50 protein-coding genes and 2 tRNA genes (1 of these 52 cut by a window edge) are annotated in these 49,677 nt (G+C 56.2%); 30 read left to right on the forward strand and 22 right to left on the reverse strand.

The window, feature by feature from the left end:
- On the reverse strand, positions 1-1,021 hold the 5' portion of the coding sequence (gene glnA / locus HK24_RS12490; RefSeq protein WP_046900948.1) for a type I glutamate--ammonia ligase. It extends 362 nt beyond the left edge of the window; 1,021 of the gene's 1,383 nt are visible here — the first part of the coding sequence; it begins with the start codon at positions 1,019-1,021; the stop codon falls past the left edge of the window.
- Positions 1,022-1,550: 529 nt separating this feature from the next.
- On the opposite strand from glnA, the gene HK24_RS12495 reads away from it, so the two are divergent.
- The 3 genes from HK24_RS12495 to HK24_RS12505 all read left to right on the forward strand — a co-directional run bounded on the left by HK24_RS12495 (position 1,551) and on the right by HK24_RS12505 (position 4,649).
- A complete protein-coding gene (locus HK24_RS12495; protein ID WP_086634740.1) occupies positions 1,551-2,714 on the forward strand; it encodes an aminotransferase in 1,164 nt (387 codons plus the stop codon).
- Between the two features lie 76 nt (positions 2,715-2,790).
- Positions 2,791-4,254, forward strand: a complete 1,464-nt coding sequence (gene tldD / locus HK24_RS12500) for a metalloprotease TldD (protein WP_086634741.1) — start codon at positions 2,791-2,793, stop codon at positions 4,252-4,254.
- A 182-nt stretch (positions 4,255-4,436) separates the two neighbouring features.
- Positions 4,437-4,649, forward strand: a complete 213-nt coding sequence (locus HK24_RS12505) for a hypothetical protein (protein ID WP_046900363.1) — start codon at positions 4,437-4,439, stop codon at positions 4,647-4,649.
- Positions 4,650-4,652: 3 nt separating this feature from the next.
- Here HK24_RS12505 and HK24_RS12510 read toward each other — a convergent pair whose 3' ends face one another.
- Positions 4,653-4,958 carry a YggT family protein gene (locus HK24_RS12510; protein ID WP_046900947.1) on the reverse strand — a complete coding sequence of 102 codons (306 nt, stop codon included), beginning with the start codon at positions 4,956-4,958 and terminating at the stop codon, positions 4,653-4,655.
- 143 nt (positions 4,959-5,101) lie between these two features.
- On the opposite strand from HK24_RS12510, the gene HK24_RS12515 reads away from it, so the two are divergent.
- Positions 5,102-5,177 (forward strand) — tRNA-Ala (locus HK24_RS12515).
- Positions 5,178-5,194: 17 nt separating this feature from the next.
- Here HK24_RS12515 and HK24_RS12520 read toward each other — a convergent pair.
- The 8 genes from HK24_RS12520 to HK24_RS12555 form a co-directional block, all read right to left on the reverse strand.
- A complete protein-coding gene (locus HK24_RS12520) occupies positions 5,195-6,847 on the reverse strand; it encodes a glycosyltransferase family 39 protein (RefSeq protein ID WP_086634742.1) in 1,653 nt (550 codons plus the stop codon).
- 76 nt (positions 6,848-6,923) lie between these two features.
- On the reverse strand, positions 6,924-7,676 hold the full coding sequence (locus tag HK24_RS12525; RefSeq protein ID WP_086634743.1) for a glycosyltransferase family 2 protein: 753 nt from the start codon (positions 7,674-7,676) through the stop codon (positions 6,924-6,926).
- Positions 7,677-7,680: 4 nt separating this feature from the next.
- The gene (locus tag HK24_RS12530) at positions 7,681-8,181 is read right to left on the reverse strand and encodes an ATP synthase subunit B (protein ID WP_046900360.1); all 501 of its coding nucleotides are present in this window, start codon (positions 8,179-8,181) and stop codon (positions 7,681-7,683) included.
- Positions 8,182-8,191: 10 nt separating this feature from the next.
- Positions 8,192-8,752 (reverse strand): ATP synthase F0 subunit B', encoded by a 561-nt coding sequence (locus HK24_RS12535; protein ID WP_046900359.1) that lies wholly within the window; start codon positions 8,750-8,752, stop codon positions 8,192-8,194.
- Positions 8,753-8,760: 8 nt separating this feature from the next.
- Positions 8,761-8,985 carry an ATP synthase subunit C family protein gene (locus tag HK24_RS12540; RefSeq protein WP_007284348.1) on the reverse strand — a complete coding sequence of 75 codons (225 nt, stop codon included), beginning with the start codon at positions 8,983-8,985 and terminating at the stop codon, positions 8,761-8,763.
- 46 nt (positions 8,986-9,031) lie between these two features.
- Entirely contained in the window at positions 9,032-9,781 is a 750-nt protein-coding gene (locus HK24_RS12545) for a F0F1 ATP synthase subunit A (RefSeq protein WP_046900946.1), read from the reverse strand.
- Positions 9,759-10,127 (reverse strand): AtpZ/AtpI family protein, encoded by a 369-nt coding sequence (locus HK24_RS12550; RefSeq protein ID WP_086634744.1) that lies wholly within the window; start codon positions 10,125-10,127, stop codon positions 9,759-9,761. Before HK24_RS12550 ends, HK24_RS12545 begins: the two co-directional genes overlap by 23 nt.
- A gap of 145 nt (positions 10,128-10,272) precedes the next feature.
- Entirely contained in the window at positions 10,273-11,787 is a 1,515-nt protein-coding gene (locus HK24_RS12555) for a vitamin B12-dependent ribonucleotide reductase (RefSeq protein WP_086634745.1), read from the reverse strand.
- 194 nt (positions 11,788-11,981) lie between these two features.
- On the opposite strand from HK24_RS12555, the gene mlaD reads away from it, so the two are divergent.
- From mlaD to HK24_RS12585, 6 genes are read left to right on the forward strand one after another with little or no spacing between them, the layout of a single operon-like run.
- Entirely contained in the window at positions 11,982-12,515 is a 534-nt protein-coding gene (gene mlaD, locus HK24_RS12560) for an outer membrane lipid asymmetry maintenance protein MlaD (protein WP_207204216.1), read from the forward strand.
- Positions 12,512-12,733 (forward strand): hypothetical protein, encoded by a 222-nt coding sequence (locus HK24_RS12565; protein ID WP_086634746.1) that lies wholly within the window; start codon positions 12,512-12,514, stop codon positions 12,731-12,733. The genes mlaD and HK24_RS12565 overlap by 4 nt, the downstream gene beginning before the upstream one ends.
- A 2-nt stretch (positions 12,734-12,735) precedes the next feature.
- On the forward strand, positions 12,736-13,410 hold the full coding sequence (locus HK24_RS12570; protein WP_086634747.1) for a DUF2155 domain-containing protein: 675 nt from the start codon (positions 12,736-12,738) through the stop codon (positions 13,408-13,410).
- Between the two features lie 50 nt (positions 13,411-13,460).
- Positions 13,461-14,183 (forward strand): trehalose-phosphatase, encoded by a 723-nt coding sequence (gene otsB / locus HK24_RS12575; protein WP_086634748.1) that lies wholly within the window; start codon positions 13,461-13,463, stop codon positions 14,181-14,183.
- Positions 14,171-15,508 (forward strand): trehalose-6-phosphate synthase, encoded by a 1,338-nt coding sequence (locus HK24_RS12580; protein ID WP_064275514.1) that lies wholly within the window; start codon positions 14,171-14,173, stop codon positions 15,506-15,508. Before otsB ends, HK24_RS12580 begins: the two co-directional genes overlap by 13 nt.
- On the forward strand, positions 15,505-16,020 hold the full coding sequence (locus HK24_RS12585; protein WP_086634749.1) for a disulfide bond formation protein B: 516 nt from the start codon (positions 15,505-15,507) through the stop codon (positions 16,018-16,020). Before HK24_RS12580 ends, HK24_RS12585 begins: the two co-directional genes overlap by 4 nt.
- Before the next feature lie 6 nt (positions 16,021-16,026).
- Here HK24_RS12585 and HK24_RS12590 read toward each other — a convergent pair whose 3' ends face one another.
- The gene (locus tag HK24_RS12590; RefSeq protein WP_046900350.1) at positions 16,027-16,200 is read right to left on the reverse strand and encodes a DUF1328 domain-containing protein; all 174 of its coding nucleotides are present in this window, start codon (positions 16,198-16,200) and stop codon (positions 16,027-16,029) included.
- A 162-nt stretch (positions 16,201-16,362) separates the two neighbouring features.
- Between HK24_RS12590 and HK24_RS12595 the strand changes: the two genes are divergently transcribed.
- Together HK24_RS12595 and HK24_RS12600 are read left to right on the forward strand one after the other, a co-directional pair.
- On the forward strand, positions 16,363-18,381 hold the full coding sequence (locus HK24_RS12595; protein WP_086634750.1) for an NAD(+) synthase: 2,019 nt from the start codon (positions 16,363-16,365) through the stop codon (positions 18,379-18,381).
- A 91-nt stretch (positions 18,382-18,472) separates the two neighbouring features.
- On the forward strand, positions 18,473-19,864 hold the full coding sequence (locus HK24_RS12600) for an NAD-dependent succinate-semialdehyde dehydrogenase (RefSeq protein ID WP_086634751.1): 1,392 nt from the start codon (positions 18,473-18,475) through the stop codon (positions 19,862-19,864).
- Positions 19,865-19,963: 99 nt separating this feature from the next.
- Here the strand turns inward: HK24_RS12600 and HK24_RS12605 are convergent, their stop codons facing one another.
- Positions 19,964-22,960, reverse strand: a complete 2,997-nt coding sequence (locus tag HK24_RS12605) for a glycosyltransferase (RefSeq protein ID WP_233126261.1) — start codon at positions 22,958-22,960, stop codon at positions 19,964-19,966.
- Between the two features lie 403 nt (positions 22,961-23,363).
- On the opposite strand from HK24_RS12605, the gene HK24_RS12610 reads away from it, so the two are divergent.
- Both HK24_RS12610 and HK24_RS12615 read left to right on the forward strand, forming a co-directional pair.
- Entirely contained in the window at positions 23,364-24,737 is a 1,374-nt protein-coding gene (locus HK24_RS12610) for a calcium-binding protein (protein ID WP_086634774.1), read from the forward strand.
- 108 nt (positions 24,738-24,845) lie between these two features.
- Positions 24,846-27,611: a glycosyltransferase gene (locus HK24_RS12615; protein WP_086634752.1), complete on the forward strand. Its 2,766-nt coding sequence runs from the start codon at positions 24,846-24,848 to the stop codon at positions 27,609-27,611.
- Here HK24_RS12615 and HK24_RS12620 read toward each other — a convergent pair.
- The gene (locus HK24_RS12620; protein ID WP_086634753.1) at positions 27,597-28,496 is read right to left on the reverse strand and encodes a rhamnan synthesis F family protein; all 900 of its coding nucleotides are present in this window, start codon (positions 28,494-28,496) and stop codon (positions 27,597-27,599) included. The two genes, HK24_RS12615 and HK24_RS12620, sit on opposite strands and share 15 nt — an antisense overlap.
- Before the next feature lie 162 nt (positions 28,497-28,658).
- Between HK24_RS12620 and HK24_RS12625 the strand changes: the two genes are divergently transcribed.
- On the forward strand, positions 28,659-28,928 hold the full coding sequence (locus tag HK24_RS12625) for an HU family DNA-binding protein (RefSeq protein WP_046900345.1): 270 nt from the start codon (positions 28,659-28,661) through the stop codon (positions 28,926-28,928).
- A 5-nt stretch (positions 28,929-28,933) separates the two neighbouring features.
- On the opposite strand, the gene HK24_RS12630 is transcribed toward HK24_RS12625, so the two are convergent.
- The 5 genes from HK24_RS12630 to HK24_RS12650 form a co-directional block, all read right to left on the reverse strand.
- Positions 28,934-29,008, reverse strand: a tRNA-Gln gene (locus tag HK24_RS12630).
- Positions 29,009-29,077: 69 nt separating this feature from the next.
- Positions 29,078-29,767, reverse strand: a complete 690-nt coding sequence (locus HK24_RS12635) for a hypothetical protein (RefSeq protein WP_046900333.1) — start codon at positions 29,765-29,767, stop codon at positions 29,078-29,080.
- An 80-nt stretch (positions 29,768-29,847) separates the two neighbouring features.
- Positions 29,848-30,675, reverse strand: a complete 828-nt coding sequence (proC, locus tag HK24_RS12640) for a pyrroline-5-carboxylate reductase (protein ID WP_198942136.1) — start codon at positions 30,673-30,675, stop codon at positions 29,848-29,850.
- A complete protein-coding gene (locus HK24_RS12645; protein ID WP_086634776.1) occupies positions 30,672-31,178 on the reverse strand; it encodes a YbjN domain-containing protein in 507 nt (168 codons plus the stop codon). Before HK24_RS12645 ends, proC begins: the two co-directional genes overlap by 4 nt.
- Before the next feature lie 201 nt (positions 31,179-31,379).
- Positions 31,380-31,670 (reverse strand): accessory factor UbiK family protein, encoded by a 291-nt coding sequence (locus HK24_RS12650; protein ID WP_086634754.1) that lies wholly within the window; start codon positions 31,668-31,670, stop codon positions 31,380-31,382.
- An 82-nt stretch (positions 31,671-31,752) separates the two neighbouring features.
- On the opposite strand from HK24_RS12650, the gene rfaD reads away from it, so the two are divergent.
- The 4 genes from rfaD to HK24_RS12670 are packed head-to-tail and all read left to right on the forward strand — an operon-like array spanning position 31,753 to position 35,773.
- Positions 31,753-32,733, forward strand: a complete 981-nt coding sequence (gene rfaD / locus HK24_RS12655) for an ADP-glyceromanno-heptose 6-epimerase (RefSeq protein WP_086634755.1) — start codon at positions 31,753-31,755, stop codon at positions 32,731-32,733.
- A gap of 11 nt (positions 32,734-32,744) precedes the next feature.
- Positions 32,745-33,551, forward strand: a complete 807-nt coding sequence (gene lgt / locus HK24_RS12660) for a prolipoprotein diacylglyceryl transferase (RefSeq protein WP_086634756.1) — start codon at positions 32,745-32,747, stop codon at positions 33,549-33,551.
- Positions 33,544-34,317, forward strand: coding sequence for a peptidoglycan editing factor PgeF (pgeF, locus tag HK24_RS12665; protein WP_086634757.1), 774 nt, complete (start codon positions 33,544-33,546; stop codon positions 34,315-34,317). The genes lgt and pgeF overlap by 8 nt, the downstream gene beginning before the upstream one ends.
- 55 nt (positions 34,318-34,372) lie before the next feature.
- Positions 34,373-35,773, forward strand: a complete 1,401-nt coding sequence (locus tag HK24_RS12670; protein WP_086634758.1) for an amidohydrolase family protein — start codon at positions 34,373-34,375, stop codon at positions 35,771-35,773.
- 40 nt (positions 35,774-35,813) lie between these two features.
- On the opposite strand, the gene HK24_RS12675 is transcribed toward HK24_RS12670, so the two are convergent.
- Positions 35,814-37,922: a catalase gene (locus HK24_RS12675; RefSeq protein WP_086634759.1), complete on the reverse strand. Its 2,109-nt coding sequence runs from the start codon at positions 37,920-37,922 to the stop codon at positions 35,814-35,816.
- Between the two features lie 227 nt (positions 37,923-38,149).
- Here HK24_RS12675 and HK24_RS12680 point away from each other — a divergent pair, with 227 nt between their 5' ends.
- Entirely contained in the window at positions 38,150-39,025 is an 876-nt protein-coding gene (locus HK24_RS12680) for an SDR family oxidoreductase (protein ID WP_086634760.1), read from the forward strand.
- A gap of 21 nt (positions 39,026-39,046) precedes the next feature.
- On the opposite strand, the gene HK24_RS12685 is transcribed toward HK24_RS12680, so the two are convergent.
- Positions 39,047-40,372, reverse strand: a complete 1,326-nt coding sequence (locus HK24_RS12685) for an MFS transporter (protein ID WP_086634761.1) — start codon at positions 40,370-40,372, stop codon at positions 39,047-39,049.
- Between the two features lie 209 nt (positions 40,373-40,581).
- Here HK24_RS12685 and HK24_RS12690 point away from each other — a divergent pair, with 209 nt between their 5' ends.
- The 7 genes from HK24_RS12690 to HK24_RS12720 all read left to right on the forward strand — a co-directional run bounded on the left by HK24_RS12690 (position 40,582) and on the right by HK24_RS12720 (position 46,000).
- Positions 40,582-41,241 carry a 50S ribosomal protein L25/general stress protein Ctc gene (locus tag HK24_RS12690; protein WP_086634762.1) on the forward strand — a complete coding sequence of 220 codons (660 nt, stop codon included), beginning with the start codon at positions 40,582-40,584 and terminating at the stop codon, positions 41,239-41,241.
- 3 nt (positions 41,242-41,244) lie between these two features.
- On the forward strand, positions 41,245-41,814 hold the full coding sequence (gene pth, locus HK24_RS12695; RefSeq protein WP_086634763.1) for an aminoacyl-tRNA hydrolase: 570 nt from the start codon (positions 41,245-41,247) through the stop codon (positions 41,812-41,814).
- A 215-nt stretch (positions 41,815-42,029) separates the two neighbouring features.
- Complete coding sequence (ychF, locus tag HK24_RS12700) at positions 42,030-43,124, forward strand: redox-regulated ATPase YchF (RefSeq protein WP_086634764.1); 1,095 nt, start codon at positions 42,030-42,032, stop codon at positions 43,122-43,124.
- Positions 43,117-44,373 (forward strand): glutamate-5-semialdehyde dehydrogenase, encoded by a 1,257-nt coding sequence (locus HK24_RS12705; protein WP_086634765.1) that lies wholly within the window; start codon positions 43,117-43,119, stop codon positions 44,371-44,373. The genes ychF and HK24_RS12705 overlap by 8 nt, the downstream gene beginning before the upstream one ends.
- Positions 44,374-44,405: 32 nt before the next feature.
- Positions 44,406-44,993, forward strand: coding sequence for a nicotinate-nucleotide adenylyltransferase (locus HK24_RS12710; RefSeq protein ID WP_233126264.1), 588 nt, complete (start codon positions 44,406-44,408; stop codon positions 44,991-44,993).
- 95 nt (positions 44,994-45,088) lie between these two features.
- Positions 45,089-45,541 (forward strand): ribosome silencing factor, encoded by a 453-nt coding sequence (gene rsfS / locus HK24_RS12715; protein WP_086634766.1) that lies wholly within the window; start codon positions 45,089-45,091, stop codon positions 45,539-45,541.
- Complete coding sequence (locus HK24_RS12720; RefSeq protein ID WP_046900319.1) at positions 45,542-46,000, forward strand: 23S rRNA (pseudouridine(1915)-N(3))-methyltransferase RlmH; 459 nt, start codon at positions 45,542-45,544, stop codon at positions 45,998-46,000.
- A gap of 69 nt (positions 46,001-46,069) precedes the next feature.
- Here HK24_RS12720 and HK24_RS12725 read toward each other — a convergent pair whose 3' ends face one another.
- Together HK24_RS12725 and HK24_RS12730 are read right to left on the reverse strand one after the other, a co-directional pair.
- Positions 46,070-46,795 (reverse strand): CHAP domain-containing protein, encoded by a 726-nt coding sequence (locus tag HK24_RS12725; RefSeq protein WP_046900318.1) that lies wholly within the window; start codon positions 46,793-46,795, stop codon positions 46,070-46,072.
- A gap of 171 nt (positions 46,796-46,966) precedes the next feature.
- Complete coding sequence (locus HK24_RS12730; protein ID WP_086634767.1) at positions 46,967-47,317, reverse strand: RidA family protein; 351 nt, start codon at positions 47,315-47,317, stop codon at positions 46,967-46,969.
- Between the two features lie 147 nt (positions 47,318-47,464).
- On the opposite strand from HK24_RS12730, the gene HK24_RS12735 reads away from it, so the two are divergent.
- From HK24_RS12735 to HK24_RS12745, 3 genes are read left to right on the forward strand one after another with little or no spacing between them, the layout of a single operon-like run.
- Positions 47,465-48,121 (forward strand): MBL fold metallo-hydrolase, encoded by a 657-nt coding sequence (locus HK24_RS12735; protein ID WP_233126262.1) that lies wholly within the window; start codon positions 47,465-47,467, stop codon positions 48,119-48,121.
- Positions 48,122-48,140: 19 nt separating this feature from the next.
- Positions 48,141-48,632: a DUF192 domain-containing protein gene (locus HK24_RS12740; RefSeq protein ID WP_046900316.1), complete on the forward strand. Its 492-nt coding sequence runs from the start codon at positions 48,141-48,143 to the stop codon at positions 48,630-48,632.
- A gap of 3 nt (positions 48,633-48,635) precedes the next feature.
- A complete protein-coding gene (locus tag HK24_RS12745; protein ID WP_086634769.1) occupies positions 48,636-49,613 on the forward strand; it encodes an NAD-dependent epimerase/dehydratase family protein in 978 nt (325 codons plus the stop codon).
- Positions 49,614-49,677: the final 64 nt, after the last annotated feature.

Here is a 49,677-nt window from a genome sequence, read left to right on the forward strand (position 1 = left end):
TGGCGTGCGGGATACGACACGAAGCTGAACGGTTGGCAGCGGAGTAAGCCAGCAGCACGGGCGCTTCAAAGCCCGGGATCAGGCGCTTGTAGGAGTTGGTGGACGGGTTCGTGAACGCGTTCAGAGCCTTGGCGTGCTTGATAATGCCGCCAATGTAGAACAGTGCGTCTTCGGACAGGTCCGCATACTTGTCGCCAGCGAAGGTTGGCTTGCCGTCTTTCCAGATGGACTGGTGAACGTGCATGCCGGAACCGTTGTCGCCCGAGATCGGCTTCGGCATGAACGTGGCCGTTTTGCCATAGGAGTGGGCGACGTTGTGCACGCAGTACTTGTAGATCTGCATGAAGTCAGCAGACTTCACAAGCGTGTCGAACTTTGTGCCAAGCTCGTGCTGGGACTGTGCAACTTCGTGATGGTGCTTCTCGATCGGAAGACCCATTTCGCCCATCGTGGAGAGCATTTCGGCGCGGAGGTCATGCTCGCTGTCCACTGGCGGGACCGGGAAGTAACCACCCTTGACGACAGGGCGATGGCCCATGTTGCCTTCCGGGTAGGCCTTCAGAGATGCGCCTGGGCCTTCGATGCTGTCGAGCTGGTACGTGCCGAAGTTCGGGCCGGTGCCGAACTGGACGTTGTCGAAGATGAAGAACTCAGCTTCCGGGCCGAAGAAAGCGGTATCGCCGAAGCCGGCTTCCTTCAGATAGGCTTCTGCAAGCTTGGCCGTCGAACGGGGATCACGATTGTAGAAGTTGCCTGTCTTGGGATCAATAATGTCACAGAACAGGATCAGCTGCGGCTTTGCGGAGAACGGGTCCATGACGGCCGTTTCCGGATCTGGCAGCAGGACCATGTCGGACTCGTTGATCGCTTTCCAGCCCTGGATGGACGAGCCATCGAACATGAAGCCTTCAACGAACGTGTCGTCTTCAATGGTGGAGACCGTCTGGGTCGTGTGGTGCCACTTGCCCTTGGGATCGGTGAAACGCAGATCGACGAACTCAGCCGCATGTTCCTGGATCATCTCGAAAACGCGGGCAACGGCCTCGGGCTTCGGTGCTGGTGGCTTGCCAGCTGCGGCGGTTGTCTTGGGGGAAGCAGCCTTGGCGGAAGCGCGGCGTGGAGCTGCAGCTTTCGGTTTGGCGGTGGAGGAAGTAGGGGCTTTTCTGGCCATCGATCTGTCGCCTTGCATCGTGTGAACGGCTTCAAAACGATTACGGGACAATTTCCCATCTGTCGAGTACGACATACACCTTCATTTCATCATCAATTGAAGAAAGAAAGTGTCTCAAAATGGCACTTGGCCTGATTGGACGCGTTTTTCTGGCCGATCAGGGATGGGGAAGCTCTGACTTGCCGGGGTGTTGTCCGATCGGGAAAATTTTATTGATCGGGAATTCCATAGTTACTGTGCGGGTACTGATTCCAAAAAGACGTTTGTTCAACTGAGAACGTGAGGTGAGGACCAAAGCGCAGGGAATGGCTTTTCAGGACGAGCGGGTCCTGCAATGGTGAGGCCTCTCTTCCGTTCCATGTCTTAAAAGCGCTGGTCCATGAAAACGCCCAATACCTATCTGTCTTCGCTGCCCACGACCGTTTTCACGATTATGTCTCAGCTTGCTGCCAGGTATGATGCAATTAATCTGGGGCAGGGCTTTCCGGATACTGAAGGTCCGGCGGATATTATCAACGTCGCGGCTGAAACGCTGAAGGATAATAGAAACCAGTATGCGCCGCTAACGGGGTTGCCGGAGTTGCGGCAGGCTGTCGCTGAATCAAACCGGCGTTTTTACGGGCTTGAGATTGATCCGGCGACAGAGGTCGTTGTGACGTCTGGAGCAACGGAGGCTCTGGCAGCCTGCCTGATGGCTGTTGTGGAAGCTGGTGATGAAGTGGTTCTGATCGAACCTCTCTATGATACCTATCTTCCCATGCTCAAGATGATAGGCGCGGTTCCCAAGTGCGTCCGTCTTCAGCCGCCACACTGGAAGCTTCCCGAAGAAGAGCTTCGTGCAGCCTTTGGCCCCAAAACAAAGGCCATGATCCTTAACTCTCCGATGAACCCTGCGGGCAAGGTCTTTTCACAGACTGAACTTGAGCTGATTGCAGGATTGGTGAAGGAACATGATGCATATGTGATCTGTGACGAAGTTTACGAACACCTGACGTTTCACGTGAAACACATTCCCCTCATGACGCTTCCTAATATGCGGGAGCGCTGCATGCGCATTGGGAGCGCAGGCAAGAGCTTTTCTCTGACGGGATGGAAAGTCGGGTATGTCACAGCGCCCGCGGCTCTGGCGTCTGTGGTTGCCAAGGCTCATCAGGTGCTGGTGTTTGCAACGGCTCCTAATCTTCAGCGCGCCGTGGCGCATGGTCTCAATAAGGACGACAGCTACTACAAAAGTTTGTCCGCTGACCTGGAATTGCGCCGAGACATTCTTGTTGAAGGATTGCATCGCCTCGGTTTTGAGACACTTCCCGCAGATGGAAGCTATTTTGTCGTGGCGGATACGTCACGTCATGCTCAGGGACGAACGGATGTGGAGTTTGCCGAATGGCTGGTTGAGCATGGAGGCGTGGCAACAATCCCGGTCTCTGCCTTTTATGACCCGGAGGGCGCTGAACCGCCACGCAACATGATCCGCTTTGCATTCTGCAAGAAGCCGGAAATTCTTCAGGAAGCCCTGCGTCGCCTCGAAAAAGCACTCACCTGAAGGCGGCCTCTTTCAATTCGCGTGCTATGACCCATTTCTAGTTCTTCACCATCCTCTCAGCCAGGAGATTACCCCGATGTCCATTGCCGCAGATGCGCTGGGAGCCCTTGCCACAACTGATGCCCTGTTTTTTGACCGCCCCGGTTCCCGACTGACGCGGGAGGGTGCCGAAGCACTGGTTGCACAGGGGTTGGCAGGGGTAGATGATGGAGAACTGTTTCTCGAATACCGCGAAAATGAGGGGATCTCACTGGATGACGGGACAATCCGATCAGCGAGTTTCACAACCTCTTCAGGTTTTGGACTGCGCGCAGTCCTGGGAACGGAAACGGCTTTCGCCCATTCTGATGAAATGAGCGAAGACGCTCTGGCACGTGCGGTTAGCACAGTCGGTGCCGTGCGACAGGGACGAAGTGGCGTGATGGCGCCGGGCCCGCGATCAACCAATCAGCGTCTCTATTCTGATTCCCGACCGCTGGAGGGAACTGACTTTGCAGCGCGTGCGGCAGTTCTGGGCGAAATAGATGCCTATGCCCGTGGTGTGGATACCCGCGTTGTTCAGGTCAGTGCCAGTCTGAGTTCCGAGTGGCAGGCCGTGCAGATCATGCGTCGCGCGGATGCTGGAGATCGCGTTGCGGATCTTCGTCCGCTGGTCCGTCTGAATGTATCGGTCGTGGTTGAAAAGGACGGTCGTCGCGAGAGTGGTAGTCATGGACAGGGGGGACGGTATGAACTGGATCGTCTTCTGGATGGCGCAACATGGAAAGCCGCAGTTGATGAAGCTCTGAGGCAGGCTCTGCTGAACCTCGATGCAGCGCCGGCACCTGCAGGAGAAATGGATGTGGTGCTTGGGCCAGGATGGCCAGGTATTCTGCTCCATGAAGCTGTTGGCCATGGGCTGGAAGGGGACTTCAACCGGAAAGGAACATCCTCTTTCACCGGTATGGTCGGGAAGCGTGTGGCTGCTCCTGGGGTGACGGTTATTGATGATGGCACACTACCTGAGCGTCGGGGCTCTTTGAGCATCGACGATGAAGGGACGCCAACGGGACGGACTGTTTTGATCGAAGACGGTATTCTGACGGGCTATTTGCAGGATCGCCTGAATGCCCGTCTGATGGGTGTGTCTTCCACGGGAAATGGCCGTCGGGAATCTTACGCTCATGCTCCTATGCCACGTATGACGAATACGGTGATGCTTGAAGGAACAGCGACGACCGACGAGATGATCCGCTCTACAAAGCGTGGACTGTATGCCGTCAATTTTGGCGGTGGTCAGGTTGATATTACGTCCGGGAAGTTCGTTTTCGCGGCGTCTGAAGCTTATCTGATTGAAGATGGAAAAGTGACGCGCCCGGTGAAGGGTGCGACGCTCATTGGAAACGGTGCAGATGCCATGAACCAGATTTCGATGATCGGGTCAGATGTGGCGCTTGATCCGGGAATTGGGACATGCGGCAAAGCCGGTCAGGGCGTACCTGTCGGAGTGGGGCAACCAACGTTGAAGTTGTCTGGCCTGACGGTAGGTGGCACAGCCTGACAGGGTAAAACTCTCCGGCTTTCCGGCTCTTAGAGTAGCCGCAACTCATTTCCGGATATTGCAGCTGGCAGCATCGTGCCTATTTAAAAGGCATAAGATGTTTTGAGCTGTGATGTCCGGTTTTTTTGTTTTTGCCATGGTCATTGCAGCTCAGGAGTTCACGTTGTGAAAGGAGCTCCACCATGGGGCATAATTACGCCAAGCCACTGACCAGTCAGGTTCGGATGGAACGTGTGTTAAGCCGCTTGCCTGAAGACTGGTCTGTTCGCATTGAACGTGAGCCCGGAAAAGGGTGGCGCGCCTGGATGCAACCGCCGACGCACTCAGGCCAGTGGAGTGAGCCGCACAATGACTTGGCTGATGCGCTGGAGGAAGTGTGGCGCGCAGTCCGGTGAGTCTTAGAAAGCCGGGTGGTAAATCAGCATGGCGAACACACGGTTGACCAAGGGATAGACCAGAAACTGGATTGCCAGCAGCAGGACCATCGGCGCGAAGTCCATGCCGCCTGTGCTGGGAAGGATATTCCGAATAGGGGCCAGAATCGGTTCGACGACGCGCGCGAGGGTGTTGAAGAGCGAGTAGAAAAACCGGTTACGAATATCCAGAACGCCAAAGCCCAGCAGCATGGACAGGATACAGTAAGCCAGAAGAGCCCATACGAATGCCTGAATGATCATCAGGATAATGGCGTGCAGGGCAAGCATGCTGAAAACCTCGTCGGAAAACGCGGAAGACCGGGTAAGCGGCCAGCCAGGAACAGGTTTTGTATCTGCCTCGGCGAGACAGGACAACCTCATCCGGATTGCTTGACAGAAACCGGACTGATGGGAACTATCAAAAATGCCATGGGGCTGTAGCTCAGTTGGGAGAGCGCCTCGTTCGCAATGAGGAGGTCAGGGGTTCGATTCCCCTCAGCTCCACCATGGCAATTTCCAGGAATTTAGTCCGGGGCGAACATGCCTAGGTCAAGACGATGACCGTTTGAGTAGTTCAGGCCTTGAATACGGCCATATTCTACGATGCTGAGGTTGGTTCGGTTCAATGCATCCCGAAAGATCTTTTCATCCTTTCGGTCTACCAGAGCGAGGGTGCAGCGAGGATGCTGCTGGAGATAAGCTGCCGCGGCTTCTGGGCCAATCAACTGCGTGTGTTCGCCCACCAGGAAGACCAAGCTTGGCTCGGAATAGGATGTCGAAACCAGCACAGTTTGAGCGCATGGCTTCACGTCTTCAAAGAGTGCAGCCACTCGGGGAGCCAGGCGAATGGTTTGCAGATTGGGGATTACAGCCAGGAAGAGGCCGGCCTGTGCAATGACAGCGGCACCCATCGCGCAAAAAGCTGCCTGCTGCCGATGATTGCGGATTAAAAGAAGAATTGCTCCTCCCATGAGAGGGAGGGCTCCGAAGAGCGCCAGGCATTCGCGGATCGAAAGCATGTGCTGCATTTTATACAGAACGACCGTGCCAGCGAAACAGAAGGCCAAGCCAGCTGCGGCCCATATTACGCCGTAGAATCCGAGAGCGATTTTGCTCCATTTGGAAAGAGCTGGACGACCCCAAATCGTTAGAGCCGCGGCAGTTAGGATTGCAATGGCCGGATATGTGGGGAGCACGTAATGCGGAAGCTTCGTGGCGATCAATTCAAAGACCAGCCAGTGCGGGATAATCCAGCTCAGCAAAAACCGGACTTGAGGCAGTTTGCGATTTTTCCAGACTGAGGGAATTGCCAAAGCAGCAAAAAAAGATCCAGGCCAGAATGCTAGCGCAAAAACAATAAGATGGAATCCTGGTGGTAGGCCGTGAGCTTCCTGGCCATGTGCTACTTTCCCCAGAAAATTACGGCCAATGGCGCGTGAAAAGAAGTCCCCGTGACTGACAACGTCAATCGCGACACACCAGGGAACGACTACGGCAAGCATGAGCAGCCAACCCCAGCGTGGACGCAGTCTGGACCACCACTCTCGATCACGTTCGACAGCCCATAGAGCCAATGGGGTACAAAAGCCTGGAATGAGAACAACAGGGCCCTTGAGCATTAGGCCGACGCCCAACGCCAGCCAGTAACCGCACGCAACCCAAACAGATGTCGGACTGTTCTTCTGACGATCGAGAAATGCCCTCAGAAGCATCGCTTCAAAGCACAGGATATCCAGGAGTAGGACTGTATCGATTGTCGCCATATGGCTTTCGGCAACAAAGAGCGTCGAAACCATCAGGAGGCCCGCAGCCATCAGACCGGTAACGGCTCCGAAAAGTGCGCTTCCTATCCAGGCTGTCAGGGGAATGATGAGGGCGGCGGCTATGAGGCTTGGAATGCGATAGGGCCAGGTTTTGCGCAGAACGTCTGAGCCAAAGAGTTCTTCCGCAATTTTTGCAGAAGAGGCTTCAAGCCAGTAGATGCCAGCCGGCTGCAAATAGCGTGGCTTGTCCTGAAAGCGGACGTCTACGAAATTTCCGGATGTGAGCATCTGCTCTGACGCTTCCATATAACGTGGCTCGTCACGATCCAGCGGGGGCAATGTCATGCGTCCCGGCAAGGCAAGCAGAAAGGTCACTAGCCCGAGGAGGGCATAATGCCGGAATGTCAGTTTCATGCAGAGGCTCCGTTCCGGTCCATCAGAGAATGGTGGCCGGAAAGTGTCTGAAAGGCTATCCTCGTTAAAGGATGGATCAGTGTTCGGTCAGACGATCGGGCAGGTGGGTTCGGTTTTGCAGCCACATGACACCCAGAAGATCACGGATGCCAACAAGAGCCCGATTGAAGTTGGTGTATTTTGATGAGCCGTGCAGACGAGCACGGTGCTGAACTTCGTGGCAGATCAGCGGGGCGCCATAGTGTCCGAGGAGGGCCGGTAGAAAGCGGTGTACACCCTCAAACTGCGGAATACGCAGGAACATCTCACGAGAGAAAAGTTTGAGAGGCGCCCCGGTGTCCGGGCAACCATCATTCAGAAGGCGACGGCGCAAGCCGTTGGCCAGTTTTGTCGCAATGCGCCGGGAGAGACGGTCATTCCTTTTTCGACGGACACCAACCACCAGCGGCGGCTTGGAATTGGCTGAACGCGCCAGTTCAAGCATCCGGATGATGGAAGAAGGATCGTCTTGACCATCGCCATCAATGGTCGCCATCCATTCGCCATGAGCGGCTGTTGCTCCGGTTCTCAGAGCAGCAGATTTGCCAAGGCGCCGTGGGTGGCTAAGAATTCTAAGATTTGGAAGATACTGACGTCGTGCTTCAAGAAGCTTTTCGACAGTGGTATCTGTACTGCCATCGTCGATGGCGAGAATTTCAGTATTTTCCGGGAAGCCATCAAGAACTCCGGCGAGTTCCTGACAGACAGGTAGAATATTGTCCGCCTCATTCAGGACTGCCATGACAATGGAAAGCGTCACAGGAGTCTGGGATGGGCGGACGGATGTCATAAACTCAGGCCGCAGAACGGCGCAGCGCTTCAGGAAGGTTCTGAATGCTCTGCTCAATCAGCTTAGCAGCAACGTCCGGGCTTTCGGAAAGACGGGAGGCCACAACATCGCGAGCTGCCGAGATGGCAATGGCTGTTGCGCGCTCTTGAACTTCACGGATTGCAGCGCGCTCTGCGGCTTCAATCCGGTCGTGTGCCATCTTCTCGTAACGGCCGGCTGCTGCTTCTGCTTCGTGACGGGCGCGTTCTGCCAGAGCAGCAGCTTCCGTCTCTGAGCGGGCAATCATGGCCTGCGTTTCTGCCAGCGTCTTCTCACGCTCGCGGGTCGCATCTTCGAGCATCTGCTCTGCCTCACGGCGGAGACGGGCTGCCTCGTCCAGATCGCGGCGAACGCCTTCTGCACGGGCATCAAGATGGCTCGTGATGACGGCCCAGAGCTTGCGACCAAAGATCACGAAGAAGAGGACAAATGCCAGGGCAGTCCAGAAACGGGGTTCTTGGAACATCGTCGTCTCCTTAGGCGCTGACGCGTTTCACGGCGCTGGCGACAGTCTGTTCATCCTGTTCCCCGATCAGACGGGAGACCAGGTTCTGAGCGGTACCAGTTGCAATCGCGGGGAGGCTGGAAAGAGCCTGCTCGCGGGACTGGGCAATCCGGGCTTCGGCGTTTGCAACTTCAGCTTCGAGACGCTTTGCGGTTTCCCGTGCATGCGTTTCAGCGCTGAGGCGAGCCTCGTTCTGGATGCGCTCTACATTGGCCCGGGCCTGTGCGGCCGCTTCATGGCGGGTGCTCAGGAGTTCGGCGCTTGCGCGGTCGGACTCGGCTTTCGCACGGCGGGCAATATCGAGGTCGTTCTGGATGCGGGTGCGTCGGTTCGACAGCACGCGCTCGATCCGCGGCAGAGCGGAACGGCTAAGGACGACATAGAAGCCAGCAAAAATGACGGCTCCCCAGGCGACCTGTCCGATCAGCAGCGGATCATGGACGTTCAGCTGCGGCATGCCCGCAGCCACAGCTCGGCCCGGCACAGCCGCCAGCGGAGCGGCGAACAGGAAAAGACGTGGCGTGCGGTGCATGTTCGACCTCAGGCGAACAGGATCAGGAAGGCGATCAGCAGCGCGAACAGAGCAACGGCTTCCGTCAGCGCGAAGCCGAGCATGCCGAGGCCGAAAACGTGCGGGCGGGAAGCCGGGTTGCGAGCGATGGAGCTCACGAGCGTCGAGAAGATGTTGCCGAGGCCGATGCCGACGCCTGCGAGGGCGATTACTGCAATACCGGCGCCGATGTCACGAGCGGCTTGAACGTCCATGGTCAGGTTCCTTTAGGGTCGATACAGGGGTTGTGCAAAACCGCGCTCAGTGAGCGACGGCCTCGCGCAGATAGATGCAGGTGAGAATGGCGAAAACGTATGCCTGAAGCACACCCACCAGCAATTCCAGAGCCGTCAGCGCAATGTTGATCGCGATCGGGGCAACGGCCAGGATATGACCGAAGAAGCCCAGACCGGCGAGCATGATTGTGAAGCCGGCAAATACCTCGAGCAGAACGTGACCGGCCACCATATTGGCGAACAGACGGATCGACAGGCTGACGGGGCGAGAAAGAAAAGAAAGGATCTCGATCGGCACGAGCAGCGGCGACAGCCACACAGGGGCGCCGGCTGGCATGAAGTGCTTGAAGAAACCCAGGCCCTGAAAGCGCAGGGAAGCCAGGATCGAGATCACGAACACCGTTACGGCCAGCGCAAGTGTCACTGCGATATGGCTTGTATAGGTGAAGGAGAAGGGAAGCAGGCCGAGGTAGTTACCGGCGAGAATGAAGAAGAACAGAGCGAACACGAACGGGAAGAAAGCAGCGCCTTCTTCACCCATCGTGCCGATGGCAAGGTCATGAATGAAGTCGTAACCAATTTCGGCTGCGGCCTGAAGACGGCCAGGAACGACGGAGGCTGGGCGCATTCCGATAAAGAGGAATGCGAGCACCAGCACAACGGCGATCAGCATGAACAGTGGAGACTGTGAGAACCGCAGAGCTTCGCCCAGAGATCCGAGAACCGGATGGAGCTCGAACTGTCCGAGCGCGTCAATCGTCGATCCGGCTGCCACGCTGGCTTCTCCCGTCATCTTTCAGCTCGGGCACCATGCCCGGCCCATTCAAAACCCGCCAGACATTCATCATGCCGGCACCAAAACCTAGCAGGGCAAAAATCAGAAGGAAAAGAACCCTGTAACCCAGCCAGCGGTCAAGAGCGTAGCCTAATGCCACACCAACCGCCAGACCGGCTACCAGCTCCGTTCCGACCCGGATCGCAACCCCGAAAGATGCGATAGAACCCGCATCTCCATCGGAGGACTTTGTGGAAAACTCTTCCGCGTGGGGATCAAGCTTTTTGCTTGCGCGCTTCAGGCGCACATCAAAGCTGTCATCCTCGTCGGAAGGGGCGTGTCCCACGCTGTCTGATCCCTTACCCTGTGCGCATCCTGTCCACCGGGCACAATGACCGGATTCCTTCTCAGCGCAGGCGCTAGCTACCGACGTGTCCGCAGGCTGTCAATGTATTCCAGTAGCGCAGACGTCGGAAGACGCCATATTTTCATCAACTCACCAGTCTGAGGCGTCGACCGCGGGGTGTATCGCCCGACGAATGATCGAACGGCAACATAGGAGATGTATCTTCCGCGTTGGGTTCGATCTGTGGTGCGTCTGGCATGTGCTGGCCGAGATAAGCCTCCGAAAGCGTTCGGAAGGCGTAATCGAGCATTGACGATGCATAGGCAGCGCCAGGATCACCTTCGACCGTGCCCGCAGGCCCGAAGCGGGTATAAGCGAATCGTTCGACAAAAGCGTCCAGCGGGGCACCAAACTGAAGACCAATGCTGACAGCCTGCCCGAGACAATCCATTAAACCCCGGGCCATTGGCGTTTCTCGGGTTGGGATGATGCTGACTTCACCCAGGGTGCCGTCTTCAAACTCGCTCGTGCGCATGAAGAGACTGTGACCGCCGACAGCAGTGCGCTGAGTAAATCCGGTTTGACGCATTGGAAGCTGACGCCGAGCGCCCCGTTCCAGTTTGGCACGCAGATTCGCCAGTTCGGGTTCTGGCAACTCCGGAAGAAAATCGACGGAGCGTTCCATGGCCTTATGCATGGCGGCATGGGCCTCCGGCCTTGTCGGAGGAAGGGGAGCTTCACCAGCAAGAGCCATCGCAAGGGCGGATTCGGGCGTCAGGCCTCTGTAAGCCAATCGGGCAAGGGTCGAGGCGCGGAGGTGTCCGTCGCTACGCAAGGGCGAAAAGACCGGCGCCAACCCGCAGGATTCAACACCTAGAAGTGCGTCGACAGGCCCGGGTCCGGAAAATCCCGTTTCCACAGGGGAAAGGTGCTGGCCTTCCATGGCCGCGCAGGCTTCTGCCGCGAGAGCGCGCATCCCCGGTAGGGATGCGCAGGCTGGAATGGTCGGGAGCGAGAGATTTGTGCCTGCATGTGCGATGCTTGTGGCCAGTGCGGCAATGGCTCTGGCGGCCTCTCGTCCTGCATCACTGTCATAGTCGAGCCCCATGGATGCGAGGCAAGCGTCCAGATCTGTTAGCAGGATAATGCCTGCGGGTTCTTCTGACGGATCAGCGGGCAGATCAAAGAGCGGCAGTTCGCCTGTTCGCTCCACGCGTGTTGCTGCGTGAAGTCGACGCAAGGAATCGCAGGCCAGTTTCAGGCAGGCTACGAAATGCTCTGGTGCGAAACCGTCCTCCTGAACAAAGCCAGACAGTCGCACAACAAAACCTGGAATTTCGTCAGGGTGACGTTCCCACAGGGCAATGTTGGGGGCGAGCTGACGCATCAGCAGAAGATAAGACAGGCTCCGGGCGGGAGAGGGTGCATTGGCTGGCGTTCCGGGGAGAGGCGGACACGCATCAATTGTGTCAACCCAACGTGCCGCTTCCGTCGAAAGGCGGATGGGGCCACCATTTTGCGTGATCTGGGCCAGCGCCTGCGCGGCATCATCCTCCCAGGCGGCCGGAAGGGTGACGGAGCGCGTGGCGCTGTCGTCCGGATCGGTGGTGACCCGAAGCGTTCTCATGCGAACGCCGGTCCAATGAAGACGGGCTGTCATGCTGCGAATCTACGCTGCGTTCCGGTGGCCCGGAAGCGGGAAAACGTGCCTTTTGGCCGGGTTAATGGGTGGGAACATGGGGATATGGGGGATAACATTTTCCCAGGCTGATAATCTCCGTTTCCAAAGGGAGGGTTGGACTGCGGCGATGGAGTCCGCTAGTGCAGGAAAATGATTTTTTCGAAGGTGATGTCATGAGCGCAGCCACGGGAACAGCGCCTGCCGCAGCTCGCCACGATCGGCTTGAGCTTCTGGCTGGGTTTCTGGTGCTGGTCTTTCTGGTCGGGATGCTGGTTCTGGCGATGCTGGGCCATCATCGGCATGATGATGGTGGCTACCAGGTTCATGCGTCTTTCAGTCAGATTGATGGTCTGAATGTCGGATCAGATGTGCGTCTGGCCGGAATTACCGTCGGCCATGTGATGTCTGAGGTTGTGGACCCGAAGACTTTTCAGGCCCAGGTGACGTTCACACTGTCGCCGGACGTGAAGCTACCAACGGATTCTGCAGCGATTGTGACGTCTGACAGTCTGTTGGGCGGAAAGTACATTGCGCTGTCACCGGGTGGCGCTGACGCTCTTATCAAGGCTGGCGGGGCGCTGACGGAGACGCAGGGATCTATCAGTCTTGAGCAGCTTCTGAGTAAATTCATCTTTTCGGTCACGGATACGCTTCAGAAGGCTCAAAAGCCCCAGAAGCCTGCTGGTGGCCTGTCAGACGAGCCGTGAGTTCCGAGGACTTTCCCTGGCTGGATAGTGATGGGCAGCCAGTGGCCTGCGTCGAGAAAGTGCGCGTGCTGAGAGAAAATGATGCTGAATTGCGTCAGACCCTGCAGGATGCGTTTGAGGACGGTATTCTGATGGGTGTTTCCCCAGATGCCATGCGCAAGTCCTTCATCGCCATGCTTGCCGATCTCGTGGACCCGAAATCCCAAGGAAACGCCTGATCATGACCAATCGGTTCCTGTTTGTCGGTGCGGCTCTTCTGGCTCTGTCTGTAACGTCATCGGCGTCTGCCGCTGTAGGGGTTGCCCCCCCGGCGATGTACCCGGCTGATACCTGGCAGGGACGGACACAGGCTGTCATTCGTGTTCTGGATCGGCTGGATGCCCATATTGAAACGCTGACGATCCCGGTGGGTGCAAATGCCTCCTACCGAACGCTTTCGGTTGCTGTTGAGGCGTGTGTCAGTCGTCCGGAAACATTGCCGGCTGACTCTGGTGCGTTGCTGCACCTGCGTGATTCGGGAGATTCGGCTCGACCACCCTTCGACGGATGGATGTTGCAGAATGAGCCATCTCTCGGGACTTATGGCAGTTCGCTTTATGATGTGCGTGTTGTGGCGTGCACGGGAGATCGTGTTGCGCCGGACGCTGGACCGCTGCCCGTCATAAAAGCGCCTCAACTGGCCGGTACGACAGCAACGGAAGATGAAGGGGGGACCGATCAGTCCGGCTCTTCATCATCATCTGAAGGAGGAGCGGTTCCGCTGGCGCCAGACAGCCACGCACCGATTCCTCTCGCGCCACCCTCTGGTGGTGCGCAGTCTCTTGTGCCTCCCGCACCACCGGCATCAGCCGGACCGTCCTTGCCTCCTCCCGCAGCCGATCCCGGCCTGGAATAAGGAGTGGGCGGAGCGGGGGCACCCCTGAAACTGGAAAGAGAAGCCTATTCATGATCCAGATTCCTTTTCCGCCTTCCAAAGCTGCAATCCTGCTGGATTTCGACGGAACACTGGTCGATATCGCTCCTACTCCTGAAAGTGTGGTTGTTCCCCCGGGACTGGCAGACGATCTCCTCCGCCTGAAAGATATGCTCGGCGGAGCGCTGGCTATTGTGACTGGCCGACCGATCGCCCAGATCGACCATTTTTTGCCCGGCATTCCTCATGCCGTAGCGGGGGAGCATGGAGTGGCCGTGCGGACCTCACCTGAAAAAGACATCACCCATCCTGCTCTCCCCTCTGTGCCAGCTGACTGGCTGCAGAAAGCGGAAGATATTGTCTCTTTGCATCCCGGTGCGAGCGTGGAACGCAAGAAGGCTGGAATGGTCCTGCACTATCGTCAGGCGCCGGAGGCTGAAACGGCGTTTCGGACGTTGACGGAGCAATGGGCGCCGGAAGCTGGCGGTTTCCGTTTGCAGGACGCTCACATGGCTATCGAGCTTCGTCCGTTGGGCGTGGACAAGGGGGGAGCCGTGCGGGAGTTGATGTCTGAAAATCCTTTTCGCGGTCGCTTGCCACTCTTTGTCGGGGATGACGTTACAGACATGGACGGAGTGAGGGCTGCGCGCCAGATGGGTGGTGCTGGCTGGCTCATTCCGGATGATTTTCCTGATGCAGTCACGTTCCGCCGGTGGCTGCACGATTTATCGGAGGGGCATGGATGGGGCGCCTGATAGTTGTTTCCAATCGTACACCAGCGCCCGGAGAACGGACGCAGCCTGCGGGTGGTCTGACTGTTGGGTTGTATGATGCTGTTCAGACACGGGACAGCCTCTGGTTCGGCTGGTCCGGGGAACAGTGCGAAGATGCACTGGACCGGCCTGTTATGGAGGACCGTGCTGGGAATGTGACGTATGCCACATTTGATATGACGCCCCGGCAATATGACAGGTTCTATCTGAACTTTTCCAATGGCGTTCTCTGGCCGTTATGCCACTACAGAACGCAGCTGATTCGTTACACGCGTGAAGATTGTGAGGCTTACTACGAAGCCAATGCCGTCTTTGCCGATCGTCTGGTTCCTCTTCTGAAAGAGGACGATACGATCTGGATTCATGATTATCATCTGTTCCCGCTAGCTGAGATGCTGCGGGACAGAGGGGTCAAGGGCCGGATTGGCTTTTTCCTGCATATTCCTTTTCCACCCTGGAGTGTGGCGCGTCTCCTGCCGCAATTGCAGCGCCTTCTGAAAGGGCTTGCAGGTTGTGACCGAATTGGCGTGCAGACACCGGAAGATGCCCAGAACCTTCGGGGATGTTTCGCGGAGTATGGCCTCAAGGCAGAAGTAGAGGCAGTTCCGATCGGGATTGACCCGATCCGTTTCAGGCAGCAGGCCATTGAAAGTGCATCCACGGAAGACGTGGAGCAGATTGTGGACAGTCTGGTTGGAAAGCGCCTGATTATTGGTGTGGATCGGCTGGATTATTCCAAAGGTCTGCCTGAGCGGATGCGGGGGTATGAAATGCTCCTGAAAAACTATCCGGAATATCGCGGCAAAGTGACGTTCTTACAGATCACGCCTGTCTCCCGGACAGGTGTGGAAAGCTATCGGCTTCTGAAGGAAGAGCTTGATGGCCTGGTGGGAACGATCAACGGGGCATATGGCACGCCGGACTGGGTGCCAATCCGTTATACGACCTGGCCGATTTCCCGGAACGTTCTGGCGGGGCTCTATCGGGTGTCCGATGTCGGCTACATCACACCGTTGCGTGATGGCATGAATCTTGTCGCCAAAGAGTTCATCGCGGCTCAGGATTCCAAGGATCCGGGCGTGTTGGTTCTGTCACGGTTCGCTGGTGCGGCACCTGAGATGCCAGAAGCGCTTCAGGTCAATCCGCTGGACGCTGAAGGGATGGCCGATGCACTTCATGCGGCACTCACCATGGACGTGCAGACCCGTCATGAGGCATGGTCCGCACTTTACGGCGAAGTCTCTCGCAACACAGCGGGAAGCTGGGCCAAGCAGTTTCTAGATAGCCTGGAGGCCTCTCGCACATGACTCTGACCGGAACGAAGCAGCCCGATATGACCAGGATACTGGGAGGGCTGTTCGTTCTGGCCGGGGTTTTGGCGCTCGGGACGGCATGGTTTGCGGAGCATCGGCTTCTGCTGGCGCCGTGTGAACTGTGTCTGTGGGAGCGGAGGCCCTGGCGGGTTCTGATCGGGATTGGCGCTTTGACGTTGCTTTTGCCGCGACGTTACGCACGATATTCCGTCTTTGCGGGTCTGCTGTGCCTGGCGGTCAGTATCGGGTTGGCAGTTCTGCACGCTGGCGTTGAACACAAGTTCTGGCCAAGCCCTGCTCCCGAGTGCCGTGCGCCGGTTTTTCATGGCGGTAGCTTCAAGGACTGGATGGCAGCGATGCCGTCCCGGCCGAACAAGCCCTGTGATTCGCCGGATTATCTATTCGGCCTTCCGATTTCCATGACGGAAACGGGCGGTTTGTATGCTGTAGTCGTTTTTGTAGTGGCCAGCCTCGGAAGCGTGCGCATGCTGCGCTTCCGAGGCTGAAACCTGTCAGAGTCTCGGGCGACCGCGACCGAAGATCAGGCTGATGATCAGCAGTACGAGGAAGATGAAGAACAGGATCTTGCCGATATAGGCGAAATCTGCCGAAATTCCACCGAACCCGAGCACGGCGGCGCACAGGGCAAGGATGAGGAAGACAACCGTCCAGCGAAGCAGATCCATTGGTAAGTCTCCTGGGTCATAATGTTCCTCCGGTTGGAGAAACGGGGTGAGCAAGCCAGAACGGCACAGAGCCTCTCCGGTTCAATTTCGTAATGGCTGTATCGCTGAACATATTGAAACGTGGCGCCCGCTTCTGCGTCGCCTGGGTCTGAGAGAGGCACCATGACCAGATTCCGCTCACTTTATCATCAGGGTTTTGCCCGGATTGCAGCCTGTACGCTTCCCGTTTCGCTGGCTGAACCGCACGCCAATGCGGAAAGGGTTCTTGAAGTCCTGAAGGAATGCGACCGCCAGCGTGTTGCTACGGTTGTTTTTCCGGAACTGGGACTGACCGGCTACACGCTTGATGATTTGCGGTTCCAGGATGTGGTGCTGGATGGTGCCCGAACTGCCCTTGAATGGCTCGCCAGGCAGACGGCTGACCTGATGAGTGTTGCTGTGGTCGGGCTGCCACTTTGTCGGGGGGAACTGCTCTATAATTGTGCAGCAGTCATTCATCGCGGGCGTATTCTGGGTGTCGTTCCCAAATCCTATCTTCCACGATACCGGGAGTTTTATGAGCCCAGACAGTTTACGTCTGGCTTGGGAACGTCCGGACTGGTGCGGATTGGTAGCGCTGAGGTTCCGTTTGGCGCGGACCTTCTGTTTAACGCGCATGATCTGCCGGGTCTGACGCTGGGCGTCGAGATCTGTGAGGATTTGTGGGTGGCCAACCCTCCGAGCGGAATGCTGGCTCAGGCGGGGGCGAGTGTTGTTCTCAATCCTTCTGCGTCGCCAGTTACAATTGGCCGTACAGATGACCGTTCTCTGCTGTGCCAGGCTCAATCTATGCGGACTTTGACAGCGTATGCTTATGCAGCGGCTGGGGAAGGGGAATCCACCACTGATCTGGCATGGGATGGTCAGGTTTCTATTCACGAGAATGGCCGCCTTCTCGCGCAGTCAGATCGCTTTCCTCAGGGAGAGCGGCTGGTGGTGGCGGATGTGGATCTTGATCTTCTCCGGCAGGAGCGTTTGCGGACGGGTCAGTTTGGTGTCGGGCGTGACCGTTTCAGAACCATTGGGTTCGCGTTGTCTGCCCCACTGGAAGACTTGGGGTTAAAGCGCGACGTTGCAAGATTCCCGTTTGTTCCTTCTGATCCGAAAACACTGGCCCGGGATTGCTACGAAGCCTGGACCATTCAGGTGAGCGCGCTGCGTCAGCGGTTGCAGGCGAGTGGTGCGCAGCGTGCTGTCATTGGGGTTTCCGGCGGCCTTGATAGTACGCTGGCGTTACTGGTCGCTGTCAGAGCTGCTGATGAGCTTGGCTGGCCCCGGACGCATGTCCTTGCCTACACGATGCCCGGATTTGCCACCGGGAGTGAAAGCCGTGGGCTTGCTCATGCGCTCATGTCAGCGCTGGGTGTAGAAACCAATGAGCTCGATATTCGGCCTGCGGCCGAGACGATGCTGGCGGGCATTGGTCATCCTTATGCAGAGGGCAAGCCGGTTCATGACATCACCTTCGAGAATGTGCAGGCAGGGCTGAGAACGGACTTTCTCTTCCGTCTGGCCAATCATCGAAACGGCATTGTCATCGGGACGGGTGATCTCTCCGAGTTGGCGCTGGGGTGGTGCACCTATGGCGTCGGGGATCAGATGTCTCACTACAATGTGAACGCTGGAATGCCGAAGACGCTGATCCAGCATGTCATTCGCTGGTTGGTCCGGGAAGGCGGGCTGGAAGGGGGTGCACCAGACGTTCTGGAGAAGATCGTCAATGCTGAAATCTCCCCTGAGCTCGTTCCGGATGTAGGGCAGGGAATTCAAAGTACGGAGCAGATGATTGGCCCGTATGCCTTGCAGGATTTCACGCTTTTCTATGTGCTTAGATATGGATTCCGCCCGTCACGTATCGCCTTTTTGGCTGAAAAGGCATGGGGACGTGTTACAACCGGTTCGTGGCCGATGCATTTCCCTGAAGACCGGCGAAAATCCTATGATCTGGAAGAAATCTGTCACTGGTTAAGGATTTTTATCCACAGGTTTTTTGCCACCAGTCAGTTCAAGCGCTCTGCCATGCCAAACGGGCCAAAAATCGTTGCTGGCGGCTCTCTTTCTCCGCGCGGAGACTGGAGGGCGCCGTCCGATGGTAACGCACGAGCATGGCTGGAAGAGCTTAAACAGAACACGGCTATGTGAACTTTCAGACTTTTGAGGGGTTGGGGGTTCCGTACCATGGCTTTCATGCCAATATGCAGGGTACCATTTTATTCAACGGAGATTTTCCGTCATGGCTTACGCTACGACCAATCCATATACGGGTGAAACGCTTAAAACCTTCCCGGAAGCAACTGACCAGGAAGTTCAGCAGGCGATCACCGACGCGTATGAGGCATTTAAGAGCTGGCGCGACGTTTCCTTTGCAGACCGCGCCAAGGTTATGGCTGCTGCAGGCGCAATCCTTCGCCGTGACATCGATAAATATGCGAAGCTTCTCACCCTTGAGATGGGCAAGCTTTATGAAGAAGCAAAGCTGGAGACCATTCTCTCCGCTGAGATCTTTGAATATTACGCCAAGAACGCAGAAGAGCTTCTGAAGCCGGAAAAGCTTCCGGTTGCTGATCCGAAGGAAGGCGAAGCCATCCTGATCCATCAGCCGCAGGGTATTGTCTTTGCGATTGAGCCTTGGAATTTCCCGTATTACCAGATCGCTCGTATCATCGCGCCGCAGCTCTCTGCCGGTAATACGGTTCTGCTGAAGCATGCATCCAATGTGCCGCAGTGTGCCGCTATCTTCGATGATCTGATGATCGAGGCTGGCCTGCCCAAGGGCGCATTCCACAATCTTTATGCTGCCCGTCACCATACGGCCGTGATCCTGAATGATCCGCGCGTCTGTGGTGTGGCACTGACGGGTTCTGAAGGTGCGGGCGCCATTGTAGCCAGCACGGCTGGTCAGGCGCTCAAGAAGGCAACAATGGAACTCGGCGGTGCCGATGCATTCGTCGTGCTTGAAGATGCCGATGTTGAAAAGGCCGCCAAGTGGGCTGCTTTCGGGCGTCATTGGAATGCCGGTCAGGTCTGCGTGTCTTCCAAGCGCCTGATCGTTGTAGACGCCATCTACGACAAGTTCCTTGATATCTATAAGGCTGAGGTTCTCAAGTTCAAGGCTGGTGATCCGATGGATCCGGCTACGACGCTTGCGCCGCTGTCTTCACAGAAGGCTGCCGATGATCTGAAGGCTCAGGTTGAAGAAGCCAAGAAGCATGGCGCTGTTGTTGAAGTGATCGGTGCACCGGTTCCGGAGAAGGGTGCGTTCTTTCAGCCGCTTCTGATGACGAACCTGCATGGCGACAACGAAGCCCGTCACTGGGAGTTCTTTGGCCCGGTCACGCAGCTTTATCGTGTGAAGGACGAGGCTGAGGCAATTCGCGTTGCCAATGACTCGCCGTTTGGTCTGGGCGGTTCCGTCTTTACCAAGGATACGGCGCGTGGTGTGAAGGTTGCCGAGAAGATCCACACGGGCATGGTCTATGTGAACCATCCGACGATGGTGAAGGCTGATCTGCCGTTCGGTGGTGTGGCTCGTTCCGGTTATGGCCGTGAACTGATTGGCCTGGGCATCAAGGAGTTTGTAAATCACAAGCTGATTGATGTCGTGGATATCGACGCACCGTTCTGATTATGAGTTGGCTGGATCTTGCGGTCCGGCCTTTTCATGAAAACCCCGGACAGGAAACTGTCCGGGGTTTTTTTCGTCTGGAGAGATGTCTCGGAGAGGTCAGACTCTCTGATGGGCCTTCTCTGCTGTCAGATTGATCCAGGGGTGTCTGTCCTGCACATATGCGACGACACGCGCTTTGTGGGCAGCACGCTCTGTCGATGCGTTGGTCATGGAACTGCTGTGTTGCCTGTAATCCGCCAGAACGGCTGGAACCTGTCGTCCTGGTAGTCCAAGTTCAGCAAAAGTGCACCAGAGATCATAGTCTTCCCAGCCCATTGCTTCACGTGAAACATAGTAGCCGCCGGCTGCTGCCCACGCCCATTTGGCGACCATGGCCATGGCATCAATGCGATTGCCTGAAACCAGTGTCAGGGGATTAGAGGGCAGATCCCCCAGTAGAACGGATGCGCCGGGCGGTGTCGTTAGATCAGGGGTCTTCTTCGTGACGAGTGGCCCGTTTTCGTCGAAGCACTGGATCAGCGGATAGGCGTAGGCGATGCCAAATGTCATGGCAGCCAGCAGGGTTTCACAAGCATCCGGGCGCAGGATGTTGTCGGCGTCCAGTTGCAGGGTGTGGGGGGTTTCTGCTGCGTCCATGCCGATGTTTCGTGCGCCACCCAGTCCCGCATTGCGAATGGACCGCCGGAAGATCAGGCGGTTGAAACGACTGGTGTGTCGTTCCATCCAGATCCTGATGAGGTCAAGAGATTCATCCGTTGACCCATCGTCCACCACGATAAGGTCCAGAATGGGAAGTGTCTGGGCTGCGACGGAGTCCAGAGCATCCAGAACGTGATTGGCGTAATTGTAGGATGTCACAATGACGGTGACCTCCGCTTCTCCCAGAATATCATGATGGAAGAGGGTCTCGCTCTCCGGAATGACCGGGAGCGCCGGGGACTTCAGGCGGCTCCGGGCGAGAAGGGTCTCTGCGGCTTGAGCTGCTTCCACATCACCATTGAGAGAAGAGAGTGCGAGTGACATGCGCCGGGCCTGAGCTTCCGGGCTGAAGGGCCAGAGAACGTCATGGTAGGCGTTGCGCGCCAGCGTACGGCGTAGATCGGGGTTGTCGACCAGTTTCAGAAGGGCGCGGGTCCAGTCTTCGGGCGTTTCAGCGAGCAGGCCGGTTTCGTTATCTCTTACAATGCGCCGGAAGGGGCCTGTTGGGGACACGATCGAGGCATTTCCGGCCAGAGAAGCTTCCAGGAATTTGATTTCGCTTTTGGCTTCGCAGAAGACGTTTCCAACTTCCAGCGGAGCAATGGAAATATCGAATCTGGCGAACTCTTCTCCAAGTTCGGACAGCGGGACCATGTCTCGCCATTCGATCTGGTTTTCCACGGCTTTAAGTGCGGGAAACTCTTCCATCAGAAGAACGGGTCGATGATTGTCCTTCTCTCTGAATAGAACCAGCCGTGCATTGGGGTGGGTCTTCAGCACATGTGTCAAAGCGGGATAGGCGATTGCGAAGTCACGCTGGTGGGTCCGCGAGCCTGTGGCGTATCCAATGCGGATTAGTCCGTCTTCGGACGTCGCACGACCAGGCTCTCCGCGAAGACGACAGCCGAGACGCGATCGACGCAGTGTTTCATGATCATAGACATTGGGAAGAAGGTGAACGACGGGTCGTAGCTCATGCATCGCAAGGGCCAGCTCGCGTGTCGTGGTCGATCCCTGATCACAGCGGACAAGAGTTCGACGCATGTCTGCAAAGCAACGCTCGATACGTTCTTCTGTCGCCCCGACAGAGCGGATGCCATCTATGAAGTCGACGCGGGCGTAATGTGGAACGAAGACAATATCATCAGCGTCAAAAATGGTTTTGACGCCCTCCTGGTGGGCAAGATCAAGGATAGTGCTGACATGCCCGCTGTATTCTACGCGCCAGAAGATCAGGACGTCGGCCCAGCGGATATCCTCATAGCCTACTGCGGCGCACGGCTGGATGCGCGCTTCATATCCGGCATTTTGGGCAGCTTCAGCGTTCCGGGTGCATCGATAAGCCACACCTGGAGTGTTGGGTTCTCCTGCGATGAAAAGAACGCGCTGTATGCCATCAGGTGAAGACCCGTGAGTGTCGGGGCTGTCGGTGGTCTCGCTCGAGGCAGGAGACGCACTGGATGAAAAATCCTCCTTGTCCGACTGAGGCTGCAGTTCTGGAAGCGTCGGAATGTAGGGAATGAACGGCTTTCGAAATGACCGGAGAACCCGGCGCCACAGAGGGGCAGGTTGCGAGAGGAAAGCTTCCAGAGACTCCAGACCAGCACGATTTTCAGTGTAGTGATGTTCAAGTTCTGCCCGCTTCTGGCTCTCTTCCATCATTTTTGTGCGGAACACGTCACGTTCCTGACGGATGGGGTCAAGAATGTGCGTTAGGGATGTGATCTTCTCGTTCCGACTGCGAAGATCTCTCGAAAGAGATCGGCTTTCAATCCGAAGAGTATGGACCGCGCGCTCGGCTTGCTCGGCGGATTTTCTATATCGCTGAAGCTCTGTGTTAGCCCGACGCGTGGTCAGGTCATGGGCCAGAAGTTGGCGAACGCTGTGACGGAAGCTGCGAGAAGTGTCTGACTGACCCTTAAGGAGTTCTATAAGGGGGTGAGTACCTGCGGGGCAGAGCGAAATATAATCCGAAAGGCGTATTTCTTCTGAATGCGGCCGGGAGTTTTTTCCGACCACAACAACTGGAATGCTGGAGACTGTATTCTGTTTTTCATGTGCCTGCTGACAGAGGATTAGCCCTGCGTCAGTGTTCTGGAAGACGCTAGTGAATCTTGTTTCCGGAAGATTGCCTTCAAGCTCCAGGTGGGTCCTGAGCTGGGAGCCAAGCTCATCGTCAAGAATTGGGGAAAGCAGGATCGTGGCTGCTTGCTGAGATTTATCCTGCAAGCCGTTCACCAGCCACGTAATTGTTCTGACGGCGTGGTCACCCCAATCTTCCTGCTGGCAGAAGATTGCCTCGGTTGTTGGCCTCTGGGTAAGCAAAATGGCTAAGTCAGCCAGATACTGATCCTGCAGAGCGGGGGAGAGGGAGGTTGGGAATATGTTTGTCACAGGTTCAATTTACAGATTCGTATAGGATTATGGTGTGAAGAGCATCTTAAGGCATTGTAGAGACACAATCCCTCCTTCTGTTTGTTTTTTGTGAAGTATTTTAATTTTTTATTGATTGCCTGCTGTAAAGTTTAACCTGTCATTGCAACTCTTCGTAAAATGCTCCCTTCTGTGATGGGGCATTCCTGCCCCTGCCTGTCTGTGTCTTTTTAAGCACAGTTAGGTATTGCACTGTGAGTGGACCTTTATATTGCTCCGATGTTGGGGTGGTTCTTGTGTAGGTGCGTCAGATCCTTATTGCTTTTGGTGATGAGGCTTTGATATATGCAAGACTCGTCACTCGATCATTTGGGTGGTCTGAGGGCCGCCAGTGCGAGGCAACCTTTTCTAGGAGTGCATGGTAATGGCAATCACTACCGTGGTTGGCGCCTCCGGCCAGATCCTTGCGGTCACGGTCGACGGTGCGCAGGCCCACGCTCTGGCCAGTCAATATTCGTCAGCTATCGCTGGTATCAGCGGTCTGGTGAATTATGATCTGGTGCCAGGCAGTAACAGTAGCCCAAGTAATGCAAGCGTTTCTCATGGCGCTATTACTCAAGGTGGAAGCTATAGCATCATCGGTGATGTAGCTTACATTTCGGCTGGTTCATACAATCCGGCAGGTTCGGCTAATCCTACAGATACGCTCAACGGATCTGTTTCGATTGACCTTACGGGCAATACAGCGTCGAATATCCAGTTGCTGACTGGCAGCTGGGCGGGCGTTTCGGTTCAGGCTGGAAACCAGAATGGCGTGTTTGTCGGTGGCGTTGGCAACAACACCTTCGCGGGCACGAGCAAGACTGGTAACTGGAACATTGCTACCGGTTCCGGGAACGACACAATTCATGGCACCGATGGCAACAACACCATTGATGGCGGAACAGGCAACAACCTGATCACTCTGGGTTCAGGTACGAACGTTGTTCGTTCCGAGGGCCAGGACACGATCGATGGTTCCGCTGGCACCGACACTGTTACCCTGCTGGGTGGCAGCTCGGTCGTAACTCTTGGCGCCAACGCCACGGTTTATGACACGACGTACGCAAACACCGTATCGGTTGGTAGCAACGGCTTCATCACGGGTGGTAGCTCCAGCACGTACTTCGCGACTGGAACGACTGCTACGGTCGCTGGTGGTCTGAACGATACCATTTCTGCTGCAGGTGACTTCCAGCAGATCCGTGGTACGGGCAACAGCATCAGTGTCGATGGTTCCCTGTCCTTCCTGAATGGTACGGGCAACACCACCATCACGGCTGGCAATGCTACCATGTTCGGTGCATCCGGCCTGAACGCTCAGTTCGATGGTGTGTCCGGTTACAGCCTGTTCGTAGGTAACGATGGTGACGAAGCAATTTCTGCTGCGTCTTCCCATGGTGTCCTGCAGGCTTTCGCAGGTACCGGCAACACGACCGTCATTGGCGGAACCGGTGCCGATACGCTGGTTGGTGGAACGGGCAATGCTACCCTTGAGGGTGGTTCCGGCTCTGCTAACCTGTTTGCTCTGAACAAGGGTGCTGCTGGTGGCAACTACACCATCAGTGACTTTGGCAGCGCAGCTGGTAACCTGATGGCTCTGTACCAGTACGGCCTTCAGAACAACGGTGGGCTTGAGAACGTTCTGTCCAATGCAACTGTTGCCGGTGGCAACACGACCATTGCACTCTCCGACGGTTCCAAGATCACGTTCCTCGGCGTTACAGATCTGAAGGCTTCCAGCTTCAATCTGAGCTAATCTACCCTGTTTGCTGGCTTGCCAGCATTCATGAAGAAAGCTGGGTTCGAAAGAACCCAGCTTTTTTTGTTTGTGCCCACCCCTTCATAGACTTTGGCCTTTTCTCTGATGACAGTGCAGCCCGGCTCCAACGTGACCCTCCTTCTAGGTACAGCTGAAGAAGATTCGCAGAAGGTTTTGCTTGAGAGTTACCGCAGCTCAGCACGTTTGAACGGAATGAGAGCCGATGGGCTACAAATTGAAAACACGCATCTGCGGGATCAGATGGCGCTTGTTCAGAGTTCTCTGTCGTGGCGGGTCACCGCTCCACTGCGGCTGGTGAGAGGCTTGTCTCTTGGGCGGCTTCCCTCGGGCCGGCCCCTTAGAGAACTTCCTGATCGTGTTACTGAGCTTTGGAGCAAGGGCGGTCTTCGGGCTGTAGGGGGTGCACTGGCGCGCCAGGCTCTTCCTCGCTCTGGCAAGAAGAGAAACTCCGTTCTTTCAAAGGCTACCCAGCAAGTTACGTCTGAAGAAGCTGTGGCTGGCCACTCCGTTTACAGTGATGTGCTTGATGAGGGCGCAGCATCCCTTGCACCAAGAATTCTGATCATCGCAGAAGTCTCCTTGAGGCAGTGCGCGAAGTATCGTGTGTGGCAAAAGCGGGATCTGCTGGAACGCCTTGGATGGGCTGTTCAGGTTGTGGACTGGCGGGACATTGGTGTTGCCATGTCCGGGTTACAGCTTTGTACGCGGGTGATTTTCTACAGGGTTCCTGGCTTCGAGACTGTCATGAAGCTGGTCGCCGAGGCCCACCGCCTGCGTCTTGAGCCGTGGTGGGAAGTGGATGATCTTATTTTCGATGCTGAAGAGTATCTTCAGAATGGGAACATCAGCAGTTTGCCGCAGGCAGAGCAGGATCTGCTCATGTCGGGTGTTACCTTATTCAGGCGCTGCATGCTGGGTTGTGGCCGAGGTATCGCTTCGACCCAGGCATTGGCGCAGGCCATGTTGGATGCAGGCCTGACTGACGTTTCAGTGCTGGAAAATGCTCTTGATCATGAGACGCTTGAGATCGCGGCGTCGCTTCCGACCCATCAAGGTACGGACGTGGAGCGTGTGTGGGTTTCTTATGGATCAGGAACCAATACGCATGATGAAGATTTTCGGCAGGCTCAGGCCGGGCTGATTGCTGCGATGGAAGATGAGCCGCGATTATGTCTGCGGGTCATTGGGCAGCTTAAACTTTCGGATGACTTTCACAGGTTCGGAGACCGTGTGGAGCGCCTGACAGAACTTTCATATCGCGACTATCTCGCGGCACTCTCCCGAACGGATATTGCGATTGCGCCTCTTGAGCCCACGCTTTTCAATGACTGCAAGAGCAATATCAAATTTCTAGAGGCGGCAGTCGTTGGGGTTACGGCCATCTGTTCTCCTCGGAATGCCTTTCTTTCAGTCATGCGACATGGCGAAAATGGCCTGCTGGCCGTTACCGATGATGACTGGAAGCGGAGTTTTCTGACCTTGGCACGAGATGTGCCATTGCGTCAGCGTTTAGCGATTCAGGCCCGTCAGGATGTGATGGAGCGATACGCGCCTGAAGCAATGGCTGTCACGCAGGGGCGGGCTGTTTTTGGTACGCCTGTGATACCGGAGCGGAAAGCTCTGCGAGTGCTGATGGCTAATGTCTATTACGCTCCCCGCTCATTCGGGGGAGCGACGATCGTCGCAGAGGAACTGGCAACCCGGCTCACGCAGCGCGGTGTTGAAGTGGGAATCATGACATCCCGCCCACGCCTGGACGAGAATTTGTCAGGAAGTATTCGTTACGTCATCAACGGTACGGACGTGTTGTCTGCGGTTATCCCGAAGGGAACGGACCTTATTGGTGCCCTGGACAACCCGCAGATGGCTGAGGTGTTTGCCGGTTGGCTGGATGCTTATCAGCCTGATGTGGTGCATGTGCATGCCGCTCAGGGGCTTGGTACTGCCATGCTACGGGTTTGTCAGGAACGGGGAGTTCCTTATGTTCTGACACTGCATGATGCGTGGTGGCTATGCGACAGGCAGTTTATGGTTCGGGAGGATGGGCGTTACTGCTTCCAGACCCGTATTGACCAGCAGGTTTGCCAGATGTGCCAACCTCATGCCCGACATTTGCGAGATCGTGTGACGATCATGCATCAGGCTCTGGCTGAAGCGGCTTTGTTGATAAGCCCGTCTGAGGCGCATCGTCAGCTTTATCTTGCCAATGGTATTGAGCCTGAGCGGATTGTTGTGAACCGGAATGGCTTTCGGTGGCCTGAACGACCTCGTCGTCAGCGAACGCCTGGTTCTCGCATCCGTTTTGGATTTGTCGGTGGGACAGAGGCCGTAAAGGGATATCCACAACTCAAAAAATGTATGGAGTCTCTTGAGCGATCTGACTGGGAACTGGTTCTGGTTGATAACAAGATCAATCTTGGTTTCAGGTCCATTCATGCTGAAGACTGGTCAGTGAAGGGGGAGCTGAAAATTGTTCCTGCCTTCACACAGGCCGGACTCGATGACTTCTATGACCAGATTGATGTCTTGCTGTTTCCGTCCCAATGGAAAGAGAGTTACGGCCTGACAGTTCGTGAAGCTTTGGCGCGTGACGTCTGGGTTGTGACGACTGCTCCCGGCGGACAATCAGAGGACGTTGTAGACGGGGTGAATGGAACGCATCTCCCTCTTGATGGACGTCCTGAGACACTGGCTGCGGCCGTCGAGTCCTTGCTGGGTCAGGCCGAAAAATTCGATGGATACATCAATCCATTCAAGAGCAGTCTGGCCACGTACGAAGCGCAAACAGAAGAGCTTCTTGGGTTTCTGGAGCGCGTGGCGAAGCGTAAAGTCAATTTAGTGACCCATTAAAAGCGCTGGTAAAGCACGTAGTCTGTCTTCACTGGCCAAGGCCTGAACCAGTCGCGCTCGGAAACCGGCCTTTTTGTGCTGAACGCGCGGTGGGTTGTTGGCCAGGTAGAGTGCGATCCAGTCGGGGTCGAAAAAGGTTTTGTCAGGAATTTCGCTTCGCCAGAGATGGACTGACGCTACTCCACTTGGGTTGTCGCGGAGAAGCTCTGTCTTGATGAACGGTGCTTGCCCTGAGTGAAGCACGGTGCGCCAGTCTGTATGCATTGGGTTCAACGAAAGAAGGCGTGCCAGCCCCCGTTTGCTGCTCCAGGAGGCTGTCATCTCCAGTTTGGCCGCCTGTATAGCCAAGCCGAGGCCTAACTCACCATGCAAGACAATTTCCGGCTTGCTCATGCTGTTGAATGGCTGCTGAAACACGCGCCTTATGTTGGGATGATCAAGGGTTTCCCGTGTCATGACAAGAAACCATGACTGAAGATGGGCTGTAATAGCCTCTGACCGCACCATGCCCCAGACAGGGGAATGATGGGCTCGCATGTTGTCCACAATGGGCTGCAAGGGTGCCATAGGCCCAAAAATACTGTCATTCGCAAAGAGAATTTCAGTCGCTCCCGCATCGCAGTTCCTGTTGAGCAGGTCCTGCCAGGCACCAAAATCAAGGCCGGAGTTTTCTCTGGGATAAAGGGTCGCTGCGATTGGTATAGGGCCAGAAGTAAAACTGTTCTGAAGGACTGTTAATCCTTCCGTATCTTTTGGGTCCAGGCCGGAGACGGCGACATGCAGTTCAAACCCACATCTCACAATCTGATCGAGGAGATGGCGGGTGTGTGGGGCCAGTGTTGGTGCAGGCGCGTGATAGGCAAAAAGGCAGATGGAACGCGACATGAAATTCCTGACGATGGAACGCTTGGGCTGCTGAAGCGATTATATCATCGTTGCCTAATGGTATTGTAAGAAATACTTAGGAATGCTGTAAAAGATGGTGAATGTTCAGGTGTTGGAGCTGCATCCTGAGACAGGGACGCACAAGAGGAGAAAAATGCATCTATGAGTAAGGCATTTCTCGCAGCTGTTCTTCAGGACTCCATAGACTGTACAGGCGTTGCTGCACAGCGAGCAGCTAACGATCTTGTAGATGCTATTATTGATGAACTGAGACGTGAGGGAGGGTTTACTATCTCCTCCTTTGGTACGTTTACCGTGTGCGAAACAAAAGCGCGCCAAGCGATAAACCCGCGGACAGGAGAACCGGTGGAAGTTCCCCCGGGACGGACAGTCCGGTTCAAGGCAAGCCCTGGACTGAAGCAGAATTTATAAAGATTTGGCTGGGGCGGGAGGATTCGAACCTCCGCATGGCGGAATCAAAATCCGCTGCCTTACCGCTTGGCTACGCCCCAGTAGATCGCGTTTACGAACGCGATGGATCGGCTTTTAATCCGAACCAATGCGTCTCGTAAAGCCCAATATCAGAATTCAAGTTCCAGTTCGTGATCTGGCAGCCCTGTAGTGCGCATGGCTTCGTCCATTTTGCGGCGGGCTGAGGCCTTCAGGATACCGAGACGTTCAGCTTTGTTGAGCGCCTGATCCAGGGCTGCCATGGTGCTTCCAAGGTCTTGGCTTTCGTCTTTTTCCCAAGCCCGGAGCGCGTGTCCCCAGACGGCGGTCAGGGCATTAATACGCCAGAGGCCGCCGAGACCAGAACAGTCCATGCCTGCTGCGTCAGCGAGCCAGCGCATGGAGTCCACAGTTGCTCCGGCTAAAAGTGCTGCCAGGGCGGGGTCATAGGGAACGGCGTGAAGGACAGCTCTGACGCCTGTGCGATATTCTTCGAAAATATCGAATCGACGCATCATGAGATCGAAAAGGTATTCGCGAAGTGTGCCGCCATTTCCTTCATCGCGAAGTGCGCTTTCATCGGCGAGCCGTCCCAGACGCAGCAGCAGCAGTGCTTTGACCGGATAGCGGGAGCGCACAGCATCAACAGGCAGGCCTGCCTCGCGCGCTGCATCAACTAGAGAAAACCGGTGCCAGCCGTCTGAACCGGCGAGGCTCAGGGCAGACTGGAGGAGAGCAATATCGAAGGCTTCCCTGTCCAGTTCCGGTGTGCTGTCTGATGCCAGCTCATCGGTATCAAATGGGTCCTGCCGCTCTTCCATGCCGGTCTCCTGTAGAAATCTTGTTTCTTAATGGTGGGAGCGTTTGCCAGTGCCAGCAAGTTCCCACCAGAGAGAAACGATCAACCGGCGAGTTCGTCGGCTCGTTTTGTGGCCGCGTCAATGGCTTTTGAAATATTTGACGGCCATGCGTCTGGTGCCATGAGAACATTCAGGGCAGCAGCGGTTGTTCCGTTTGGGCTGGTGACAGCTTTGCGCAGGTCGGCAGCATCGTCGGGCATGTCATCCAACATCCGCCCGGCGCCGTAAATTGTTCCCCGTGCCAGACGGCGTGCTGTCGTTTGGGATAGGCCGTGTGCCTCTCCAGCCTTTTCGAGCAGTTCAGCAAGAAGAAACACATAAGCAGGACCCGAGCCGGAGACGGCTGTTACTGCCAAAAGGTCTTCCTCACTATCGACGCGGACAACATCGCCAACGGCGAATAGCAGTTCGTGGCAGAGGCTTGTCTGCTCTTCTGTCGCCTGAGGAGACGCATAGAAACCGCTGATACCTGCGCCGATTGCTGAAGGGGTGTTCGGCATAGCGCGAAGAATGGGGAGAGTGGCGCCGCTTTTAGATGTCGCATCTGACAGGGCGGCACAGGTTCGGCCGGCCATAACGGAAAGCAGAGCAGCCTTCTGCATGCGAGAGCCCAAGGACTCCCCTAGGGCGCTGATAGCGTCTTCCGCTGTCGCAGGTTTTACGGCCAGAACGATAATATCCGGCGTAAAGGTCGATGGAATGTCAGACGCGGCTCGAACGACTGAAAAAGTATCGTCCGAACTGGATCTGTGTCGATCAACGACAATGATATGGAGCGGTGTGGGAGAGGCGAGCCACCCGTCGAGAAGCGCGCCTCCCAGTTTTCCACAACCAACCAGCAGAATTGAAGGTGTTGATGGCAAGGTCATGCGTCTCCGACACAATCAAGCATGGCAGCGTCCAGTGCATCCTGAGGAGATTTTCCGCCCCAGAGAGTGAACTGGAAGGCGGGGTAAAAGCGCTCACATTCTGACATTGCGATATCGATCAGGTCTTCCATGCTTTCACCTGGAGGGGTTGAGACACCACGCATCAGGAGCGTATGGCGAAAGGAGGGAACGCCGGTTTCCGGATCAATAATGAAATGACCAACCCACAGCTTGTTGTTGGCGAGGGAGACCAGTTCATGCACGTCCGATCGACGTGCTGTGGGGGACCGTAGATCCAGCGTGCAGTTCAGATGCAGGGCTGAAAGCTCGTCTGACCAGGTGAAATAGAGAGAGTAGTCACACCATTGACCTGGGGCCTGAGCCGCCATTTCGGACTGGCCAAGGCGCTCGAATTCCCATTCGTAGAGGCCCATGACCTGTTCCATGAGGTCAAGCGGATGGGATTCTGTTTCTGTGGTGAGTGAGGTGCTCAGGGCAGGCATGTCGGATCTCCCAAGGCCGTGGAGGCCGGAACCGGTCATGCACCGGTACGGCGCTCCAGATGTCTGCGGCCAGGAGGGGAATGACCTCTCCTGACGTTGATCACGTTATGTGGCCTTGGTGAAGTGTGCAAGTATCACGCACAGCTTCAATCAGTTCGTACGAAGATGTGTTGCATCCGGATCGCAACGAAAGCGACCGTTTCAGCCCTGAGGGCCACCCTTTTCATCAGTTGCGAGGTCTTCGAGAGCTGTCAGGCGCGATTCGATGGCAGCAAGGCGTGCTTCTGCCTCGTCCTGTGCCATGCGCGCGCGTGTCGCCATTTCCTGAACGGCATCGAACTCATCGCGACGAACCAGTTCCAGAGAGTTCAGGACTTCGTCAACGCGGGTGCGGATGATAGAGTGAAGTTCTTCGCGTGCGCCGGTAACAGCCGAAAAAGCATTGCCGGCAAGACCTGCGAGGTCATCAAAGAAGCGGGGTCTGTCAGACATGGGAGAAACTCCTGCAGAGAGGCGGCGTGTCGTGTGTGGCGCGTCGCTTGGATCGTTTTCGGGGGCAGACTATACAGGAAGGATGATTATCGTCACCGGCGGAGCCGGATTCATTGGATCGTGCCTTCATGCCGCCCTGCGTCAGCGCGGGCTGCGGACGGTTGTTGTGGACCGGCTTCGTGAGGGCGTAAAATGGCGCAACCTCGCGTCTCATGCGCCGGATCAGATCATCACGCCTGAGGCGCTCCCGAGTTTCCTTGAGACAGCGCCAAAGATCGAAGCGGTCTTTCATATGGGCGCGATCAGCGCAACGACTGCACGAGACGGAGACCTTGTCTGGTCGACTAACGTGGCATTGTCGCAGTTTCTCTGGCGTTGGTGCGCCCAGAACGATGTCCGGATGATTTACGCTTCGTCTGCGGCGACATATGGCGCTGCAGACCAGCCTGAGATGTTCCGTGACGGGCTGGATGCGATTGATCATCTCAAACCGTTGAACCTTTATGGATGGTCAAAGCAGGTTTTTGATCTGTGGGTAAAGCGTGAACTGGAAGCTGGGCATCCGGCCCCACCGCAGTGGGCTGGACTGAAATTTTTCAATGTTTATGGCCCGAATGAGTATCACAAAGGGTCCATGATCTCCGTCGTGAAGGTCAAGTATGATGATCTTCAGCGTGGGGCTGCGGCACGACTGTTCAAATCTGACGTTCCAGGAATGGCCGATGGCCAGCAGAAGCGTGATTTCATCTGGGTCGGGGATGTTGTGAACGTCATGCTATGGCTTTTCGACCATCCGGATGTCAGTGGTCTTTTCAACTGCGGAACCGGTGTTGCGCGGAGCTATCTGGACCTGGCTCATGCAGTCTGTGACGCTGCGCATCGAGCGCGGGACGTGGAATTCGTCGAGATGCCTGAGAAGCTTCGCGGGCAGTATCAGTCCTTCACCTGTGCGGACATGAGCCGTTTGCGTCAGGCAGGATATGATGCGCCGTTTACGTCTCTTGAAGACGGAATACGGCAGTATGTGCGTGATTATCTTTCCCGAGCGGAGTCAAACCTTTGAGCCAGCCCTTGATGTTCCCTGGGTTTGACCCCGTTGCGTTTCATGTCGGCCCGCTGCCGGTGCGCTGGTATGCCTTGGCGTATATGGTCTCGTTCATCATCGCGTTGCCGATTGCGAGACGATTGAACAGGCTGGCACCGGAAGTAGCGACCAGTGAACAGGTCGATGACTTCCTGTTTTACGCTATTTTGGGTGTTTTGCTGGGTGGTCGTCTTGGGTACGTGTTGTTCTACCGACCTCTGGATTATCTCGCGCACCCAGTGGACATCATCAAGACATGGGATGGCGGGATGTCGTTTCATGGTGGGGCCTTGGGCGTCATTCTGGCTCTGGCGTTCTTCTCTTGGAAAAACCGTCTGAGTTTTCCGGCTTTTGCGGACCGGATCGTGCCGGTGGTTCCGATTGGGCTGGCGCTAGGTCGTTGCGCCAACTTTGTGAACGGGGAACTGTGGGGCCGTCCAGCATCGCCTGATCTGCCCTGGGCCATGGTATTCCCCACAGGTGGGCCCGTGGCACGGCATCCTTCCGAGCTTTATGAGGCGTTGACGGAAGGCGTTCTCCTGTTGTGCGTCATGCTGTTCGCGGCGACCCGTCCAAGATTGCGGGCACATTTCGGATTTCTGTCAGGATTGTTCCTCTTTGGATATGCCTGCGCGCGGAGCTTCTGTGAGTTTTTTCGGGAGCCGGATGCGAATATCGGCTTTCTGGCCGGTGGGGTCACGATGGGGCAGATCCTGTGTATTCCGATGGCGCTCGCCGGGCTGGGTCTGATGACGTATGCCCTTCGTCGTCCGGCGCAGGAGAGTGCACATGTCTGAGGCTATTCTCAGAAGTGATGGTCTTGGCGTGCCACATGGCTTTTTTACGCGCCTCGGCGGCGTGTCCCCGAAACCTTATGACAGCCTGAACTGCTCTCTGTCGTCTCCTGATGATCTGGCGAACGTGAGCGAAAACCGTGCGCGTGTTGCGCGGCAGATCGGGGTTGAGCCAGAAAAGCTTCTGGGTCTGAAGCAGACGCATAGTGACATTACGGTTCCAGTGACCAGGGAGACGGTTCTCTGGGCTATGGGGCGTGGGCAGGATGGCGATGCGCTGGTGACGGATCGCCCTGACGTCGGTGTTGGGGTGATTACGGCAGACTGCGGGCCTGTTCTTCTGGCTTCCAAGGATGGACGGATTGTGGGAGCCGCGCATGCTGGATGGCGTGGAGCGGTAGGCGGCGTTCTCGAATCTGCTGTGACGCAAATGAAAGCTCTGGGCGCCACGAATATCCGGGCAGTAGTCGGTCCCTGCATTGGGCCTGGGAGTTATGAAGTTGGCCCGGATATGCGGGATGCCGTTCTGGCTCAGGACGAGAACGCAGGCCTGTTTTTCCGCGTGGCGGAACGGGCAGGGCATTTCATGTTCGATTTGCCAGAATACTGCTCGACGCGTTTGAAAGCTGCTGGTGTTCAGCAGGTTGAAGTACTGGGTGTGGATACATTGACGGACCAGAGGTTCTTCAGCCATCGCCGACGGACACTCGCAGGCGGTGGCCATATTGGTCATCAGATCTCAGCAATCCGGCCTCGCGTTTCATCATAGTATTGCAGAGTGCCGCAGCGCTTGTGCGGATCGCTGGGACTGTTATCGTTCCGGCATGAAAATGCTTCGTCCTGCTCAGATTCTCTGTTCCATGCTGGTGGCCGCCTGTGCCGGGGGCGTAGCCTACGCCGAACCTTCTCATCTTCTGGTTCGTAACGCCCTGATCTTTTCAATGGCCGATGGGCAGAAAGCGCCTTTTAAAGGGTATTTTTCTGTTCGTTCAGATGGCGTGATCGATCATATTGGCCCCGGTGCTCCTCCCAAGGATCTTCAAGCGGATCAGGACATGGATCTGCACGGGCATTGGGTCATGCCAGGGTTTATTTCCGCTCATAGTCATCTCTGGCAGGCTGCCTATCGTGGCCTTGCGGCGGATCAGACTTTGATGGGCTGGATTGAGGCTTTGTATTCCGGAAAAGCGAGCGTTGCGCGGCCTGAAGATATCTACTGGTTCACGCTGGATGGGGCGCTCGACCATCTCGCGCATGGTGTGACTGCGGCTTATAATTTCAATTACGGTGGGGCGAACCCTGCTGTTGTCGAGGCGACGGACCGGTTGCAGTTCCAGGCAGAGACGGCTTCTGGAATTCGGTTCGTGCATGGTCTGGAGCCATTGCCGAGTAAGGGCGATGTGTCGCTTGCTAAAGCCAGACAGCATGTGAACGATTTTCTGGCGTGGTCCGCCGGGCAGCATGTGGGATCCACGTTCCTGTCAGTGATGATCAATGGTGGGACGGGATTTCACGACACCGGAGACGTTGCGAAGATCGAAGGCGCGTTGATGCGGGAGTATCATCTGTCCAACCAGAGTCATTATCTGGAGCCACCTGAGAACGTTTCAGCCCAGCAGGCCCGGTTCCACTGGTTTGAGAATGAAGGTATTCTCGGGCCGCATCTGATTTTCGGTCATTTCATTCATACGACTCCTGAAATCATTGCCCGATCTGTAAAGGCTGGGGCGTCCATGGTCTGGAATCCGCTTTCAAACGGTCGTCTGGCGTCAGGGACGGCGGATATTCCGGCCTATCTGAAAGCTGGTTTGCGGGTTGGGATGGGAGAGGACGGGGAAGCCAGTGCCGATCTGGCAGATCCTTTCGAGAACATGCGGACCGGGCTTTATGCCATCCGGGACAAGTACCAGAGCGCTGCAATCATGAGCCCGTATGATGTGGTGCGACTGCACACGCGGGGAAGTGCTGATGTTCTGGAAGTTGGGGATCGTCTTGGGAGTCTGGAAGTTGGGAAATTTGCGGATTTTCTTGTGATTGACCCGACTAATCTTGGGTACGTATTTGACCCGTATGCCACGCTGGTTTTTGCGGCGGCTCAGGAAAATCTGGCGCAGGTCTATGTGGGGGGCGTGTTGATGGTGGAGCATGGCAAGCCGCTGAAGCAGGATTTTGCGCATGTTCGGCAGGAAGCTGATCGGCGGGTTGCGGCTTCTATTCAGCATTAAAAAAGCCGGGGTGTGATCCCCGGCTTTTCGTATGCATGTGTCAGACGCTGTGGGTTTTGGCTTCACGATCCCAAAAGCGGAGCTTCTGGCAGGTTGTGATGAAGGGTTTGAAATCGCTATCGTTTTCGATGGCGATCACACCATCGTCCATGTCGTCGGGCGTGATACCGCCTTTTGCCAGAAGCGGGGCAGCATCCGGGCCGTAGGCGATGAATTTGGCGTGGGCGAAAGCATCTGCCACGAAGTCACGGGCTGTTGCTTCCTTGCTCAGAAGCTTTGTTCCCTCAGCAGAAGAGAGCAGCACGACGGCGTCGTAAAGTACGGACGGCGCACCGACGATTTTCTGGCCTGCCGGGACGGTTGTGCCGTCTGTCAACGTCACGCCTCCGACAACAGGGGCAACCAGTTCAATCAATGTGCCTTCCGCCTTTGCGGCTTTCTGGAGAGCGTCCAGCAGGGCTGCATCCGTACCGTCTGTAATCACGACGCCCAGTTTGCGGCCTGCGAAAGAGTCGGGGCCATTCTTGAGGATGCTGAGCGCTGTTGAGGCGGCCAGATCCGTAATGGGTGTACGGGCGGCTGGAGCTGGGGCGGGGAGCTCTTTCACGCCCAGACCTTCGGCCACGCCCTTGGCCAGCGTTTCATCTACATTTAGCAGATGAGCGACGACGCGGGACCGGATGTTTGGAGTTTCAACCTTGCTAAGCTCGAAGACAAACGCGTTCTTGATGTGCGTTTGTTCGGGCTTTGTCTGGCTGATGTAGAACTGGCGTGCCTGGCTGTAGTGATCGGCGAAGAGTTCACCGCGTTCGCGGGTCGTGCGACCGTTGTCATCGGGGAAGTGCCTGTAGCCGGCCTTGGAGTTTTCACGCGGACCTGCACCCCAGGAGTTGGGTTCGTAGTTTACGCGACCCTTCGGGTTGTGCATGGCGGCGTGGCCGTCCTGCTGGAAGTTGTGGAACGGGCATTTGGGCGCGTTAATGGGGATATGCGTGAAGTTTGGGCCACCGAGACGCTTTGTCTGTGTGTCCAGATACGAGAAGTTCCGGCCTTGCAGGAGCGGATCGTTGGTGAAGCCGATACCGGGGACGACGTTCTGGGTGCAGAAGGCAACCTGTTCGGTTTCGGCGAAGAAGTTGTCCACCACGCGGTCCAGCACGAGGCGGCCGATCCGGCGGACAGGGACCAGTTCTTCCGGAATAAGTTTGGTCGCATCCAGAATGTCGAAGTCGAATTTGTCGGCGAAGGCGTCATCAAAGAGCTGTACGCCCAGTTCCCATTCCGGATAGTCGCCGGATTCGATGGCCTGCCAGAGGTCCCGACGGTGGAAGTCAGGGTCGGCGCCGTTGATCTTGACGGCCTCGTTCCAGACAACTGACTGAAGGCCCTGCTTCGGCTTCCAGTGGAACTTTACGTAGGTGGATTTTCCTTCGGCGTTTATGAGCCGGAAGGTATGGACGCCGAAGCCTTCCATGAAGCGGAAAGAGCGGGGGATGGCACGGTCTGACATGATCCAGAGGAGCATGTGAACGGTTTCGGGCGAGAGGGATGCGAAATCCCAGAAGTTGTCATGGGCGGACTGCGCCTGCGGGAAGCCGCGATCGGGCTCTTCCTTTACGGCGTGTACCATGTCCGGAAACTTGATGGCGTCCTGGATGAAAAACACGGGCATGTTGTTGCCCACGAGATCCCAGTTGCCCTCCTCGGTGTAGAGCTTCACGGCGAAACCGCGGACGTCGCGGGCGAGATCGAATGAGCCCTTGCCACCTGCGACGGTTGAGAAACGCACGAAAGCCGGGACACGGGTTCCGGTTTTTCCGAGAACTTTGGCGGTTGTGTAGTCGGAGAGGGAGTCTGTGAGTTCGAAGAAGCCATGCGCGCCGTAGCCGCGCGCGTGAACAACGCGTTCAGGAATGCGTTCGTGATCGAAGTGGAAGATTTTTTCCCGGAAATGGAAGTCTTCCAGAAGCGTTCCGCCGCGTGGGCCAGCCTTCAGGGAGTTCTGGTCATCGGCGACGGGAACGCCCTGCTGGGTTGTCAGGGTCGGTGTGTCGCCATCTGCGGTCTGATGTGTTGCGCCCTGAGGGCCGCGCTCGAAGGTCTGGTCACCGATGGTCACGGTGGTGCGTTTGTCTGCCGTGTCGCTCATGGTCCGGTCCGATCTGCTGTCGTCTCGACTGTCCGGACTGAATAATGCCGGGCACGTCGTTTCAAATTCGGTAAGTCGATTTCCGGTTTGGGAAATCCTTCACTTTAGAAGTCTGAGTCCTGGGTAAATGTTCCGGAAAATAATTTGATGAAATGTTCTGAACTGAATGAAAGAGTGGGTCGTTACGGATTCTTACTTGCATCTCTCATGCAGTTTAGGAGGCTTGAATGCCTGTTGATCCTCGCAATCGTTATCCTCAGCCTCCTTTTGAGGGGCAAAGCCAGCCTTTTCCGGGGCTGTCATCAAAAATGACGCCACAGCCTGATTATGGGGAAAAGACCTATCAGGGCTCTGGAAAACTCAAGGGGCAGGTGGCTCTGATTACAGGTGGCGATTCCGGAATTGGGCGCGCTGTAGCACTGGCTTTTGCTCGGGAGGGGGCGGAGGTTGCGATTTCCTATCTCGAAACCGAAAGTCAGGATGCAAAGGATATTGCCGGGCAGATCGAGTCAGAGGGGCGTCGTTGCCTTCTGCTGCCGGGGGATATTCGTGAAGCGACGCATTGCAAACTGCTTGTTGGCAAGGTTCTGGAAGAGTTCGGTCGTCTCGATATTCTTGTGAATAATGCTGCGTTTCAGAATTGGGCGGAGCATCTGGAGGATATCAGTGACGACGATTGGAAGCGCCACTTTGATACCAATACGCATGCGCTGTTTTATCTGACGAAGGCTGCTCTGCCTCATCTGAAGCCGGGATCGTCCATCATCAATACGTCTTCAGTCAATCTGAAGACGCCGCCTCAGATTCTCGTACCGTATTCCATGACGAAGGCAGCCATAGCGAACTTTACGGTGAGTATGGCGCAGCAGCTTGCGTCACGAGGTATTCGGGTGAACGGGGTTATGCCGGGCCCGATCTGGACGCCGTTCATTGCGACGGGAATGCCGGAAGAGGCGCAGAAGAGCATTGGGTCTGATGTCCCACTGGGTCGCCCAGGTCAGCCAGCGGAACTGGCTGGGGCTTATGTGTATTTTGCGGACCCGCTGAACAGTTATACGACGGGTGCTCTTCTGGCCGTTAATGGCGGGATGCCGATGCTCTGATTGGTTTGGAAATTTTGGATTTCAGTGGAACGCCTGCTCCTGATCGAGCGGGCGTTTTTCTGTTCTGGGGCCGAAAAGCAGGGTGATGCAGGCTCCTGTCAGGAGAACAGCGGTTGTGAGGCCGAACACGCCGGGGAAGCCGGCTTTCGGGTAGATCCAGCCAATCAGGACGGGCGATGAGATGGCGCCCAGACGGGCGATTGCGGAGGCCAGTCCCATGCCTCTTCCGCGCAGGGACGTCGGGAAGAGTTCGGGGGTGTAGGCGTAGATGCCGCCGTAGGTTCCATTCATGAACATGGACAGCATAATTCCGAAAAGCAGGACCTGTGTGGGTGTCTGGCTTGCGGCCATGCCGATGGCACTGATCCCGCCGCCGATCATGAAGGTAGCGACCGTGGCGCGTCGGCCCAGACGTTCCGTGCAGAAGGCTGAGGCCAGATATCCGGGGAGCTGTGCTGCGTAGATCGAGATGGCGTAGGCGAAGCTGCGGGTCACGGTCATGCCGCGCTCGATCATGAGGGTCGGGATCCAAGTGAAGAACGCGTAGAAGCAGAAGGTGATGCTCAGCCACATGGCCCAGCTCATGAAAGTGGAACGTCTGAGGCTGGGGGCGAAAAGGTCGCTCAGGGGGCGGTTTGTTTGTCCGGCTGTATCGGGGGTTGTCGAAAGACCAGCGGCCAGTCCGGCGCTTTGTTCGATGCTTCCGACAATTCGGCAGGCTTCGTGCGTTCGCCCCTGCTGATCGAGCCATCTTGGGGACTCGGGAAGGGTACGCCGCCACCAGAGGAGCATCAGGACGGGTAGGGCTGTGGCAACCAATGCCCATCGCCAGCCATCCGGTGATGAGGGGACAATCATGAATCCGAGAATGGCTGCGGCGACATAACCGAAAGAATAGAAGCCCGTGAGGCTGGCCGTGAAGGCGCCGCGATAACGGGATGAGACGAACTCGCTCAGATAGGGGGCGATGATCGTGGCTTCTGCGCCGGCGCCCAGTCCAGCGAGAAGACGGGCGCTGAAGAAGCCGCCGAATGTGTGGGAGACTGCTGAGAGAAGAGAGCCGATGGCGTAGAGCGCGAGGGCGCTCATCATGACGGAACGGCGGCCAGACCTGTCGGCCCACCAACCCGCCAGCAGGGAGCCGAGACCGTATCCCAGATAAGTGGCGCTTCCCAAAATACCGAGAGACGGGCCGGACAGGTGCCATTGCGTTTTCAGAACCGGGAGGGTGAAGGCAACGATGGCGGAGTCTAGGCCGTCGAACATGTATCCACAGCCGCCAAGGATCAGGAGCCGACGGTGGAAGGGGGTGAAGGGTAGGTGTTCGAGGCGCTGGGCGATGCTCATGGATTCTCTGTGACGCAGGCGACTATGGGGGCTGTGACAGACTATCTGGCGGTTTGGCCGTGGGTCCAGCCATGGTTGGGGTAGGCCATCAGGAAGGTAGAATCTGGGAAAAAGGTTGTGTGTGGCGCAGTTTTCCGCTATTTCGCCGCTCGCACAGGCACCCCTGGAGGTCTGTGTGATGACAAAATTCAATACGCAGGAGCGTAACAGTGGCTAATTTGACGACACTTGCTGTCTCGACGCGCGCGAAGGCTGGTAAGGGGGCAGCGCGCGCAACGAGACGTGCCGGGCTGGTTCCGGCAGTAATCTATGGTGGCAAGCAGGAGCCTTCCATCATTGCTCTTGATCCGCGCGTGATCATGAAGGAACTGCACCGTGGTGGCTGGTCCTCCCGCGTGTACAACCTGGCAGCAGAAGGCGCAGAGCCGGTTGCAGCTCTGATCCGTGACGTGCAGCTGCACCCGGTGACGGATGCTCCGATTCACATCGACTTCCAGCGCGTTGCAGCGGGCACGAAGGTGCACGTTCAGGTTTCCATCATCTTCGTTGGCGAAGAGAAGGCTCCTGGCATCAAGCGCGGCGGCGTTCTGAACGTTGTCCGTCATTCCGTGGACGTTGCCGCTGATGCAGCAAGCATTCCGGAAAGCTTCACTGTTGATCTGAGTGTTCTCGACATTCATGACAGCGTTCGCTGGTCTGATCTGAAGGGCACGGAAGGCGTGAAGCTGACGGGTCATCAGGCTGCTGATCTCGTGATCGCTTCCATCGCTCCGCCGACCATTGATGCGGAAATGGAAGCTGAAGCTGCTGCCAAGGCTGCTGCCGCTGCCGCAGCGGCTACCGCAAAGCCGGGCGCAAAGAAGAAGTAAGTCATGAGGCTCTGGACCGGTCTCGGCAATCCCGAGCCGGGGATGAGCCGTCATCGACATAACATCGGCTTCATGGCGGTTGATGAAATCGCCAGGCGTCACGGGTTTTCCCCGTGGCGCAAGCGCTTTCGGGGGGAGACTTCCGAGGGCGTTCTTGGGGGGCAGAAAATTCTGCTCCTCAAGCCGATGACTTACATGAACCTGTCGGGTGACAGCGTTCAGCAGGCCGCGCAGTTCTTCAAGATCGCGCAGGCCGACATTACCGTTTTCCATGATGAACTCGATCTTGCTTTCGGCAAGCTGCGTATCAAGCGTGGCGGCGGAGCGGCTGGGCATAATGGCCTTCGCTCAATGGATCGCTGTCTTCCCGGACCGGATTACTGGCGTGTGCGGATGGGCATTGGCCATCCGGGGCATAAGGACCGGGTGCACGGGCATGTTCTGGGGAATTTCGCCAAGGCGGAAGAGCCGGAGCTTGAGCGGTGGCTTGAGGCAATTGCGGATGTTGCGCCTATTCTGGCCAAGAGCGAGAATGAAGCGTTCATGACGAAAGTGGCGCTGCTTACGGCCTGAGTGCCGCGAGACTTCAGGTCTCTTATGGTCAGCTTTTTTCACTGTTATAACGTGCGGGTATCGTTGCCGGAGAGAGATCTCGGGCGGGAATCGTACTCTGCTGCCTGTTTTGCAGGGTGCAGGTGTTGTCCGTGGGCGTGGATTCTGCGAACACAGGGCAACTGAATTCTGAGACTGGGCTGACCGATGTGGCGGCCTGAAAGATGGAGAGCACAATGGGTTTCAATTGCGGCATCGTTGGTCTGCCCAATGTTGGCAAGTCCACGTTGTTCAATGCTCTGACGGAAACAGCCGCAGCGCAGGCAGCGAACTACCCATTCTGCACCATTGAACCGAATACGGGCCGTGTTGCTGTGCCGGACCCTCGGCTGGATATTCTGGTGAAGATTGGTAAGTCCCAGAAAGAGATTCCGACTAGCCTTGAGTTTGTTGATATTGCGGGTCTGGTCCGTGGCGCGTCTAAGGGTGAAGGGCTGGGAAACCAGTTTCTGGCGAATATCCGCGAGACAGATGCGATCATTCATGTTCTGCGCTGCTTTGAAGACGATGATATCACCCACGTTGAAGGTGGGGTCGACCCGGTCCGGGATGCGGACATCATTGAGACCGAGCTGATGCTTTCGGATCTGGAAAGCCTTGAGAAGCGCCAGATCAATCTTCAGAAGCGTGCGCGTGGAAATGATCGCGAAGCACAGGCGCAGCTTGAGCTCATGGAGCCGCTGATTGTGGCACTGCGTGATGGCAAGCCTGCCCGCACCGCCGTGCCGAAGGGGCAGGAAGGTGAGGCTGCGCGACTTCAGCTTCTGACAACGAAGCCGGTTCTGTATGTTTGTAACGTCGAGGAGGTTGCTGCTGCGACCGGCAATGCTCACTCTGAGGCAGTTCGGAAGCGGGCTGAGGAAGAGGGCGCTGGCGTTGTGATCGTGTCTGCTGCGATTGAGGCTGAGGTCAGCCAGTTGCCGCAGGAAGATCGCACGGAGTTCCTTGAAGGGCTTGGTCTGAGCGACAGTGGTCTGGATCGTGTGATTGCAGCGGGCTATCGCCTGCTGGGTCTGCGGACATACTTCACGGTTGGCCCGAAGGAAGCGCGTGCCTGGACCATTACGGCAGGTGTGAAGGCGCCTCAGGCTGCTGCTGTCATTCACAATGATTTCGAGCGTGGCTTCATTGCCTGCGAAACAGTTGCTTTTGATGACTATGTAGCCTGCAATGGTGAAGCAGGCGCCAAGGAGGCCGGGAAGTTGCGGATCGAGGGCAAGGAATATGTTGTGCAGGACGGAGATATTCTCCTGTTCCGATTCAATGTCTGACGCTGCGGCTATTCTGAAAAGCCTGACGGATAAGGCCCGTCAGGCTGCTCGTGGATTGGCGCGAGCGGATGAGGCGACGCGTAATCTGGCACTGAATGCTGCTGCTCAGGCACTTCGTGCCAACAGCGCAGCAATCGTTGCGGCAAACGAGCAGGACCTGGCCGGGCTTTCCGATGATCGGACAGCGGCATTCCGGGACCGTCTGACTTTAACGCCTGAGCGCGTTGAGGCCATGGCAAAGGGTCTGGAAGACGTCGCAAAGCTCCCTGATCCGCTTGGACGCGTTCTCGCAGAATGGGAGCGCCCTAACGGGTTGCTGTTCCGTCGTGTTGCGGTGCCGCTCGGTGTCATCGGCATGATTTACGAAAGCCGGCCGAATGTTGGGGCTGATGCTGCGGCTCTTTGCATCAAGTCTGGCAATGCTGTCATTTTACGTGGTGGAGGCGAAAGCCTGAATTCGGCGCGCGCAATTCATGCGGCAATGGTTGATGGGCTGACGGCTGCGGGTCTTGATCCGGCTTGTGTGCAGATTTTGCCGTCTGCCGATCGTGCTCTGGTGGGTGCGCTCCTTCAGGCTGCCGAGGGCGTGGACCTCATCATTCCACGTGGTGGAAAATCTTTGGTGGAACGCGTTCAGCGTGAGGCGCGGGTGCCTGTTCTGGCTCATGCCGACGGGCTGAATCACACCTATGTTCATGCCAGTGCTGATCCTGAGATGGCGCGTCGGGTTCTTTTGGATGCCAAGATGCGCCGTACGGGAATCTGTGGGGCGACAGAAACACTTCTGATTGATCGAGCGATTGCTCCGTCGCTTCTGCCGCACATTGTGGATGATTTGGCCAGCAAGGGCTGCACATTCCGGGCGGATGAGGCTGCCAGATCTATCGTTTCGACCTTGCCTCCCGCCAGTGCCGCCGATTTCGATACGGAGTGGCTGGATTCGATTCTCTCCATCGCTGTTGTTGATGGCGTTGAGGAGGCTCTCGACCATATAGCGCGCCATGGCAGTGCTCATACGGAAGCGATTATCGCTGACGATCCTGAGATTGCTGCTGTGTTCATGAATGGGACCGATAGTGCGGTTGTGCTGTGGAATGCATCCACTCAGTTCTGTGATGGTGGTGAATTTGGCTTTGGGGCTGAAATCGGCATTGCCACCGGACGGATGCATGCGCGAGGCCCGGTGGGGCTCGAACAGTTGACGTGTTATCGCTACGAAGTGCTTGGCAACGGACAGGTGCGGGGCTGAATACGATCCCGACGTTTGGCGATGGCCGACGTATGCGGATTGGGCTGCTGGGTGGCTCTTTCAATCCGGCGCATTATGGTCATCTGAAGGTGGCTCAGCAGGCGTTGCGCTCTCTGCAATTGGATCAGGTGTGGCTGATGGTCTCACCTGGGAATCCTCTCAAGCCTCGAAAGGGCATGGGATCGTTCAGAGCGCGCCTTGCATCAGCCCGGAAGATCGCTGATGGCCGTCGAATCTGTGCTACGGATATAGAAGCAAGGCTGAAACAGCGTTTTACAGTGAAGACTGTGGCATTGCTTCAGAAGCGCTTTCCTCATGTTCAGTTTGTCTGGTTGATGGGAGCGGATGGGCTGGCGCAATTCTCTCGCTGGAAAAACTGGAGGATGCTGGCCCGTATGGTGCCTATAGCGATTCTGCCGCGGCCAGGAAGTGTAACGCCTGCTTTGCACGGGGCTGCGGCGTCGGCTTTACGGCGAAATCGACGGCCTTCGAGGGAGGCTGCTATACTGGCGCAAAGAAAAGGATGCGCATGGACGTTCCTTTCTGCGCCGCAGAACGATATATCGGCTACAGCGTTGCGAGAGTCCGGGCAAATCTGTCTGGAACCGGATCAGGAGTAAAAGCCATCACCAAGACGACCTCAACCGACCCGAAGGCCAAGACCACGCGTCGGAAAACCAGCACCCCTGATGCGGCACTGGCCGAGGCTGCCAAGGTGCCTGGAACGCCTCGCAAGAAGGCTGCTGCTGCCGGCCCCAAGAAGACTGCCGTCAAGCGCGAGCCTGTGCAGCCTGATGTTCTGACAAAAATGCTGTCCATCATCACGGCCAGCCTTGAGGAAGACAAGGCAGAGGACATCGTGGTTCTGGATCTGGTTGGCCGCGCCAACTTTTCAGACCGTATGGTTGTGGCAACGGGTCTGGCAGATCGGCAGATTGCAGCCATGGCGCACCATATTGAGAAAAAGCTGGGCGAAGATGGCTTCAACCGAGTTTTGGTTGAAGGCGCGAATGGCAGCGACTGGGTCCTTCTGGATGCAGGGGATGTTGTTGTTCATCTCTTCAAGCCAGAGAGCCGTGAGCTCTATGCTCTTGAGAAAATGTGGGGCTCTGATCTGGATTCGAGCGAATCCGAAGTGACTGTCGGTAAGGACGAAGAGCAGGGCTGAATGAAGCTCGTTGCTATTGGGCGATTGAAGTCCGGGCCTGAACGGGAACTGTTTGACCGTTACGCCGCCCGGATTCGTCCTGTGCTGACGGTGACAGAGATTGCGCCGTCCAAAGGCTCCGTTATGGAGCAGAAGCGCAAGGATGCTGCGGGGCTTTTGGGAGCCTGTCCTGAGAATGCTTTTGTCATTGCCCTTGATGAGGGGGGAAAGACGTTTAGCAGCCTGCAGTTTGCAGCCACATTTGCTCGGTGGCAGGAAACTGGCCGTCCGTTACATTTTTTGATTGGTGGAGCAGAAGGGCTGGATGGATCAGTGATCCAGAGAGCTGATGCCGTTATTGCTCTGGGGGCGATGACTTGGCCGCATATGCTTGTGCGTGTGATGATTGCCGAGCAGGTTTTTCGGGCTCAGGCTATCAATTCGAACCATCCTTATCATAAAGACAGTCGGCCGGATTAAGCCGTTTCTGAGCGATTGGGTATAAAAAAAGCGGGGCTTAAAGCCCCGCTTTTTGCATCTGAAGTCTTCTTATCGGATAGACCGGTTCGGAGCGTCAGATGTGAATGCATCGTCTGGGGCTTCTGCAACTTCCGTGTTGCTCATCGGATGGCTCAGAGCATTCGATCCTCTAAAGATCGCACGATGACGGAAGGTGGTTGCATGGCTTTCGCGAGCGACCATGACCTGCGGAGCCTGGCGACCATCGTCTGCGCGGCCATAGATGAAGCCGTATGTCGGATAGATGCTACCAAGACGGCCGCTACGGTCGTTAAGGGCAACGCGAACGGCGCTCCAGTCATTGTTGGGTGATACGTCAACGACGCGCACGTTGTGCGCAATGCCATTGGATGCCCAGTGAGACTGGTCAATGTAGATCGTACGGTTATTCTCGACAGCCCGTACCACAGCGACGTGACCCAGAGGCATACGACGGATGCCACGGAAATTTAGAACCGATCCCGCTTCCGGAGCGTTACCACGGGCGTATCGGCCTGCAGCGTTGTACCACCAATCGCGCGCATTGCCGTGCAACACGACGGCAGATGCTTCTTTTGCATAAGCTACGCACTGAATGACGTGCGCAGTTGAAAAGGTGTGATGATGGTACGCATGAGAGGCGCGATGGGAGCGGAAGACACCATGACCACCGTGTGAACTACGGAGGTGTTTGGCCTGTGCATGACTCGCAAAGAACATGACAGCGGAGAGCGCCAGGGCAGAGAAAAATGTTTTCCGGCAACTTTTATGCGTCACGATCTTTTTGATCCTGAATAGGCTTGTGTCGTTCGGGTTACAGGGAGCTAACAATCTTCATGCAACCCTGACAAGGGCAGAATGCATCACTGAGGGTTAAATTTTCATTTCTAATGAAAATCTTTCTCGTGTCGCATTCTGCCTTAATTGTGCCGCATTTGATCGGGTGGCTTATTTCGTGGTTGTCAGCATGATTTCCACGAGGATGCGTGGGTCAGCCATGATAGCCTGAACGCAGGCGCGTGCAGGAGCTAGTCCTTCCGGGAGCCATGCGGACCAGTGCGTGTTGAGAGCATTGCGGTCTGCGATGTCTTTAAGCCAGATCTGTGCCTGAAGAATGCGGGTATTGTCTGTGCCGTGTTCTTCAAGAATGGCATCGAGTTGAGCCAGGACGTCCTTGGTCTGCCCATCGATATCTTGTGACAGGTCTGAGGCGACAACGCCTTGGGTGAAAACAAAGCCATGATATTCCACAGCCTTGGAAAGAATGGCGTTGGGTTCTGTGCGAATGATGCGGCTCATGGGGGTATCCTGATCCCGAGATTGGAAAGCCCCAGAGTGAGGCGGCTTTAAGAAGCGGTCAATCACCTCTTGGCTCCCTTGTCGTAGGGGGTGGGACGCGGTATCGCCGGGAGGTATCGCTAAACTGGCCGTGCGGGAGAAAAAACCGTGGTCCCTTTGAATATCAAAAGAGTGCCTGTGACGCCGATCCGGCAGAATTGCACGATCCTCTGGGACGAACGGAACCATGCCGTGGTGGTCGATCCCGGGGGGGATGTGGATGAACTGCTCTCTCAGCTCCGTGGGCTGACGGTTGAGGCTATTCTTCTTACGCATGGACATCTTGATCATGCTGGTGGCGCTGATGAGCTCCGGGAACGCCTGAATAAAATTCAATCAGATCCTGTGCCTGTTCTCGGGCCAGATCGTCGTGATGCATTCCTGCTGAGTAGTATTGAGAACCAGGCTGCGCATTTTGGTATGACAGGGATGGTGAGTGTTGTTCCGGACCGCTTTCTGGAAAGCGGTGAGACACTTCAGCTTCTGGGTCATGATATCGAGGTGCGTCATATTCCCGGACATACGCCAGGGCATATCGTGTTTGTGGATCATGGCAGTCGTCGTGCCATTGTTGGCGATACATTGTTCCGCCGGACGGTAGGCCGAACCGATTTTGTTTATGGGGATGCTCCTGCGCTGATTGCAGGTATTCGCCAACATCTCATGAGTTTGCCGGATGAGACTGTGGTGCTGTGTGGTCATGGAATGCCTACGACCATTGGGGAAGAACGCCGGTCCAATCCATTTCTTGTTTCTGAACGATAAATTTCAAAGAGGGTTTCTCATGCGTGTGATGGCTTGTTCCATATTAGGTGCGATAGGTGTTCTCGCGAGCGGTATGACGGCTTCCGCCTACGCAGCAGAAGAACCTATTCGTCAGGCGCAGCCTGTTCTCCCGACAGCACCTTTGACAATCACGACGCAAGACGGGGTTAAGCACTCGTTTACGGTGGAGTTGGCCAAAACCTACAGGGAGCAGGAAGTCGGCGAAATGTTCCGCAAGGAGCTGCCCAAAAACAAGGGAATGCTTTTCCTTTGGCCGCAGCCGCAGGTTTCCGACATGTGGATGAGGAACACACTGGTATCTCTTGATATCGTTTTCATTGATTCCACCAATCATGTTCATGCCATTGCGGAGAAGGCGGTTCCGCTGAGTGAGGCAATCCTGAGTAGTGACGGGGTTGTGGCCAACACGCTTGAGCTTGCTGGAGGGGTTACGGAAGAGTTGGGTATCCGCGTAGGGGATACCGTAAGTAGCCCGGCATTGAAGCACTGATACGTGAAGGTTTTAGTTACCGGGGCAGCGGGATTTATCGGTTTTCACGTCTCGCATGCCTTGCTGGCGCGAGGCATGGAGGTAGTCGGCGTTGATACGCTGAATGATTATTATGACCCGCTCTTGAAAACGGCGCGCCTGAACAGACTGACGTGTCAAAAAGGGTTTGTGTTCGAGCAGAAGGACGTGTCTGACCGCGAGGCTATGCGATCAGTCATGGATGGCCATTCTGGTATCGAAGTCATCATTCACCTGGCAGCTCAGGCGGGAGTTCGATACTCACTCATAGACCCGTATTCGTATGTACAAGCGAATGTCATGGGGCAGGTTGTTTTGCTGGAGGCATCCAGAAGCCTGAAAAGGTTGAAGCATTTTGTCTATGCGTCTTCGTCCTCGGTCTATGGTCGCAACCAGTCGTTGCCTTTCAAAGAGAGTGATCGCGTGGATGAGCCAGGCTCACTTTATGCGGTTACAAAGCGTGCAGGTGAGCTCACGGCCTCCGCATATGCTTATCTTCACGGCATTCCACAGACAGGCTTGAGGTTCTTTACCGTCTATGGGCCGTGGGGTCGGCCAGATATGGCTTATTACGGTTTCGCGAAAGCTATCTGCGAGGGCCGTCCGGTCACCCTTTACGAGGGAAAAGGACTGTCTCGGGATTTCACCTATATAGATGACATCACATCGGGTGTTCTTTCGATCATGGACGTTCCTCCTCAAGTGGGTGAGGCGCGCATCTTGAATCTGGGTGGAGATCGCCCGGAAAAAGTGACGACACTGATTGCTCTGCTGGAAAAACATCTCGGGCGATCTGCATGCATAGAACATCAAGCTCGCCCCGTGGCGGATATGGAGAAAACTTGGGCGAGCCTGGAGGATGTGAAAGCATTATGTGGCTGGACTCCGAGCGTCTCGCTTGAGGATGGGGTTATGAAATTTGCCCAGTGGTTCAAGGATTTTCATAAAAAGTCAGTTTTTTGATTTTTATATGATTTTTTGATTGACGGTATGTGTAGGTGGCCGTATAAGCCCGTTCACCGACGCG

The organism is Gluconobacter sp. DsW_058, assembly GCF_002153615.1.
GTDB classification, from domain to species: Bacteria; Pseudomonadota; Alphaproteobacteria; order Acetobacterales; family Acetobacteraceae; genus Gluconobacter; species Gluconobacter cerinus.

What these genes read in the sequence shown, in the direction of transcription:
- HK24_RS12495 (WP_086634740.1), top strand. Translation starts at nt 1,551, where the DNA reads ATGAAAACGCCCAATACCTATCTGTCTTCGCTGCCCACGACCGTTTTC.
- tldD (WP_086634741.1), top strand. Translation starts at nt 2,791, where the DNA reads ATGTCCATTGCCGCAGATGCGCTGGGAGCCCTTGCCACAACTGATGCC.
- HK24_RS12505 (WP_046900363.1), top strand. Translation starts at nt 4,437, where the DNA reads ATGGGGCATAATTACGCCAAGCCACTGACCAGTCAGGTTCGGATGGAA.
- HK24_RS12510 (WP_046900947.1), bottom strand. Translation starts at nt 4,958, where the DNA reads ATGCTTGCCCTGCACGCCATTATCCTGATGATCATTCAGGCATTCGTA.
- HK24_RS12520 (WP_086634742.1), bottom strand. Translation starts at nt 6,847, where the DNA reads ATGAAACTGACATTCCGGCATTATGCCCTCCTCGGGCTAGTGACCTTT.
- HK24_RS12525 (WP_086634743.1), bottom strand. Translation starts at nt 7,676, where the DNA reads ATGACATCCGTCCGCCCATCCCAGACTCCTGTGACGCTTTCCATTGTC.
- HK24_RS12530 (WP_046900360.1), bottom strand. Translation starts at nt 8,181, where the DNA reads ATGTTCCAAGAACCCCGTTTCTGGACTGCCCTGGCATTTGTCCTCTTC.
- HK24_RS12535 (WP_046900359.1), bottom strand. Translation starts at nt 8,752, where the DNA reads ATGCACCGCACGCCACGTCTTTTCCTGTTCGCCGCTCCGCTGGCGGCT.
- HK24_RS12540 (WP_007284348.1), bottom strand. Translation starts at nt 8,985, where the DNA reads ATGGACGTTCAAGCCGCTCGTGACATCGGCGCCGGTATTGCAGTAATC.
- HK24_RS12555 (WP_086634745.1), bottom strand. Translation starts at nt 11,787, where the DNA reads ATGACAGCCCGTCTTCATTGGACCGGCGTTCGCATGAGAACGCTTCGG.
- mlaD (WP_207204216.1), top strand. Translation starts at nt 11,982, where the DNA reads ATGAGCGCAGCCACGGGAACAGCGCCTGCCGCAGCTCGCCACGATCGG.
- HK24_RS12570 (WP_086634747.1), top strand. Translation starts at nt 12,736, where the DNA reads ATGACCAATCGGTTCCTGTTTGTCGGTGCGGCTCTTCTGGCTCTGTCT.
- otsB (WP_086634748.1), top strand. Translation starts at nt 13,461, where the DNA reads ATGATCCAGATTCCTTTTCCGCCTTCCAAAGCTGCAATCCTGCTGGAT.
- HK24_RS12580 (WP_064275514.1), top strand. Translation starts at nt 14,171, where the DNA reads ATGGGGCGCCTGATAGTTGTTTCCAATCGTACACCAGCGCCCGGAGAA.
- HK24_RS12585 (WP_086634749.1), top strand. Translation starts at nt 15,505, where the DNA reads ATGACTCTGACCGGAACGAAGCAGCCCGATATGACCAGGATACTGGGA.
- HK24_RS12590 (WP_046900350.1), bottom strand. Translation starts at nt 16,200, where the DNA reads ATGGATCTGCTTCGCTGGACGGTTGTCTTCCTCATCCTTGCCCTGTGC.
- HK24_RS12595 (WP_086634750.1), top strand. Translation starts at nt 16,363, where the DNA reads ATGACCAGATTCCGCTCACTTTATCATCAGGGTTTTGCCCGGATTGCA.
- HK24_RS12600 (WP_086634751.1), top strand. Translation starts at nt 18,473, where the DNA reads ATGGCTTACGCTACGACCAATCCATATACGGGTGAAACGCTTAAAACC.
- HK24_RS12610 (WP_086634774.1), top strand. Translation starts at nt 23,364, where the DNA reads ATGGCAATCACTACCGTGGTTGGCGCCTCCGGCCAGATCCTTGCGGTC.
- HK24_RS12615 (WP_086634752.1), top strand. Translation starts at nt 24,846, where the DNA reads ATGACAGTGCAGCCCGGCTCCAACGTGACCCTCCTTCTAGGTACAGCT.
- HK24_RS12620 (WP_086634753.1), bottom strand. Translation starts at nt 28,496, where the DNA reads ATGTCGCGTTCCATCTGCCTTTTTGCCTATCACGCGCCTGCACCAACA.
- HK24_RS12625 (WP_046900345.1), top strand. Translation starts at nt 28,659, where the DNA reads ATGAGTAAGGCATTTCTCGCAGCTGTTCTTCAGGACTCCATAGACTGT.
- HK24_RS12635 (WP_046900333.1), bottom strand. Translation starts at nt 29,767, where the DNA reads ATGGAAGAGCGGCAGGACCCATTTGATACCGATGAGCTGGCATCAGAC.
- proC (WP_198942136.1), bottom strand. Translation starts at nt 30,675, where the DNA reads ATGACCTTGCCATCAACACCTTCAATTCTGCTGGTTGGTTGTGGAAAA.
- HK24_RS12645 (WP_086634776.1), bottom strand. Translation starts at nt 31,178, where the DNA reads ATGCCTGCCCTGAGCACCTCACTCACCACAGAAACAGAATCCCATCCG.
- HK24_RS12650 (WP_086634754.1), bottom strand. Translation starts at nt 31,670, where the DNA reads ATGTCTGACAGACCCCGCTTCTTTGATGACCTCGCAGGTCTTGCCGGC.
- rfaD (WP_086634755.1), top strand. Translation starts at nt 31,753, where the DNA reads ATGATTATCGTCACCGGCGGAGCCGGATTCATTGGATCGTGCCTTCAT.
- lgt (WP_086634756.1), top strand. Translation starts at nt 32,745, where the DNA reads ATGTTCCCTGGGTTTGACCCCGTTGCGTTTCATGTCGGCCCGCTGCCG.
- pgeF (WP_086634757.1), top strand. Translation starts at nt 33,544, where the DNA reads ATGTCTGAGGCTATTCTCAGAAGTGATGGTCTTGGCGTGCCACATGGC.
- HK24_RS12670 (WP_086634758.1), top strand. Translation starts at nt 34,373, where the DNA reads ATGAAAATGCTTCGTCCTGCTCAGATTCTCTGTTCCATGCTGGTGGCC.
- HK24_RS12675 (WP_086634759.1), bottom strand. Translation starts at nt 37,922, where the DNA reads ATGAGCGACACGGCAGACAAACGCACCACCGTGACCATCGGTGACCAG.
- HK24_RS12680 (WP_086634760.1), top strand. Translation starts at nt 38,150, where the DNA reads ATGCCTGTTGATCCTCGCAATCGTTATCCTCAGCCTCCTTTTGAGGGG.
- HK24_RS12685 (WP_086634761.1), bottom strand. Translation starts at nt 40,372, where the DNA reads ATGAGCATCGCCCAGCGCCTCGAACACCTACCCTTCACCCCCTTCCAC.
- pth (WP_086634763.1), top strand. Translation starts at nt 41,245, where the DNA reads ATGAGGCTCTGGACCGGTCTCGGCAATCCCGAGCCGGGGATGAGCCGT.
- ychF (WP_086634764.1), top strand. Translation starts at nt 42,030, where the DNA reads ATGGGTTTCAATTGCGGCATCGTTGGTCTGCCCAATGTTGGCAAGTCC.
- HK24_RS12705 (WP_086634765.1), top strand. Translation starts at nt 43,117, where the DNA reads ATGTCTGACGCTGCGGCTATTCTGAAAAGCCTGACGGATAAGGCCCGT.
- HK24_RS12710 (WP_233126264.1), top strand. Translation starts at nt 44,406, where the DNA reads ATGCGGATTGGGCTGCTGGGTGGCTCTTTCAATCCGGCGCATTATGGT.
- HK24_RS12720 (WP_046900319.1), top strand. Translation starts at nt 45,542, where the DNA reads ATGAAGCTCGTTGCTATTGGGCGATTGAAGTCCGGGCCTGAACGGGAA.
- HK24_RS12730 (WP_086634767.1), bottom strand. Translation starts at nt 47,317, where the DNA reads ATGAGCCGCATCATTCGCACAGAACCCAACGCCATTCTTTCCAAGGCT.
- HK24_RS12740 (WP_046900316.1), top strand. Translation starts at nt 48,141, where the DNA reads ATGCGTGTGATGGCTTGTTCCATATTAGGTGCGATAGGTGTTCTCGCG.